Genomic DNA, 56555 nt, shown 5'->3' with positions numbered 1-56555 from the left:
CCGATCGCTTCGCGCTCGGTCACCCGCTCGGCCGGCACGCCCATGCCCTCGGCGACCGCGACGAGGTCGAGCCCCGTCTCCTCCCAGCCGTACGCTTGGGGATCGAAGCCGTAGGACCGTTCGGCCTCCTCGCTGATGATCGCGTAGTCCGCGTTGTTCAACGCGACCACCGTCACGTCGATCCCCTCCGAGGCGAGCGTGTGCAGTTCGTGAATACACATCATTAGCCCGCCGTCGCCCGTGAGCGCGACGACGTCGCGGTCGGGATTCGCGACCGCAGCGCCCATCGCGGAGGGGAGCCCCGTTCCCATCGTCGCCCACGAGCCCGGGTTGATGAAGGCTTCCGGCCCCATCGCCGGAAAGGAAACCAGCGTCCAGATCCTGAACCCGCCGGCGTCCGCGGTGACCACCGCGTCGTCCGGCACGACCGCACGCACCTCCCGAAGCACTTCGACGGACCGCATCGGCGCTCCCGGATCGTCCGCGGTCGAGAGCGCCGCGAACCGGCTGCGGTCAGCCTCGCGGACGGCCGCGGCACGCTCGGTCCCGGTTGTTGCCGCTTCGTCGCTCGGTCGGTCGTCCGCTCCGTCTTCCGCTTCGACCTCCGCTTCGACAGCACCGTCCCCGCGGAGCGCCTCGTCGAGGTCGTCGAGGAACCGACTCGCGTCGGCGACGATACCCACCGCCGTCTCATATCCGAACCCGATATCGTCGGGATCGAAGGTCGCGTGGATCAGCGTCTCCGGAAGCTCGACCGACCACGTCGCCGTCGCGACCGCGTCGAGGTCCGAGCCGACGACGAGGCCGACATCCGACCCGGCGAGCAGTGCCCGAAGCTCGACGCTCGCGCCGCCACAGAGGACGCCGGCCGAGAGCGGATGTGTCTCCGGAAGCGTGCCCTTTCCTTTATACGTCGTGACGACCGGTGCATCGAGGCGCTCGGCGACCCGCTTCAACGCCGCGGCCGCGCCGGCGCGACGAACCCCGCCGCCGGCGAGGATGACGGGTGTGTCGGCCGCTGCGAGCAGGTCGGCGGCTTCGGTCGTCGCCGTCGCCGGTGGCTCGGCCGGTGGAGCGGGTTGTCGGTCGGACGGCGTCGCCTGTGGCGTCCGACTTGCGAGCACGTCCTTCGGGATCCCGACGCGGACTGGCCCCTGTGGCGCTTCGCGGGCGACCCGGATCGCGTCGGCGACGGCGGCCACCGCGCCCGCGGGCGACTCCACGAGGACGTTCTCCTTTACCACGTTGTCGTAGGTGTCCGGCGGCGTCTCGTGGATGCCGTCGCCGCCGCGGACGTCGCGCTCGGTCTCGACGGCGAGATGGAGGAGTGGAACCGCGTCGTTGAGCGCGTTTTTCAGCCCGTTCATCGCGTTCATATCGCCGGGGCCGGGGACGACGACCGTCGCCGCCATCTCCCCCGGCGGGCTGGACTCCGCATATCCCCATGCCTGATGGGTGACCGCGGTCTCGTGACGGGCGACGACGAAGCGCGCATCGCGGTCGGCGAGCGCTCGGTTGAGCGGGAGGGTCTGTTTTCCCGGGATGCCGAAGGCCGTATCGATCCCGTGATCGAGGAGGCAGTCGACGACCGCCTCGCCAACCGTCGGTGGCGGGGCCTCGTCGTCCGTCCGTTCGGCCCGTTCGGTCCGTTCGTGTTTAGCCATAATTCGGCCGACGCCGCCGGCCCTGAAAGCCCTTGTGTCGGGGGAGGGGGCTACCGGATCCTGGCTCCTCCCCGCCGACTCACTCCGAGAGGGTGGTCTCACGCACCCGGATCCCCTTGCGGGCGAGGTGGCGCATCTGCCGCCCGGCGAAGTCCTCCTCGCTGGAGCCGCGGGTGGCGAGCACGTAGACGAGCGCGGAGCCGGAGGGGCGCATCGTCCGTCCGGCGCGCTGGGAACCCTGCCGCCGCGAGCCGCCGAGTCCGGAGGCGACGATCGCCACCTCGGCGTTCGGCAGGTCGATCCCCTCGTCGGCGACACGCGAGACGACGAGGGTGTCGAGCGGGGCGGCTGGTGTCGTGTTGCCGCTCGACGTGCCGTCCGCCTTCGATCCTTCACCGGCATTCCTTCGAAACCGCTCGAAGAGCCGTCGCCGCTCCATGTGCGGCGTCTCCCCGCTGATAAATGGGACGCCGAGCGCGCCGGCGATCGCCGCGCCCTGATCGAGGTAGTCGACGAAGACGAGCGCCTTCTTCCCGGGATGGTCCGCGAGCAACTCCCGCACCTCCTCGATCTTCGCGGGGTTTTCGGCGGCGAGCCGCCGACGCTCTCGACCGTCGGAGCTGACGTACGCGTTTCGGGCCATCTCGTCGCGCCAGGGGACGTATCGGATCTCCACTTCGGGTTCGGCGACGAACCCCGCCTCGAAGAGCGCGTCCCAATCAGCGCCGATCGGCGGGCCGATCAGGGTGTAGATCTCCTCCTCGTTGCCCGTCTCGCGGACGGGCGTCGCCGAGAGACCGAGCCGGTGTTTGGCCTGCAGTTCGGCCGACCGCGCGAAGACCGGGGCCGTGATATGGTGAGCCTCGTCGTAACAGATCAGCCCCCACTTGCGCGAGTCGAAGAGCCCGCGGTGGGCGTCCATCCCGGCGGTCTGGTAGGTCGCGATCGTCACCGGTCGGATCTCCTTTTGCCCGCCGTGATATTCGCCGATGTCGGCGGGATCGATCGTCGTGTGGGTGGTCAGCTCCTCGCGCCACTGGCCGGCGAGCTCGCGTGAGGGGACGAGGATCAGCGTTTCGCCGCCGACGGCCGTGATCGTTGCGAGCGCGGCGACGGTCTTGCCGGAGCCCGGCGGCCCGACGTACACCCCCGAGCCGTTCTCCATGAACGCGTCAACCCAGCCCTGCTGGTAGTCCCGTAGCTCCGTCGTGAGCGTCATGTCGACGGGGTCGCCGGTCTCCAACTCACGGTCGTCGACGACGGGGTAGTCGGCGTCATAGAGGGCCCGCTTGATGCCGGCGATCGCGTCCTCGTTGACCCACGCCTCCGTCTCCGAGATGGGCGCCCGGAGATGGTCCGCGTCGAGGTGTTGGTCGGCGACGTTGCCGAGCAGGCTCTCGGAGGCGGCCTCCAACACGACGTAGCCATCCGGGTGAGTATACAGGCGGAATCGGTGGGCGCGCCGCCACTGGTCCTCGATCCACCCCTCAAGGCCTTCATGCCGTCGTCCGAGCGTCGACCGAACCCGGGCGATCAGGCTCGCGGCGTCCTCGAAGGGGGCCGCCCAGACGTCCTCACGGCGGATACGGTAGAGGTACCCGCGCGTGCCGGGGTCGGTGCGGGTCGTATCGACGAGGTGGGCGAACTCCGAGAGTCGCGCCCGCGTGAACTGCGTGGGCCGATCGACGACGACCTCCCGCCGATTCGGGAAGGTCACGATCCGCTCGCGACGGGCCAGTTTCCCCCACTCGGTCGGATAGTAGACGACGGGATCGGTCTCGACGTCCACCCGATCGACCGACCCGCGAGCGACGAGCGCATCGAGTGCGTCGCGGGCGGCCGACTGGGTCGTTTCGAGCCGCCTCGCGACTTGGCTTGCGGTCGCGAGGGGTCGCTCCTCGGATTCGAGTGCGTCGTGAAACCGATCGAGGTCGATATCGAGTCCGTCCTCGCCATCGGATGCCATCGGCCCTTCTCGGCGATGGAGAAAGAAATGGGTACCGTCCTTCGTGAGGGTATATAAATTGGTTGCGGACGGCCGCCGTCAGGTATATAAGTCGATCCGCGGCGGTCGTCGTCTTCAATTCGCTTCGAGGATGACGGGCCCGTCGCGGTCGAGCTTCTCGCGTCGCTGCTCGTTGAGCGCCTCACAGACGCCGCCTTGCCCCGTCACGTTCGTCCGCGCGAGTCGACCGCGACGATGGACGAGTTCGAATTCCTCGGTCGCTATCGGCTCGCCCTCCGGCGTGAGAAAGAGCGGGTCGTCGTCCTCGATCGCATACCCGACATCGCGTGCCTTTCGGAGATATCGGTGGAGCGGTCGGGCCGGCACCGAGACGGAGAACGCGCCGTCGCCGACCGCGATGGCCGCCCGCGCGCCCTCCATCCGTGGATCGACGTCCCTATCGAACCGGAGATCCGCCGGTGTGAGCGCCGTGATCTGCTCGGCGGAGAGGCCGGCCGCAAGCAGTCGCTCGACGGCCACGTACTGTCGGGAGAGGCGGGCTTTGTCATCGAGCGTCGCACGAACCGAGCGTACCTCGCCGTCGGCGTCCGGAAACGCGTCCGCGAAGGGGAGTCGGTCGTTGACACCCTCGTTGATCTCCTGCTCGTGCATGTGATCCCTGAGTTCGATGGTGGCCTGATCGATCTCCGGGAGCGATTCGAGTTCGTCGCGCGCGTCGACGGCCATCATCCAGGCGAACGCGGGCGAGCACCAGGCGGTCGGCAGCGTGAATCGAAGCGTCGCCGTCCGTTCGTTGATCTCGATCGCGTCGACGTAGCCGAGTTCGAGGATCGACTCGTCCAACTCGGGGTCGGTCACCCGATCCAGCCGGGCACGGATCCGTTCGTGGAGCCCTGCGGACCCCGGACGATTCGGGGTGGCTGTGTGGCTCATCAGTCGTCGGCGGGCGCGGCCGTGTCGTAGCTGTCGCCCAGTCCGAACTCCTCGCTGATCGCGTCGGTCCGGAACGCCTTTTTCCGTTCCTCGATGTCGATGTCGTAGAGTTCGGCGATGTTCTCGCCCATCAGCTTCTTTTTGGCTTCGAGGCCGAACTCGACGCCGTACTCCGCGTGCTGGTCGGCCGACAGCTCCGTCTCCATCACGGCTTCGATCACCCAATCTGGGTCCCAGATACCGTAATCGGAGCCGAAGGTGAGCTGGTCCTCGCCGAGCCAGTAGAGCAGCTCGCACATGATTTCAGAGAACTTCTTCGGACGCGAGAGCGCCATCGGCGCGGCGACGGCGATGCCGCCGTAGACGTTCGGCTCCTGGGTCGCGATCCAACAGAAGTCATCGAGCCGTGGCAGCCCGACGTGCTCGACGATGAAGTTCAACTCGGGGAACGAGGAGGCCGCGAGGTCGACGTCGGCGACGTCGAAGGCGTCCTTGTTCAGCGGGCGGATCGTCGGGCCCTTGTGTGGGTGGATGTTCTTCACGCCGAGATCCGCACACTTCTGGAGGAACTCGAACGCCTCGTCGCTGTCGAGCCGCCAGCCCTTCGAGTCGCCCTTCCACTCGGCGGTGTACACCTTCGCACCCTTGATATCGTACTCCTCCTTTTGTCGCTCCAACTCCTTCAATCCGGCTTCGCCGTCACGTGGGTCCCAGCGACCGTTCAACACGAATCGGTCCGGGTATTCCTGATAAAGCGTTTCGCCGAGGTCGTCGACGGTGTTGAAGCCCTCAGTATAGAACTCGTGGAGATGGGTGGGCTGGTAGACGCCCATGTCGACGTAGTTCGTAAACAGGTCACGTTTGACGTCTTCGGGCGTGAACTTCCGATAGTCGTCCATCCCCCGCTGTCGCTCCTCGGGGGTGAACGCGGTGTGATAGTCGTAAAAACACTGGATGAACTGTTCACCGCCGCGGTGTTTGATGTTCTCCTCCGACGCGTCCCACATGTGGATGTGTCCGTCGATGACGAACACGTCCTCTCCCTGATGCTGGTACATCAAAGATGATTATGGATTACACCCGCATATAAGTATCATAAATTATCACTTTAGTTTTGTCAGCAATCAAGATCGACCGGTTGATCGTCGCGTACGGCCGCAGATCGTCTGCGTGTATCCCCCTCTTTTACGCATCGGAGGGGCGATTCCCTCGTCCCCGATCAGTCAAACGCCGACGAAAGGTTCGGAACCACCTGCTTTTTTCGGGAGACAACACCCGGGAGCGGGCCGACGTGATCGGTCACCCTCGTCGAAAGCGCCTCGGCAATACTGTCGCTGTGTTCACCACGGATGAGCAGGGTTGAGCCCTCCTCCAGAATGTCCGTGACGAGCAACAGGAGGTCCGTATAGCCGCGTTCGGTGCGGATCGCCTCCATCGCCTCGATGATCTCCGTTTGTTGGTCCAGTACGGTTTCCGGCGTGACCGTCTCTACCTGCCCGATACCGACGTGTGCCGACCCGAACTCGAATTCCTTGAAGTCGCCGAGGACGATCTCGGACGGTTCGCGTTCACCGAGTGCACCTTTCCGTTCGAGCAATGCTTTGCCGTACTCCTCGTAGTCGACCCTGGCCAACTCGGCAAGCCGTTCGGCTACGACCCGATCCGTTTCGGTCGTCGTGGGCGACCGCAAGACGAGCGTGTCGCTCAACAGCCCGCTGAGCAGTAACCCGGCGACGTCGCGTGGGATCTCGACATCCGCGTCGTCATAGAGGTCGGTGATGACGGTCGCCGTCGAGCCGACCGGTCGATTGATAAAGAGGATCGGCTCGCCCGTTCGGATATCCCCGATGCGGTGGTGATCGATGACTTCGATGACCTCGGCCTCCCGGCTCCCGTCTACGGCTTGGCCGTGCTCGTTGTGATCCACGAGGATCAGCCGTTCCCCGGATGCATCGTCCAAATACACCGGCGGCTCTACGTTCCAGCGGTCCAGGACGAACTGGGTTTCGGGATTCGGGTCGCCCGCCCGTGCGGCGATCGCGTCAGCTCCCTGTGCCTGTTTCAATCGTGCGTACGCGACCGCCGAGCAGATGGTGTCCGTATCCGGCTGCTGATGGCCGATGACATACGGTGGGTTCGTCATACCCGATACATGATCAGCGGTGTGGTATGTCCACCGATTGGCCCCGAATAGCACTGGGGATCACACACGCGACGCAAAAACGAGACGGCGGTAGCACCGATCGATCGCGCGGACGATCTAGAACGGGAACAGTGATTCGGCGTCCGGGTCGCGCTCGATCAGTTCGATCTCGTGACCGTCGGGGTCCTTCGTGAACGCGTAGAGGTCGTCACAGCTCTCGGGGTCGCGGTAGTCCTCAGCCTCGCGTTCCATGAGCTGGTCCCAATCCTCGTGGAGGTCATCGACGCGGACACAGAGGTGGCCCCACGCGTCGCCGAGGTCGTAGGTGCGCCCGTCGTAGTTGTAGGTCAACTCGACGGCCATGGCCTCCTTCGAGGCTCCTCGCGGCTTCACGAAGTAGTTCGCGAACGTGTCCGACTCCCAGCGGCCGGTCTCTTCGTACTCGAACTTCCGGTTCCAGAAGCCGAGCGCCTCGTCGGCGTCCTCGACGCGGATCATCGTGTGGTCGATGCTCCACTTCTCGCCGTAGTCGCGTTTGACGATCTCGATCTCGTGGCCGTCCGGATCCTTCACGAACGCGTAGCGGTTGCCACAGGATTCGGGATCGCGATAGTCGTCCACCCCGCCCTCCATCAGTTCGTCATACGACTCCTGCAGTTCGTCCTCGGGGACGCGAACGGCGATGTGTCCCCACGCGTCACCCATCTCGAGGTCGTCGCCGCCCTCGTTATGGGTCAGTTCGAGCAGCGCCCCCTCCTCGTGCATCTCCTCGGGGCCCATGTAGACGATGGTGAACCCGTCGCCCTCGTAGCGATCCTTCTCCTCGTAGTCGAGGTGCGTGCCGTACCAGTCCAGCGACTCCTCCAGGTCGGCGACGCGGATCATCGTGTGATCGAGTGTTCCGTCCATACGGATCGTGATGGTTCGTCTCGCCTATTAAAGGACGCGATAGCGTGGATCGTTTTTAAGCGGTTGCAACGCCGATTCGAACGCGACCTCCAAATCAACCCACGGGCCGACCATCGAGGACAAACCAATGACCTATGACACCCCCGGCGAGACGGACACAAAGCGGCGCTGGTGTTCGGACTGTGAGCTCAGCGTCGCGCCCGTCGAGGACGACGCCGCTGCCGACGCACGACCCATCTGTCCCGCGTGTGGATCCGGGGTCGCGTGAGTTCCGGGTCGGCGGATCCGGGCCCGTCACGCTTTGAATGATCCGGATCCATCCCGAGGCAGACCGATCCGACGGTAACGTGTCGGTTCGTCCACGTTCCCGGAACGTAACGACTATCCCCCCGACTTTCGTACCCGAGCGTATGGATTGGCCACACGACCCCGACGGTGAGCAGGGGAGCGAGGGCGGCCGCAAGTACGGCCACGCTATCTTGGCGAAGAAGCTCGATGAGGGGGAGGACTTCCCGCTTGCGGCGGCCGACTACGTCGCGGACTACGGTGACCACCCGATCCGGATCGATCACGAGACCGTCGTCTCCGTCGAGGACATCTTCGAACACGTCGAAAAGGAGGAGTTCGAGGACTTCATCGCGTTCCATCAGGAGCTCGGTCGGGCCATGCGATCGGCCGGCTACTGGCCATACGAGGGCGCTGAGGCGTTTGTCGACGTCTGAAGGTCGATACGTTCCTGTTCCTCTGAGCGACGGACCCTCGAGACGGCTGTCCGCTCGAAGGCGACGAGGATCCGGCAGCCCACACCGACCCCGTCCCTTTTAAGATACGCCGGGGTGACCCACCGCCCATGGAACACGAGCGGATCGTCATTCTGGCACATGAGAAGTTCCCCGGCCGTGCGAAGACCGCCCTCGGCGTCATGCGATACGGTGATCAGGAGGTCAAAGCGGTTCTCGACCGTGACCGCGCCGGCGAGCGCGTCAACGATCACGTGGGTGACGTCCAGGACGCGCCGATCGTCTCCTCGTTCGAAGAGGCGTACGAGGCCGCCGATGGCGACATCACCGCCTTATATATCGGCATCGCGCCGATCGGCGGCGGCTTCGAGGACTCATGGCGTGGCGACGTCATCGACGCGATCGAAGCGGGCTGTGACATCGTGAGCGGACTGCACTACTTTTTAAGCGAGGACGAGGAGTTCGCGACGCTCGCCGCCGAACACGACGTGGAGCTCTGGGACGTCCGCGAGCCACATGCGGATCTCACCGTCGCCGGCGGCGCGTCGGCCGACGTCGACGCCGACGTGGTGTTGACCGTCGGGACCGACTGCTCGGTCGGCAAGATGACCGCGTCGTACGAGATCGTCGAGGCCGCGCGGGCGCACGGCATCGACGCCGCGTTCATTCCCACGGGACAGACGGGGATCATGATCGAGGGATGGGGGAACCCGATCGACCGGGTGATCTCGGATTTCACCGCCGGGGCCGTCGAGGAGATGATCCTCGAGGTCGGCGACGACCACGACCTGCTCGTCGTCGAGGGGCAGGGAAGCATCGTCCACCCCGCCTACTCGGCGGTCACCTGCGGCATCCTTCACGGCGCGATGGCCGACGGGCTCGTGCTCTGTCATGAGACCGGGAGGGAGGTCGTCCACGGCTACGAGTCGTTCGATCTCCCGCCGCTTTCGGAGTACATCCGCCTCTATGAGACCCTCGCTGCGCCGATCCACGAGACGTCCGTCGTTGCGGGCGCGTTGAACACACGGAACGTCGCGGACGACGAGGATGCCGTGGCGGCGATCGAGGAGTACGCCGAGACCATCGGCGCCCCCGCGGCCGACCCCGTGCGCGACGGTGCCGACGCGATCGTCGAGGCGATCGTGGACGGACTGGGCGGCGAGCTCGGTGCTGGGGGAACGACGCGATGAGCCTCGATGCGACGTTCGAGCGCGTCACGCTCGACCTCGCGGAACCGTTTACCATCGCGAGGGGTACTCAGACGACCGCCGAGAACGTGATCGTCCGCGTGACCGACGAGGCCGGCATGACGGGCGTCGGTGGTGCGGGCCCCGCCGCTCATTACGGCGAAACCGCCGACACGGTCGAGGCGGTGCTCCCGTCGCTGCTGGAGGTCGTCGAGGAGGTCGGCGACCCCCACGCGATCCACGAGGTCGAATCCCGGATGGCGAGCGTGGTGAACGACAACCCCGGGGCGCGCTGTGCGGTCTCCATCGCCGTTCACGACTTGGCCGCGAAACGGCTCGGCGTCCCGCTCTATCGACTGTGGGGGCTCGACCCGACCACGGCCCCGGATACCTCCTATACGGTCGGGCTCGATACGACCGAACGCGTCAGGGAGAAAGCCGAAGCTGCCGCCGAGGTGGGCTACCCCATCCTGAAGATCAAACTCGGCACCGATCGTGACCGCGAACTCGTCGAGGCGGTCCGGGAGGCCGCCCCCGACGCGACGCTGCGGATCGACGCCAACGAGGCCTGGACGCCCCGCGAGACGGTTCGAAACAGCGAGTGGCTCGCCGACTACGGCGTCGAGTTCATCGAACAGCCCGTTCCCGCGGAGGACCCGGCGGGCCTCAAGTTCGCGTATGAACGTTCCAGGCTGCCGATCGCGGCGGACGAATCCTGTATCACGCTTGCTGACATCCCCGCGATCGCCGACCGGTGTGACATCGCCAACCTCAAACTGATGAAGACCGGCGGGTTGCTGGAGGCACGCCGGATGATCGCCGCCGCCCGCGCACACGGTCTGGAGGTCATGTTGGGCTGTATGATCGAATCAAACGCCTCCATCGCCGCCGGTGCGGCGCTCGCGCCGCTTCTCGATTATGCGGATCTCGACGGATCGCTGTTGCTCGCTGACGACCCGTATGACGGGGTCGACCTCTCGGGGGGGCGGATCCGCTTGGACGAGCTTGAGTTTACGGGGACGGGCGCACGTCCCGTTGAATAGACGTCGGAGGTACCGCGTTGGCACAGCGGGACCGTCTCTGTCAGTTGTTGCCCTGTCCGGGATGATCGTCGTCAGACTGCGACCCGTTTCCGGTGGAGGCGTTGTCCGCGCCCCCGTCGTCACCATCGTCTGACGTGTCAGCAGCGTCGTCTTCCGGCTCATACTCCTCATCACCGTAGCGGACTTGCGTTCCGCTCGCAACGGGTCGAATAAGATACCCACCGTGGCCCTGTCGATGTGGGGCGAAGTCGGCGATGAATCGTGTTCGCTCGTCTTCCCGGATCTCGAAGGCCTGCTGGAACTGCAAGGGCGCGTTTCCGGGCGTGTTTACGTCGGCCTCTTCACCATCCGCTTCGAGGATCCCGTCCGTATCGCTTACATCGAGCTGTAGGAATTGATACTCGCCGACTTCGACTTCCGTCTCGTCGATGAGCTGTGTGTTGTCCCCCTGTAGCTCGACGAGGTCGGCCTGTTGTGGTTCATCGAATTCGATGTAGTACCGTCCCTCACCCTCATCTACATCCTCGCCCTCGTTCTCGTTTCCATCGTCGTCGTTCTCGTCTCCATCGTCGTCGTTCTCGTCTCCATCTTCGTCGTTCTCGTTTCCATCGTCGTCGGTCGAGGTTGCATTCCCGGAGTCATCAGCGGCGGCGTCTGCTCCGTTTCCGTTCTCCTCTTCGTCGGTATCGTTGTCGTTCGAACCGCCAGCTGGTTTGATCCAGACCCCATCAATCGTCACGACCAGCGATTCGAAATCGCCGATGTCGTTCGGCTGGTCAGTCACGCTTGTCGAAAGCGTCCCATAGCGTGTTTCCGTTACTTCGCCATCGGTATCCTCTCCACTCCCGTCAGCACCATCGTCAGTTGGTGCCGTCCCTGAGTCGTCCAGACATCCTGCGATCGCTGTTCCAGCGGCGGCACCACCGACTCCCTTGATAAACGTCCGTCGTTCAACCATCGTAAAATAAGGTAGCACAGCTACGTGGTTAACAGTGCAATATACGCTACCCGAATTAACGCGAGTTTGGCTGAATTGGGTGGTGCTTACCGTGTTCTGTGCGCTCAGTACTTCCGTTCCGCCGAGGACAGCTCCAACGCATCGTAGAACCGCTCATCGAGGTGGTTACGATCCCGGAGCCAGCCGTCAAAGTCGCTCGGATCGCTCGGGTACCCCTCGTACAGCTGCTCGTACTCGGCGACGTAATCGCGCGTCTTTTTGAGCCCGATTACGGACTCATACACTTCGGATCGACCCACGCCGAGCGTCTCGAACGTCCCGGCACGTGACTCGGAGACGAAGTTTCGAAGGACCCCGGTGGCGAGCGAGAGGGTGCTCCTGAAGCCGTCGGCCTCCCGCTTCGTGCCCACGATCTCCCGTAGCTCCTGCTCGGGAAGCAAGGCGGTGAGCGCCCGTAACACGTTGACCTCGATGGCGCTCGCCGCGACGTTATAGGCGTCCCACGCGGCCAGCTTCGCGGCCTCGCCATGGTCACGATACAACCAGCGGTTGTGCTCCCACAGACCGGCCTCCGAGACGTCCCCGTCCTCGATCGCCAACGCGGCCGCACGTCCGGCCGAATACCCCGAGAACGCCGCCCCGCGAATCCCCTTGCCCGTGATCGGATGGGTGGTGGCCGCCGCGCCGCCGGCGGCGAGGTAGCCGGGCGCGACCATGGAGTCCAGCGGCCGCCGGAGCGCGATCGACGACCCGATCTTGTTCCCCGTCCCGAACTTCTCGACGACGCGTGCGTTTTGGTACTCGGGGCGGTCCTCGATGTCCCGACGGAGTCGGTCGACGAGCGGGATCGCCGGCTTGTTCATCTGAAACCCCAACCCGACGTTGATCAGCGTCGGCGAACGGGGGAAATACCAGATGTAGCCCATCTCCTCCAACGGCTTTCCGATGATGGCGTCGTGATACGCTACCGGCTTCTCGGTCTCGATGATCTCGCGATACGCCGACCCGAAGTGGGTGTAATGGGGAACCTCGAACGTCGGCTCGCCCGGCGTGTCGAGCGTGTCGAACGGGACCATGTCCTGGAGGAGCGACTGTGCGCCCGCCGCGTCGATCACCACCGAGCAGTCGTATCGGACCGGCTTCCCGTCGCACATCGCCTCGACGCCGGTGACGCGACCGTTCCGCGTCACGCCGTTCACGACCGTGTCGTAGTGTTGTGTCACGCCGAGTTCGGCGGTCTCTTCGAGCAGTCGCTGACCGAACTCGTACCGATCGATGACGTTGCTCCCGTTCGAATACGGGAGCGACTTCCGCACGTCGAGTTCCTCATCCCACCACTCGATCCGGTCGATGCCGTCGTTGACGAAGACCGATCGGTCCTCGGCGATCGCCGCCATGTCGATCGGCCCGGGGTAGTTCTTCGGATCACGTGGACTCTTCATCGCGTCGCCGCACGCGATGTACCCACCGCGTTCGCGGGATTTTCGCTCCAACTGCGCGACGTCCGCGCCCTTAGCCGCTGCCGTCGCCGCCGCGAAGCACCCGGCGATACCGCCACCGACAACGACGACATCGTACGTTTCGTTCATTATTACATCCGGCCTTTACTTCCATACGGGGCTTAAGGGTACTACCATTTGCGATCATCGTTCATGGCGGGGGAGTGGCGAACGGTTCATTCGAGGAAATCGTGCTCGTCTCGGACGAGTGAACTGTAATCGTCGCGGACGAAGCAATAGTGATCGTTGCGTAGGAAGGAATTGGGATCGGTTCGGATGCACCGGGTCCGCATACACCTAGGGACAGCCTTTAGCAGTCGGTCGCCGAATATTCCCCGAGCATGGCACTGACCGATGAGGCGGCCGCTGCCGACCGCGACGGGAAACTGACGCTCCTTTTCAGTCTCGGGGCCATGCGATCGCTTGCGGATCCGGCTGCGGCCGTCACGGACGCACGGCGCTGGAGCCGCTACGTCGGGGTCGTCGCCAACGACGCTGCCGAAGTCCACACGTTTTGTCGAACCCACGGGATCGACAACGACTACGCGCTTCGGAGTTGGGACAAAGCGGGGCTCGTCCAAGACCTGTATGAGGGGATAGATACGCCACGACACGTCTTCGTCGGCACGACCGCTGCCGATCGTCGAGTCGCCATACAGGCCGGCTGGGAGTATCGGCCCATCGAGGAGGCCGCCGAACGGGCAGGATGGGACCTCGGCGATCCGTCCGTGACCACCGGAGCCGATGACGGCGATGACGGTCTCTTTGCCCGACTTCGCCGGTGGATTCGCGGCCGACTTCGCTGAGGCTCCATCGATGACGGACGCGGTCCGGTCAGCCGACGGTACGACGTGTGGTCAGCCGAGCGGCATCTCGGGTCGTTTTCACGACGAACTCGTCGTCTGTTGGTCGATCGGTCGGCTCATTTCGGTGGGCGTTGAGGCGGCTCGATTCGATGTCTGCTGGCCCTGCTCGCTCCGATCCTGATCATCGCGGGCTCGCGCATGGCGGGTGAAGGTCGTCGGATCCGGCTTTGGGCCGTCACCGGTGTCCGCCATCGGGACCGCGTTCATCGGCCCCTCCCGTCAGTTGTGGGCCGGTCGTCGGCGAGCGGCAGTCGACACGGCGATCCCGGTCGGAAGAACAGGTTGGTAGCCGTAGTGTCCATGTTGAACCGCGCAGGAGTCTCGATACCGATCGAGGAGGGCTTCGTCCTCGATCCGGTACTGGGCGGTCGGTTTCGCGTCGATGTCTCAGTCGGTGGTCGGTTCGTCGTAGCTTCGATTTGCGGCGTCATATGGTGTGTGGTCTCGTGGATCGTCTGGATATCGCTTCGATCGTCCGTCGGGTCTCAGGTCGGGAGCGTACGGATACTGTCATCACGCTTGGACCGTTTTCGGCCCTGGGTTAAAAGTTAACGATAGATAGTGATATTATACTCCGGAGAATATAACGTCATAATATGTTTTGTGTTACCGAGTTTCATGATACAGCCGGACCGTGGATTCGGTATCCGTACCGGTCGACCGACCCATCAAGAAGGCTCCCGGTCGCAAGCAGTTCGTGTCCGGAGACCCCGGCGGTCGGTTGCGCGGGCTCGTCTTCGATCGGCCGCGCCGGCTAGTTCCGCGGTTCGTCCGCGTCGGCTTCCGACTCCTCCAGTTCGACGTCGACCTCGGCTTCGACGTCGGTATCCCCGCCGGATCCACCGTTGGCATCCGTTTCGTCGGTCAACTCCTCCAGTTCGGCCTCGATCTCGGCGTCGTCGAGTTCGGCTTCGAGGTCATCGAGTTCGGCATCAACGTCCTCATCGGTCGCCTCGACCGATCCGTTCCCCGCGTTGCCGTCGGACTTTCCGAGTTCACCCTTTAACGTCTCGAGCTCCGATTCCACCTCGCTGTTCGCAGAGAGGCTTTCGAGCTCGCGGTCGAGGTCGTCCTTGTCCGAGAGCGCGTCCTCGAACGCGCCGGAGTCCTGCAACTCGTCCATCGCCTGTGCGCGTGCCTCCATCTCCTCGGTCCGTTCCTCCGCCCGCTCGATCGACCGGCCGACGTCCTCCATCTCGTCGCCGACGCCCGTCATCGCCTCGCTCACACGCGAGGAGGCCTCCGCGGCTTCGTACCGGGCTTTCATCGTCTCCTTTTTCGTCCGGAACTCCTCGATGCGGTTCTGGAGCTCGTTCTTTTTCTCGACGAGCTGTTCTTGGGTGTTCTCCAACTCGGCGATCTGCCCCTCCAGCTCCTCGATCTGCGTCATCTTCGACTTCTTCTTTTCGAGGGCCTTTCGCGCGAGGTCGTCGCGATCCTGCTGTACCGCCTCGCGGGCCTGCCGGTTGTGCTTTTCGACGTTCTCCTCCAGCTTTCGCCGCTGGATCTCCAGTCGCTTCTTTTGGGTCGTGAGGTCCGCGATCCCCTGTTTGACGTCCTGGAGCTCATCACGCATCTGTTCGTACGAGTAATCAAGCGTCTCCGTCGGATCCTCCGCCCGGTTGAGGAGGGCGTTCAGCTTCGAGCGGATGACGTAGGAGGCGCGCGAAAGGATTCCCATACCCGTCATACACGGTCCAGCCGTTAAAACCTCATGTGGTTTCACCCGCCCATCGCGTACCCTGTGGGCTGCCTGCCAGCGGCGTCAGGGACGACCGATCCCCTGACATCGAAATCGGGAACGACGGCCGAACAACCGCACCCCAAACACTCTTTGTGTTACCCCCACTCCACTCGTCATGACCGAACGGAAACCCCTCCCCGATCGGAACTTCTCGAAGCGAGATGCGATCATCCTTCAAGAGCTGTCCCGTGACCCACAGATCTCCTCGCGGGAACTCCGTGACATCCTTGCGGCGCAGTACGACATCGACGTCTCCCACGTGACCGTCAGCGAGTCGATCCGTCGGATGCGTGAGAAAGAGGTGTTCCGTGAGGCCATCGCTCCGAACGAGGAGTATCTCTTCTTTTCGCTGTTCGAGTTCAGGTTCAACCCCGAGGGCTTCGAGGAGCACTGGCGCGATGGGCTGGAGTACATTCGGGATGACAAACACACCTTCATGTACTTCCTTTCGGACGGGGAGTACCAGTGGAAAACGATAATGATGTTTCGCGACCGCGAGCAGGAGTCGAAATGGATCCATGAGTTCTACAAGGAACACGGGGAGCTCGTCAACAACCTCCGAAACTCCGTGGTGACGAACGTCCTCAAGTTCGGGACCGACCCGGAGCTATTCGAGATCTTCCGCGAGGAGCCTGAGGAGTAACGGCATGCGGTTCAGCATACTTCAAGGTGGAGCCTCCGACCTCAAGGAGCGAGTGTAACGAGCGAGTAGGTCGGAGAGGAAACCGACAAACGATGATGAAACCGCATGACTGTAGCTACCCGACTCCCGAGATTATAAGGACCCCCGTGTTGTAATCTGAAGTATGGAGGTGCGTCGAACCGCGCCGGTCAAGCTCATCGTTCCCGATGAGCGACGCGACGACCTCCACGAGTCAGCTCGCCAGTTCCTTTATTGTGCAAACCGTGCTGCCGAGTTCTGTTGGGACGATCATTCCTATACGAACTGCGTCACGGCGAACTCAACTGCACGAGACGCACTCTACGCGGAGCTGCGGGAAGAAACCGAACTCACCGCGAATCTTGTCCAAGAGGCCATCCGACGCGCCGTCCAAGCGACGAAGGGGTGTGTCGAACGGTGGAAACAGGGCAAGCGTGTGAGCCAACCGGAGTTCACGTCGTGGAGTATGCTCTATGACAAGCGAAGTGCGACGTTCTACCGGAACAAAGTTTCACTCTCAACCGTCAACGGGCGCGTTGAGTGCGACTTTGAACTTCCGGCGGACAGCCCGACGCCCTACGAACAGTACGTTCTCTCTGACGAGTATGAGTTCCGGGCGAGTACACTCCAATACGACAAGGCGACCGACGAGTTCTACTTCCACATTACGACCCAGAAGTATGATGACGACGAGTTCGAGGTTTCGGCAGATGCCGGGCACCAAACAGTCCTCGGTATCGACCTCGGCGTTAACAGTCTCGCAGTGGCTTCGACTGGCACGTTCTGGCAGGGAGACGACTACGACCATTGGTGCCGCGAGTTCGAGAAACGACGTGGTGAAATGCAACAGCGCGGCACGCAGGCCGCACACAACGCGGTGCTTCGCCTCGGGAAGCGCGAGGAAGCGTGGCGGAAACAGTACCTTCACACCGTCGCCAACGAGATCGTCGAGGAAGCCGTCGAACACGACTGCGACGTGATCGTGTTTGAGGAGTTACCGGACATCCGTGAGCGGCTTCCACAAGCGAAGTGGCACCACATTTGGGCGTTCCGACGCCTGTACGAGTACGTCGATTACAAAGCGCCTGAGCAGGGCGTCTCTGTGGAACAAGTCGCGCCGAACCACACGTCCCAACGCTGTTCTCGGACGGACTGTGGATTCACACATGAGGACAACCGCCACGGAGAACACTTCGAGTGCCAGAAGTGCGGTTACGAGGTCAACGCGGATTATAACGCAGCGAAGAACATCGGAGTGCGATACGCCCGAAAGCGGAAACACAGCCTCCGTTCCTCGCCCAACTCGAGGAACGGAGACGCACCAGTAAACGTGCGTATAACTGGTGGGATGTTGAGCGGCGAGAGTTACCAGCGTATTGCTGGTGACTGATTGCCGGGAGTCCACATCAAAGCCCCATCACCAGAAATCAGAGATTTCTGGTTAGCAGTCAGAAGTTCCGCTTCTGACGACCCCCTCAACGAGCGAACCCCGTATGGGGTGAGCGAAGTAGGGTGGGGTAGTTTACTCAAACGCCCCGTACCGGGTGACGGCCGAAAGCTCATCCATCGGTGGTTCCTCGAAAGCATCCCGCGCGATGCTCCGCCGATGGACCTCGTCGGCGCCGTCGATGATACGGAACTGGCGGACGTTCTCGTAGAAGTTTCCGAGCGGGAGGTCCCGACCGATCCCGTTCCCCCCGCAGAACTGGAGCGCGTCGTCGATCGCCTCCTGTACGACGTTGGCGGTGAACGTCTTCGCCATCGCCACCTCGATCCGTGCCTCGTGGCCGTCGGCGATGCGCGCAGCCGCATGTCGAACCATACATCGTGCGGCGTGCAGCTCCGTTCGGCGGTCGGCGATCCGGAACCGCGGTCCCTGCTTTTCGGAGAGCGGTTCACCGAACCCCTCACGCTCGGTCAGGTACGCCGTGGCGATATCGAGCGCCCGGTCGGCCATGCCGGCATATCGCATACAGTGGGTGAGTCGCGCCGGGCCGAGTCGCTTCTGTACGAGGGTGAACCCCTCGTTCTCCTCGCCGAGGGTGTTTTCGATCGGGACCCGAACGGAGTCGAACCGGATCTCCGCATGCGACGTACCGGTCAACCGCTCACCGACGTGCGGCACGTCACGGCGTATCTCGACGCCGTCGGCATCCGTGGGGACCAGAATGACCGAACACCCGGCGTACGGATGTGCCTCTCGGTCGGTCCGTGCGAACGTCAACAGGACGCTGGCCTCGCTGCCGCCCGTCGTCCACCACTTGTGACCGTCGATGACCCATTCGTCACCGTCCTTCTCGGCGGTCGTCGCGAGCATCTTCGGGTCCGATCCACCCCCCTGCAGCGGCTCCGTCATCGCGAACCCGGAGTCGATCTCGCCGGCGGCGAGGGGCCGGAGCCACCGCTCCTTTTGCGCCTCCGTGGCGGCGATCTCGAGCGTGTGCATGTTCCCCTCGTCCGGCGCCGCACAGCGGAGGGCCATCGGGCCCAATAGGCTTCGCCCCGCCTCCTCGAAGACGGGGAGCATCTCGCGAAAGCCGAGGCCAAGCCCGCCGTACTCCGCTGACACTTGCGGTGCGTAGATCCCTCGGTCGCGGGCGGCGTCCCGAAGGTCCGCGATCACCGCCCCCGAAACCGGCCCGCGTCCGAGCCACTCTCGCTCTACCGGCAGCACCACGTCGGTGACGAACTCCCGAACCGATTCGGCCACCTCCGGACCGCGTCCAACATCGGAGTACTCCATGCCACTACTTCTTTAGCAATGTAAATAGACTTTGTGCTAAAACGACGCCGAAATAGCTATAAGCCGACGTGGTAATGGAAAATCACGCAGGTGTGTTTAACAATGTTAGGATCAAATCCCCTACACAGGAATTACCGTTCACCCGATTACGGCGTCGGAGCGAGGGGACCGTGAGCGACTCGACGTACCTCGATCGACTCGTCGACGCGGACGATCTGGAGGGATACCTAAGCGAGGCGCTCGGCCCCGCCGAGACGTTCTCGTTCGAGCGGCACGCCCAGGGACATTCCAACGAGACGCTCTTTCTCACGTGGGGTGACCGTGAACTCGTCATGCGACGCCCGCCGCCGGGCGAGACCGCGGAGACGGCACACGATGTCCTGCGGGAGCATCGGGTCGTCGACGCGCTCGCCGACACGTCCGTCCCGGTGCCCGAGACGGCCCACGCATGCACGGATCACAGCGTTATCGGCAGCGAGTTCTATCTGATGGAGCGTGAGTTCGGTGACGTGTTGCGGGACGAGGAACCCGAGCGGTTCGCGAACCCGCACGCACGCGAGCGAGTTGGTGAGGCGCTGATCGACACGCTGGCGGCGATACACGGCGTCGACTACGCCGGCGTCGGCCTCGATGACTTCGGCCGTCCATCGGGATACACGCGGCGGCAGGTTGAGCGGTGGACGAACCAGCTGGAATGGGCGTTCGAGACCACGTGGGGGGTTCGCGAGGTTCCGGAGCTGGTCGTCGTGGGGGACTGGCTCGCGGACAACGTCCCCGAGGACCACCCCGAAACGCTGGTCCACGGCGATTTCAAGCTCGATAACGTGATGTATGGACCCGGTGCCGCCCCCGAGGTGGTCGCTGTCTTCGACTGGGAGCTATCGACGCTCGGCGACCCCCGTGCGGACCTCGGATGGCTCCTTCTGTTCTGGTATGAGGAGGGCGACCCCGACGTGGTGATGCCGGACCTGATGGCGACGTTCACCGCTCGGGACGGCTATCCGACACGTGCGGAGCTGATCGCGCGATATGAGGAGCGAACGGGTGGCGAGTTCAAACATGAACGCTTCTATCGTACCCTTGCGGCATACAAGATGGCGGCCCTCGGCGAGATGTTCTTGGCGCGCCACCTCCATGGCGATAGCGACGATCCACTGTATCCGAAAATGGAGACACAGGTCCCCGCGCTGGCCGAACGGACGCTTGCCTACGTGAACGACGAAACCGATCGGCTCTGACCGGGCGTCCGCGTCAGGTGAGGTACCTCGCTGCGCCGTCGGACCCTCGGTTCACCGCGCCGTCCATCCGCCGTCGGCGGCGACCGTCTCCCCGGTAATAAAACTCGCCGCGCGGCTGGCGAGAAATACCGCTGGCCCGGCGATCTCGACGGGGTCGGCGAATCGATCCAGCGGCGTCCGGTCGAGTATCGATCGTCGCAGTTCCTCGTTCCGCTGTAACGGCTCGGTCAGGTTCGTGGCGACGTAGCCCGGAGCAACCGCGTTAACGCGCACTTCCGGGGCCCAGTCCATCGCCATGCTCTTGGTCATCCCGACGAGTCCGTGCTTCGACGCGACGTAGGGGTGCTGTCGTGGGAGACCGACGAGCCCGGCGACGCTGGCGACGTTGACCACTGCACCTTCCGCGTTCCGCAAATACGGGCCGGCCGCGCGTGTCGTTCGGAACGCCCCCCGCAGGTTGACGTCGAGGACCGCGTCCACGGCCCCTGACTCGATGGCATCGGGTTCGCCAAGCGCATCGCCCGGATTGAAGCCCGCGTTGTTGACGAGTATATCGAGGCCGCCGAACACGTCGACGGTCTCGGTGATCAGGGTCTTGACGTCCTCATCCTCCGTGACGTCCGCCGTGATCCCCCGTGTGTCGACACCGTATGTCCGGGCCTCGTCGGCGACCGCCTCCACTTCGGCATCGGTACGCGCCGACGTGACCACGTCGGCGCCGGCGGCGGCCATCCCGAGCGCTATCGCCCGACCGATACCCCTTCCGCCGCCGGTGACGACGGCGACCTGCCCGGAGAGGTCGGGACACACCGCCCCCGTATCCACGGCAGTCTCGTCGGTCATCGATCCTCCCCCGGCGCGTACGGGAGTTCCGGGTCGTCGACGGCCTCCCTGAGCGTCTTCTTGTCGAACTTGCCGGTCGCCGTTTTGGGGATCGACTCGCGGAATCGAACGTCGTCCGGGAGCCACCATCGTGGGAACTCCTCGGCGAGTGCGCGTCTCAGCGACTCCACATCGAGTTCCGCGTCCGACTTCGGGACGACGAACGCCAGCGGTCGTTCCTGCCACCGGTCATGCTCGGCGGCGATCACGACGGCTTCGGCCACGTCCTCGTGGGCCATCAGCGCGTTCTCCAGCTCGATGCTCGAGATCCACTCGCCGCCCGATTTGATCACGTCCTTCACGCGGTCGACGACCTCGATATATCCCCGCTCGTCCACGGTGGCGATATCGCCGGTTCGCAACCACCGAGCGCCGCCGTCCTCGGCCTCAACGAACTCCGCGCGGTTGGATTCGGGACGATCATAATACCGTTCGACGACGGTCGGCCCGCGGACGAGAAGCTCGCCAACCGCCTCCCCGTCCCACGGCACCGGATCCCCGTCGTCGCCCACGACGCGCATCTCCAGTCCCGGCGACAGTAGGCCCTGTTTTACCCGGACGTTCAGCGTCTCCTCACGCCCGGCGTCAATGGATGCCTTCGGGTGGGCGACGGAGCCGATGCTCATCGTCTCCGTCATACCCCAGGCGTGCTCGATGGTCACGCCGTGTTCGTCCGCATAGCGCCGCATCACCTCTTTGGGCGCGGCACTCCCGCCGACGACGATCCGGTCGAGCGAGGAGAGGTCTCCACCCTCCCGGTCGATATGGTCCAACACGTCGATCCACACCGTCGGTACGCCGGCGGTAAGCGTGACGTTCTCCGCCTCGATGAGATCGACGAGGTCACTCGGGTCCGGCGATGGCCCCGGATAGACCTGCTTCGCTCCGGCCATCGTCACCGCATACGGGAACTCCCAGGAGTTCACGTGAAACATCGGTACGACCGGCATCACCACGTCGTCTTGGGCGATGTTGAGCGCGGATGGCGTCATCACCATCATGGCATGCGCGTAGATCATTTTGTGGGTATATTCGACCCCCTTCGGCTTCCCCGTCGTCCCCGAGGTGTAACACATTCCCGCCGGATCGTCCTCCGACAGCGACGGCCACGATCCCTTCGGCTCGTGGTCGGCAACGAGCTGCTCGTACGACGACAGCGGGAGGTCGCGCTCCGTTTCGGGGACCGTCTCGCCCATCACGATGACCGCTTCGACGCCGTCAAACCGGTCCCACAGACGCTCGACCGTGTCCACCGCGTCCCGGTCGACGATCAGCACGTCGTCGGCCGCGTCCTCGACGATGTGTGCGACGTGGTCGTCGTGCAACAGGAGGTTCACTGTATGGAGCTGTGCGCCGATGAGCGGCACCGCGTAGTATGCCTCGAAATGGCGATGGGTGTTCCAGCCGAGCGTGCCCACGCGGTCGCCGTGACCGACGCCGAGCGCCTCCAACGCGCCTGCCAGTCGGCGTACCCGATCGCCAAAGTCGGCGTATGTGTACTCGGTTTGACCCTCGTGTGTCCGGGAAACGACCACCTGTTCGGGAAACAGCCGGGTGGCCCGCCAGAAAAACGGCCGCAGCGTCAGCTCCTCAGGCATCGACCCCACCGACGGAAAGGTACGTCTCCAGTAGATCATCGCGTTCCTGGATCTCCTCGACGGTCCCGTCAAAGACGATCTCGCCGGTGTCGATGATGTATCCCCGTTCGGCGAGGTCGAACGCGAAGTCGACGTTCTGTTCGGTGAGCAGGACCGTCACGTCCTCGTCGACGACCGTTCGGACGATCTCACGAAGGTCGTCCACGATCACCGGCGCGAGCCCCTCCGTCGGCTCGTCCATCAACAGCACGTCGGGCCGTTGAACCAGCGCGCGAGCGACCGCCACCATCTGTTGTTCGCCGCCGCTGAGGTTTCGGCCGTTGTTCGATCGGAGCGGATCCAGGGCGGGGAACAGTTCGTACATCTCCTCGACCGGCCGGGGGTCACGTGCGAGGTTGTGTGCGAGCACGAGGTTCTCCTGGACCGACAGCGTCGGAAACACCCGTCTGTCCTCCGGCACGAGCGACAGACCACGGGCGTTTATTTCATCGGGCGTCAGATCGGTGATCTCCTCGCCCGCATAGGTGATGCTGCCGGACCGTGGTGGCGTCGCCCCGACGATGGAACGCATCGTCGTAGTTTTCCCGGCACCGTTTCGGCCCAACAGGGTAACGACCTCGCCGGCCTCTATCTCGAGTGACACGCCATGCAGTACGTGGCTGTTCCCGTAGTACGTCTGGATGTCTTCGACGGTGAGTACGCTCATTGTCCCTCACTTCCGAGGTACGCCTCGGTTACGCGTTCGTCGTTCAGTACCTCCGTTGGTGTCCCGTCGGCGAGCACCGCCCCGTCCGCGAGGACGACGATCCGATCCGAGATATCCCGCACCACGTCCATGTCGTGTTCGGTCACGACGAACGTCGCGTCGATCTCCTCGTTTAGCTCCCGGATGAGCGAGACGATCTCCGTCGTCTCCGTCGGGTTCATTCCCGCGGTGGGCTCGTCCATCAGGAAGACGTTCGGATCGATGGCGAGCGCGAGGGCGATCTCCACCGTGCGCTTCTGTCCGTGGCTGAGTTGATCACACGGGGTTTCGGCGATGTCAGTCAGCCCAGTGAGCGTTAAGATCTCACCGACGTCCGCTTCCATGTCAGGGTCGCTGTCCGCTCGGGAGAGGAAATCCATCCGACTTCCGTCCCGACTGATCCGGGCGATCCGAACGTTTTCACGGACGGTTAACCCCTCAAATATATTTGTTATTTGATATGACCGTGAGAGGCCGGCCTTGGCGACCTCGTGCGGCGGGGCGCCCGTGACGTCGACCAGCCCGTCGTCGCCTTTGAGCCGGACCGTTCCGGCGGTCGGTTTCAAGACTCCAGTCAGCAGGTTGTAAAACGTCGTCTTTCCGGCCCCGTTGGGCCCGATGATGCTCGTGATGTCCGCGTCGTCGATGGCGAGCGAGACGCCATCGACCGCGACGAGTTCGCCGAACTGCTTGCGCAGTTCTTCGGTCTCGAGTACGGTCGTCATTCGGTCTCACCTCCACCATCGGTGGATGTCTCGGCACCGAACAGCCGCTCACGCAGCAGCAGTAGCCCGCCCACCGCACCGATCTTGAAGTAGAGCACGACGGCGATGAGGAGCGCACCGAAGAACAGCTCCCAGTGGGCCTCGAGGGCGGGGAAGCGACTGATCCCCCATCGCACGTACAGGTAGATGAACGCGCCGACGATCGGTCCGGCGAAGAACGTCGCCCCGCCGATGACCGTCGCGACGACGGCGGTCGCGCTGTTCGTCCAGTGGGCGTGATACGGCGAGGCCACGCTCGCCAGTCCCGCCATCAGGGCTCCAGCGATCCCCACGAACAGCGCGGAGAGGATGAACGTCATCCATCGATGATGGGTGACGTCAATGCCGAGCGCGGCGGCCCGATCCGGGCTCTCCCGGATCGCTTTACACACCGCACCGAACGGGGAGTTGACGATCCGCCAGATGGTGTACGTCGCGCTCGCGACGATCCCGAGCGTGAGGAAATAGTAGAGTTGCCGATCGCCGAGACGCACGTCCATGCCACCGATCTCCACCGAACCGAGGAGGACGAGGATCCCGTCCGTCCCGTTGGTGATCCCGCCTGGATTCTGCAGGATAAACGAGAACCCGAGCATGCCGAACGCGAGGGTTATCAGCGCGAAATAGATCTCCTCGAGCCGGACGCTCAGCCAGCCGACCGGGATCGCCACGACGACGACGATCATCACCGCGATCACCATCGCGAGCGCGAACGTCACCACCGGCGCGATGCCGCTTCCGACCACATCGGCGATCACCGGCCCGAGGTCGCGTAACACGATGGCTACCCCGTATGACCCGCCGGCGAAGAACAGCCCGTGGCCGAAGGAGAGCAGCCCGGTGTAGCCGTACAGCAGGTTGAACCCCAACGCGAACAGTGCGATGATGAGGAACTCCGTGAACAGATACACCTGAAAGCTCGGCGCGAACGCCATCGCGACGAGGCCAATGGCCACGAGCAGGCTGATCCGCTCGCGGGTCCACCCATCGGTGACCGCGGCGCTTCCGAACGCGGCGAGTCCGGTCCTCGTTCCGTCCTCGTCGCCACTCATTCGCCGATCCCCCCGAACAGCCCTTCCGGTCGGAACAGCAGTACCAGTACCATCGCGAGGAACGGGATCGCGATATGGCCCGCAGCGATGAACTGTGGACCGATGCTCTGTAACAGGCCGATGATCATCGCGCCGACGAACGCGCCGGTCATCGAACCGAGTCCACCGATGACGACGATGATGAACGCGTCGATGATAACCTGATCGCCGAGCGCGGGACTCGTCGACTGGAGCGGGGCCGACAGCGCACCGCCGAGACCCGCAAGCACGCTGCCGAGGAAGAATACGCCCGTGTACAGGCGCGGGACGTCGACGCCGAGCATCGACGCCATCTCACGATCCGAGGAGGTTCCACGGACCAACGAGCCGAAATACGTGCGCGTGATGAACAGCCAGAGGCTGAGCATCACCAGCGCCGCCAGACCGATCACCAGGATGCGGTAGGCGCTGAAGGTGCTCGCCCCGACGGTCACGGAGAAGTCGAACAGTGCGGGCGTGTCCATCGAGTACGGCTGTGATCCCCAGATGAAACGGACCAGTTCGTGGATGATGAGGACGAACCCGAACGTGACGATAAGCTGATCGAGTTCACCCTCGGCGCGTTCATACAACGGGCGGATCGTCGCGACCTCGATGAGCGCGCCGACGACACCGACCGCCAGTGCGCCGATCACGACGGCGAGCCAGAAGTTGTCGACCACGCTGGTCGTCACCGCCAACGCGAAGTAGGCCCCGAGCATATACAACGCGCCGTGTGCAAAGTTGAGCACGCCGAGCACGCCGAAAATGAGGCTGAGGCCGACGGCGATCAGAAACAGCCGACTCCCGAGGCTCAATCCGACGACGATGTCGCCGATACCGATCAACGGAACGAGCGTTGTGAAGTTCATGAGAAGGGGTAAACGTCGAGGCTAGACCCCGGTTGGGAGGTCGGATCCCTCGAGCGCGCTCTCAAGTTCCTCGGGTCCGGCCTCGTAGACTTCGACCGGATCGAGCACGTTGCTTTCCCAGCCGTCATCGTAGCTCACGACACCCCAGATAGCTGGAACGACGGCCTGGTTCGTCCGTTCTTCGAGCCGGTAGTCGCCCACGGGTCCGGAGTGTTCCATCCCGTTGAACGCGTCGACGAGGTCGTCCGCATCCGTACTCCCGGTCGATTCGATCGCCTCCTTGTACATATAGACGGCGCGATACGCGCCCTCGGCGTTGTACGTCGGGAGGGTGTCGTACTCGTCATAATAGGCCTCACGGAACGTCTCGTTTTCGTCCGTCTCGGGGGTAAACGGTGAATACCGCGTCGACGCGTGTTGTCCCCCCGGAAGCGGACCGCCGGCTGGGAGGTCGGTTCCCATCCCGACGCTGAACAGCGTGTAGTCGATCGCGTCGAACCAGCCCGCGTCATCAGCTTGGCTGACGAACGTCGTCAGGTCGGCCCCCCAAAGCGGCGTGATCACACCGTCGGGCTCCGCACCGAGGATCGCGCTGATGTACGGCGAAAAGTCGCTTGTTTCCAACGCCGGATACTGCTCCTCGGTAAACTCGGCATCGACGCCGAGTCCCTCACAGAAGTCGCGGAAGTAGTCCCACGTCTCATAGCCGAACGCGTAGTCCGGGCCGATCGTGGCCCACTCGTCGGCGTCGAGTTCCTCGGCTACACGGGCGGCACCGAACATGTCCTGTGCGAGGCTGTTGCAGTTGCGGAACACGTAGTCGTTGCCGACCGAGTTGTCGTGTTCACCGACTGGCGAGGTGAGGAACGGCGTCGCCGCGTGCGTCACCATGTAGGGCATGCCGATATCCTCGGCCTGTGGGGCGATCGCCTGTGCGACCCCACTGCTGTCGAGGCCGAACAGGCCATGAACCCCATCCTCCTCGACGAGGCTGTTCATCTGCCGTATCGCGCTGTCGGCGTCGCCTTCGGTATCACGCTGGATTATTTCTAACTCCTGTCCATTGATGCCACCGTTTTCGTTGATCTCCTCCTCGGCCATCTCGAAGCCCCGCTCCGCCTCATCGCCGTACAGCGAGGCGAACCCGGAGAAGATGTACGTCGCGCCGAGTCGGACGACGTCCTCATCATCATCCGCACAGCCGGCCAGCGCCACGGCCCCGACCACGCCGGCGGACTGGAGGAATCGTCGCCGGCCGACCCTGGAGTTCCTTTCCGAAGATGCTCGGATCGGCGACCGCTGATTATTCTTGTTTTCTATTTTACGTTGATCTTTTTCCATTGTTAACGAATAACGGTGAGCGACGATATTACATAAATATACGGGTCGTGCGAGCCGACCATCCGGCGTGTTTTCCGCCGATCGACGCGTGGATACCCGGCCACATACATCGGTCACGTCATGACCGCCGGGAGGTTCGGCCGAGCGGGGTGATCGCCGCCGTCGTCTCGGTGCCGATCCGGATCGGTTCCTGAAGATTTATTCGAGACGTAGTTGTATCCACGACCATGGACATCGGCGTGCTGACCGTTCCCCTGGGTGAGGAATCGATAGCGGACGCCTTCGCGTATCTCGATGGGCTCGGCGTCGACGCCGTCGAACTCGGCGTCGGCGGCTGGCCGGGCGAGGCACATCTCGACCGGACGGCGGTCCTCGATGACGACCGCGCACAGGAGGAACTCGATGCGCTGTTGAACGAGTACGGCCTCCGTATTTCGGCGCTTGCGATCCATAACAATCCGCTGCATCCCGATACCGACCGTGCGGACGAGGCCGACCGGGAGCTCCGAGAGGCGATCGAGCTGGCCGATCAGCTCGATGTCGACGTCGTCACCTGCTTTTCAGGGTTGCCCGCGGGCGCACCGGATGATTCGACCCCGAATTGGATCACCGCGCCGTGGCCGACCGAACACGCCGACGCGCACGAATATCAGTGGGACGAGGTGGCGATACCCTACTGGGCCGACCTTGCCGCCTACGCCGACGACCACGGCGTCGACGTCGCCATCGAGATGCATCCGAACATGCTCGTCTACGAGCCCACCGGACTGGTGAAACTTCGGGAGGCGACCAACGAGCGGGTCGGCGCGAACTTCGATCCGTCCCACCTCTACTGGCAGGGGATCGACGCCACCGAGGCGATCCGCTACCTCGGCGACCATGACGCGATCCACCACGTGCACGCGAAGGACACCAAGGTGTACGACGCGAACGCCCGGGTGAAAGGCGTGCTCGATACGGCCGCGTACACCGAGGAGCCGGATCGCTCGTGGCTCTTTCGGTCCATCGGGTACGGCCACGACGAGGCCCACTGGAAGGATCTCGTCTCGACGCTTCGAATGGTCGGCTACGAGGGCGCGCTCTCGATCGAACACGAGGACTCGCTCACGTCCTCACGGGAGGGGCTGGAGAAAGCGGTCGACGTTCTCCAGCGTGCGGTCTTCGAGACGCAACCGGGCGAGGCGTACTGGGCGGAGTGAACGGGATTTAAGCAGAATTCATCATGACTGACACACCGCTGAAGATCGGCGTTTTGGGGTATCGATTCATGGGGAAGGCACACGCGAACGCGCTGGCGCGGCTGCCGATGTTCTTCCCCGACGCACCGACCGTTGCGCGACACACGCTCATCGGACGCGACGAGGAAGCGCTCGCGTCGGCGGCCGACCGATTCGGCTTCGCCAACACGGCGACCGACTGGGAGGCCGCCATCGACGAGGTCGACGTGTTCTACAACCTCGGGCCGAACCACCTCCACGTCGAGCCGTCCGTGACCGCGCTGGAGGCCGGTGTTCCGGTGCTCTGTGAGAAGCCGCTCGCGCCGACGCTCGACGGCGCGGAGACGATGCGCGCGGCCGCCGCGGACGCCGACGTTCCCGCCGGCTGTGCGTTCAATTATCGATTCGTCCCCGCGATCCGCTATGCACGCGAGCTGATCGCGGCGGGAGAACTCGGCGAGATCAGACAGGTTCGGGGTCGCTACCTGCAGGACTGGCTCGTCGACCCGGAGGCGCCGTGGGCGTGGCGGATGGATGCCGACCTCGCCGGGTCCGGTGCGCTGGGGGACCTGGGGGCACACACGGTCGATCTCGCGTCGTTCCTCGTCGGCGACGCGGTCGGCGATATCGAGCGGGTCTCCGGGCATCTCCGAACCTTCGTCGACGAACGCCCGGTGTATGACGACGCCGGCAACGTGGTAGAACATCGGGACGTCACCGTCGATGATGCCTACACCGCCCAGTTCGCCTACGAATCCGGCGCGATGGGGAGCTTCGAGGCCTCCCGGTTCGCCACGGGACATAAAAACGATCACACGATCGAGGTCCACGGATCGGACGGAAGCCTTCGGTTCTCACTGGAACGGCTCAACGAACTGGAACTCCTGCGGGATGGCGGCCGTGGCTACGAGACGATGCTCGTCACCGACGAGGACGACCCGTACGTCGATCGCTGGTGGCCGCCCGGCCACGTCCTCGGCTGGGAACACACGTTCGTCCACGAGAACTACGAGTTCTTGATGGCGGTCGCGGAGGGTGACGAGTTCTCACCCTCCTTCGAGGAGGCGTACGAGGTTCAGCGCGTACTTGAGGCGATAGAACGGTCCGACGCGCGTGACGAGTGGGTCACGCTCCGGTGAGATCGTCGGTGGGTCACGCTCCGGTGAGATCGTCGTTCCGGTCGCTCAGCCGTCGAATCCCTCATTGAAGGGGTCCTCCTCCCATCCTTCCAGCTCCGCTTCGTCCGGGTCGTACGACTCGAGGGTCTTTTGCCGGTCGAAGGCTGCGGGGTTCCAGACGACCTCGACCTCCTCGTTGCCGGTCGCCCCCTCCACGGTGATCCGGTCACCGGGCTCCACGAGTCCGTCGGCCGGCCATCCCCCGAACTGAACCCCATCGTCCGGGTCGTCCCCGCGCACGTACAGTTCATCGGCACGGATCGGCTCGCCCGCGAGGTAGGTGATGGTCACCTCACCCCCGCCGGCATCGATCTCCATCTCCGCCTCGGGCGGGGCGACCCCGTCGATGAACCCGAACACCGCCGCCCCGACGACCGCCAGAAGAAGGACGACGACGCCGATCAACAGGCCCGTGCCCGCCATCGGCGTAAACCCCCGTCGGTCGTCTCGGAAGCGGCTCATCCAGTGGCCGTTCACTCGCGCATATATAACCGCTTTCGGTCAAACACTCATCTCTGATAATTTGGCGTCGCGCCTGAACCGGAACGCCGTTATTCTCCCCGTCCGAACCCCGAATGTGGCAACCCCCTCGAATCGGGCGATCGGCCGACAGCGCGGACCGCGAGGGTTGCTCCGCGCGTGGGTCGCGGTGATGATCCGCCCGACCCGCTTTTTTGAACGTGCGGTCAGTCCCGGGGATCAGGCGCCCGGCTTGACCTTCGCGGTGGTCGTCGCTGGGTGCTACGTCCTCGGCTGGATGGTGGTGGATCCGAGCGTCGTTCCCTCCATCGCGGAGCCGCCTGCGCTCTCGGCGATCGTCGTGGTGCTGCTCGTCGTCGCGCTCGTCGCGCCCGTCGGGTTACACCTGACGGCGGCGGTTGCGACGGTCTCGCTGCTGTTCGCGAGCCTCGAGTACGGTGAGGGGATCACGTTCCGTGAACGCGGGGGGGTCAGCGAGACGGTCCAGGTGGTCGCGTACGCGAGCGCCCCGATGGCGTTGGCGGGACCGCCGGTCCCGGCGCTTCGACTTGCCTGTGCGATCTACGCGGGCCTGCTTTTGATACTCGGCCTTCGGTCGGTTCACGCCACGACGACGATCCGGGCCGTGGTCGCGGCCACGCCGCCGGCGCTTCTCGGGTACGGGGTGGGATATCGGGCCGTCGCCGCGGCCCGGACGCTCCTCGCTGGATGATCGGCCGCCGGTCTCGGCAGGCTTTCGACAACCGTTTTAAGCGTGAACTACTGGGTATATGCAAATGGGATCGTGTCTCATCTGTGGCGTCCCCGTCGACGGGCACATCTGTAGCTCACACGAGGAGGACGTCGTATTCGACTTCCGCGGGGATTCCCCGCATCAGCTCGTACCGAATCGCTTCTACCGCGGCACTGTCGACGGCTACGCGGAGTTCGGCGTGTTCATCGATGTCGCCCCCGGGGTGACCGGTCTGCTCCACCGTTCGGAGATCGATCGTCGCCTCGAAAGCCTCGATTGGGAGCCGGGCGATGACGTGTTCGTGCAGGTCAAAGGCGTCCGCGACAACGGGAACATCGACCTGACGTGGTCGATCCGCCAGGCCGAACGGGAGTTCCGCGGCGTGTTGATACAGGACGGCGACGTCGACCGCAACCCGGTCCAGGAGGCCACCGAGCCGGAGGAAGCCGAGGACGATTCGAAGCCGGAGACGACGACGTCCGAAAACGGTGAACCGGCTGCGGCCGAGGGGACAGAAGCCGCCGAACCGATCGTGGAAACCGAACCGGCGGAGTCGACCGACTCGATCGAGGAAGTCGACCCGGCGGAGTCGGCCGACTCGATCGGGGAAGTCGATCCGGTGGAGTCGGTCGACGCAGAGGGGGCGGTCGAACCGGAAGTGCCTGTCGATGCTGTTGAGGAGTCAGCGGACGCCGATAGCTCACACGCGGATGCAACGGTCACGGAGCGCGCGGCCATCGAGACGCTTTCCGAGCGGGTGGGGGACGCAGTCCGCATCGAAGGTGAAGTCGTGAGCGTGAGACAGACGGGCGGCCCGACCATCTTCGAAATCCGCGACGAGACCGGCGTCGTCGATGTGGCAGCGTTCGTCGAGGCGGGCGTTCGCGCGTATCCAGACGTCGTCGTCGGCGATGTCGTCCGTATCACCGGCGAGGTCGAGAGCCGCCGCGGCGAGATCCAACTCGAAACCGAGGGTCTCGTCCTGCTCGATGGCGAGGAGGCCGACACGGTCCACACGCGTCTCGCGGATGCGCTCGCGGACGAGGCACGTCCGGAGGGCCTGCAGCCGCTCGCGGGCGACGAGGCCGTCGCCGAACTCGGTGAGGGACTTCTCGACGCCGCGGAGGCGATCCGCCGGGCGGTGTTGGAATCGCGCCCTATCGTCGTCCGACATCCCGCGACCGCCGACGGCTACGTGGCCGGGGCGGCGGTCGAGCGCGCGACGCTGCCGCTGATCCGGAACGAACACGCGAAAACCGACGCCGAGTATCACTACTTCACCCGTCGGCCGCTTGAGGACCCGGTCTACGGGATGGACGCGGCGACGAACGACGTCACCCGGATGCTGCAGGACCGCGACCGACACGACGAGAAGCTGCCGCTGTTCGTGCTCCTCGGGACCGGTTCGACGGTCGAATCGGCTGACGGGTTGGGCCTGTTGTCGGTGTACGGGGCCGACGCCATCGTCATCGACGCCGCGGTGGCGGACCCCGAAACCCGCGACGCCGTCGAGACGCTCGTCTCCCCGGAGCTCGCCGCGGTCGATGACGACCTCTCGACGGCGGCGCTCGCCGCGTCGATGGCCTCCGCGGTCAACGACGAGGTACGTGCGGACCTCCATCACCTCCCGGCGGTGAGCTACTGGGAGGGCGCGCCGGAGCGATACGTCGATCTGGCCCATGACGCCGGCTACGATGTCGAACGGATCGCCGAGCTTCGTGAGGCGATCGCGCTGGAGGCGTACTACCAGTCGTATCAGGACAAACGCGAACTTGTGACCGACCTGCTGTTCGAAGACGGCGGCGACCTCGCTGCACACATCTCCGAGCAGTTCCGTGAGAAACTGCAGACGGAGGTCGAGACGGCGACCGAGAACATCGTCTCGGAGTCCAAAGACGGCGTCGAGTTCGCCGTCCTCGACACCGACCAGTACACTCACCGGTTCGACTTCCCACCGACCGTCCTGCTCTTGAGCGACCTCCACCGCCGTCACGCGAACGGCGAGCCGTTCGCGACGGTCGGGATCGGCACCGACGAGTTGTACGTGCGGGCGACCGCGGACCTCTCGATCCGCGAGGTTGCCGACCGGGCAGCCGAGGAGGTACCGAAGGCGAAGATCGCCACCGCCGGCGTTCGCGAGGGCAAGATCGAGTTCCTCGCCGGCGAGCGCGACGCCGTCGAGGACGCCATCGTCGACGCCGTCGCCGAGCAGTTCTGACGGCCTCGGTGCGCGAGACGCATTGGGCGTGTTCGATCGATCCCTTATCCCGTTTTGAGGCCTCTGAACGCTCCAGTCGTGCTTATTTTTCGCGAGGTGGGAGCCATCACAGCACGAACAGACGGCATATTTATACCTAACCGTCGTCTCTAAGCGCCCATGTCGCGTGATACCGATACCCAACGAATCGATCGGCGGAAGTTCCTTGCGGCCGGCGCAGGCGTCGGGGCCGCATCGATAGCCGGCTGCCTCGGCGGCGACGAGGGGGTCGAAGAGGACGACGGCGCGGATGATGCGGCGGACGACGGCGACGACGATCTCCGCGACATCATGGTCGGCATCCTGATGCCGGAGACGGGCGATCTCGGCTCGCTCGGGGTTGGGATCAGGGATGGTGCCCGACTCGTCGCCCGGCAACTCGACGGCGAAGTGGATTTCAACCTCGACTTCGCGACCGGCGACACCCAGACCGACCCGCAGGCCGGGATCAGCGAGGCCGACTCGCTCGTCGATGCCGGCTATCCGGCGATCGTCGGGGCGGCCGCCTCGAACGTGACCCTGCAGGTGACCCGGCAATCGTTCATTCCAAATCAGGTGGTGGGGATGTCGCCATCGTCGACCTCGCCGGCGATCACCGACCTCGATGACGACGGCTACATCTTCCGGACCGCCATCTCCGATGCGCTTCAGGGACCGGTCGCCGCGGACTTCGCGATGGACGAGTTCGGTGCGGAGACGGCCGGGACGCTCTATTTAAACGACGACTACGGACAGGCGCTTGAGGCGGCGTTCGTGGACGCGTTCGAGGGGAACGGTGGTGAAGCACTGAATCGCGTCTCCTTCGAACCCGAACAGCCCTCCTACAGCTCGCAGTTGGAGAACGCGCTCGATGACGACCCGGACTTGCTCTTCGTCATCGGCTTCCCGCAGTCGGGGATCCAGCTGTTCCGTGACTACTATGACGGCTTCCAGGACGACGTCGACCTCCCGATCCTCGTTACGGACGGACTCATCGACGACGACCTCCCCGGTGAGGTCGGCGACGACATGGAGAACGTCTGGGCGACCGCACCCGCTGCGGCCGGACCGGGAGTCGAATTCTTCCGGGAGTCGTACGAGGCGGAGTGGGGCGACTCCGCCGGTGTCTTCAACGCGGAGGCGTACGACGCAGCCGCGACGCTCGTGCTCGCGAACGCCGCGGCCGGCGACAACGACGGGACCGCGATCCGCGATGCGATCCGTCCCGTAACCGACCCCGGCGGTGAACTCATCACCCCCGAAAACCTCGCGGAGGGGGTCGAACTCGCCGCGGCCGGCGAGGAGATCGAGTATCAGGGCGCGGCGTCCGAGGTCATCTTCGACGACAACGGCGACGTCGCCTCCGCGTCCTACGACATTTCCCGGGTCGTCGACGGTGTCTTCGAGGTCCAAGAAACCGTCGAGGTCGAGAACTGATCGACCTCCTCGCTTCGAATCCACCGCATCACCGTTTTTGACCGTCCGATAGCACACCGAGTCCTGGCCGACGAAATGCGTGTCAGGCACCGATCTCACGAACATGCCCGCCGCGTTCGGACGGATTCTTTATCTACCGGACGGGACAAACATGCGATAGTGAGCGATCCCATTCCGACCGGCTGTCCCTCGGTCGATGACCTCCTCGGCGGGGGGTTCGAACGCGGTGTCGTCACCCAGTTATACGGCCCCCCGGCGGCGGGCAAGACGAACCTCGCGCTGGCCGCGGCCGTCGAAGTCGCCGCTTCCGGCGGTCGCGTGCTATATATCGACACCGAAGGGCTCTCGATCGAGCGGTTCCGTCAACTGGCGGCCGCCCGCGTCGATGAAAACCGGACCGCCGGGGGCGATGATGCGGTCGGGAACGGCGAGGACTCGATCGAGACGATCGCCGGACGGTTGATCATCACCGAGGCGTACGACTTCGATGACCAGCGGGAGGCGGTCCGGGACGCCGAGGAGCTCGCGACGCAGGTGGACCTGATCGTCCTCGACTCCGCGACCGGCTTCTATCGGCTGGAACGCGCCGACGACGTCGAGGGCGGGGACTCGCTGCGTGCCGTCACGCGGCAGGTAACCCATCTCCTCTCGTTGGCGAGGCGGTACGACCTCGCGGTCGTCATCACCAATCAGGTGTTCACCGACCCTGACGCGGACCGGGTCCGTGGACTCGGCGGCAACACGCTCGAACACTGGACGGGAACGATCCTGCGTGTCGACCGCTATCGTGGCGGAAACCGCCGGGCGACCCTCGAAAAACATCGATCGAAAGCCGCCGGTGACAGCGCCGGATTTCGGATCGTCGAGGACGGGTTGACCGACGGCGCAGCGCCCTGATCGACCTTTCGGACGGTACATACCTGACCGACGACACCGCCGTCGACCGACGGGTGGCGACGACGGGGTGCCGGATTCTCAGGCGATCGCTCGGGTCTCGGCATCTTTCGAGGTGGAGCCCCCGGCCTCAAGGAGCGAGGGCTTCCGACTGGTCGGAAGCACGATGCGAGTAGGCCGGGGAGGAAACCGACATGATGGGAAACAGACACTGTGGTTTCTGCCAGCCGACTCGCTATCCGATACACTTTTTCGGGAGGCCGCCCTACAATTAACTAGTGATACCGTCGCACAAGTCGCCGGTATCACGGGCCGCAGTAGCCCGGCCCCGAATGGTGGGGACGCCGACCCCGAAGGTCGTTCGGTACGGGCGAGGAACGACCTTCCTCCCCGGCGACAACTGACGGCGAGTCCCACATCAAAGCCCCTCCCTCAACGAGCGAGGTCGTCAGACCGAGCGAAGTAGGCAGGGGTCGGTTACAGGTCGCCGAGCTTTCTGAGGAGTTGGCCGCGGTACTCCTCGTCCGCCCTGATTCCCTTTATTTCGAGGACGTTGCGTTCGAGCTTGTCGAGTGCGACGTGGAAGGCGTGCTCGGAGCCGTATCCCTCCCCGGATCCCGCGACCTGCCCCTCGTTCGTTCTGAGCCGAATCTGACACTGGATAAGCGGCGTGCCGCGGAGTTTCTCCTTGTGTTGGTGGAACCGGACGTGTGCGTGCATCACCTGCATCGCGGCGTACTTGTCGGCGACCTGCTCGATGGATTCGACGATATGCTCCCGGCTCGTCGTATCGAGGAGGTCGACGTTGGTGATCTGGACGTCCATCGATTCCTGTTCGGTGAACGTGAGCGCCCGGAGCACGTCGGTCTTCGTCACGATCCCGGCGACGATCCCGTCGTCGCCGTCGGGCGTGACGACGAGTCCCGAGAGGTTGTTTTCGAACATCCGCTCGACGACGCGCTGTGCGGTCTCGCCGGCGGTCGCCGTGATGGCTGGGCTCGTCATAATGTCGTAGACGGGAAGGTCGAGCATCCGATCGATGTCGCCTGCGCGGTCGCCGCTACCCTGTCGCTCCTGATCGCGGACGACGAACTCGACGATGTCGTTGGTGGTGACGACGCCGGTGAGCCGGCCGTCGTCGTTGAGCACGGGAAGCCGTGAGACGCCGTTCTCGCGGAGCCGGTTGATCGCCTGTCCAACGCGATCCTTTTGATTGATGCCGATGACGTCCTCGGTCGCGACCTGATCGACGGTGATCGCATCGAGGCTGTCGAGGACCGCCTGCAGGATGGCATCGACGGTGATGATCCCGTAGAGCTTCTCACCCTCGTAGACGGGGGCGATCTTCACATCGCCCTCGACGAGTAGACGGGCCGTTTCACGGACGTGCTCGTGACGGCTCACGGACGGCGCGGTTTTCATCACGACGGAGACCTTGGTGTCATCCTCCATTCGGGATCGGAGGAGCTGTTTCTCACCGACAACGCCGGCGTACTCGCCGTCCTCGGTGACGACGACGCCCTTTGGATTTTCCCGCTCGAAGATAGACCGAACCTTAGCGAGCCGTTCGTCGACGTCGACCTCGACGTATTCCGGCACCGCGATATCAGCGATATTCATGATCCAGTTCGGAGCTATGTCGGGCCGGGTATTGAAACTGGGGCTTTCAGCCGTCCGCGTGGCTGACAGTCACTCTCACCGGTCCGAGAAGCCGCCGGATTGCCGTTTGTCACGCCGGATCCGATCGGCGGGCAATATACACGTCGTAGGATCCGGTCGCGGCCACCGATGGCGCCACGTCCGCGACCGAGGTCACGATGTGCCCCGCGTTTTCGCTTCCGAGGAAGACGATGTCCGCGTCCGCCTCCGCCGCCCGTCGTCTGATGACGCCGGCGATTCGGCCGCTGACGCTTCGTTTCCCGACGAACGCGTGCTCGAAGGTGGCCTTCGGTGCGATGGACGACACCGCCGTTTCCGCGGCCTCGATGATCGCGTCCGCGTCGTACTGTTCGCCCGGTTCGAGGAGGTCACGCTCACGTGCCCAGCTCGTGTTCCCGTGTGGAACGACGATGAACGCCAGCACCGCCGTCTCGTCGGCGGCGAGTTCCCCGGCGCGTCGAAGCGCGGTCCGTGAAAGCGGGGATCCGTCGAAAGGAACGAAGTACGTCCGGCTCATCGCCCGCCCCCCCATGTCGCGATCCGTTCGCCCGTTTCGATCCCGTCCCACAACGCGGCGTGTACCCGCCCGTCACCGGCGACCCAATCGCCGGCGACGAAGAGGCCGAGCGGCTCCGCCGTCCGGGCGGCGGTCGGGTCGATCCCGTCGTCAGGGAGGGCGTATCGCCATCCCTGATCGTCGACCCAATCCGGATCGCGCACACGTTCCGAATCGAGGAGGTCGGCGGCATGATCGGCTGCGACGGCGGCGGCATCCGCGAGCGGATCGTCGTAGTGTTCGCTGGACCACGCGGGACTCATCTGGACGATGAGGAGGCTCTCGTCGTCTGGGACGTGACCGTCCTTACACTCCTCGCGGGCGAGCCAGCCGACGGGATGCTCGCGATCGTCGTTCAACAGCGCGTAGTACGGCCGCTCGATCCGCTCGTCATAGCCCAACACGAGCGTCCGGATCGTCCGATACGGTACCGATGCGACGGCGTCCCGGAACGCTTCGAGGTCCTCCCCGTCGACGTCCTCCGCGATGTCCGTCGCGATCGTCGTCTCCGCGAGCAACTCGGCCGTCTGCGGCGCGGGCGGCGTGTAACAGACCGCATCGAAGGGACCGTGTTCGGCCCCGTCCGTGTCCTGAAGCGTCCACCCGTCCGTCGTTCGCGTCGCCGACTCGACGCGCGTCGTCTTTCGTACCGTCGCGTCGGTTCGAGCGAACAGGCGCTTTGCGAGCCGAGTGATCCCCGTCTCGAAGCTCCACTTATGCTCGTCGCGGTCGTCGCCGGGACGCACGTCCCCATCGGCGCCAAAGAGCCAGACCGGATCGGTGACGTCGACGAGCCCCTCAGGACCGATCGCATCGAGCAGATCGGCCGTTCGCGGATCGGTCGATTTGAGGTAGTTCGCACCGTGGTCATATCGACGGCCGTTCCGTCGACGGGTCGCCGCCCGGCCGCCCACGCCGCGGCTCTTTTCCAGCACGGTCACGTCGACGTCGGCCGCCCGAAGCGCGTAGGCGATGCCCGCGCCGGCCACGCCGGCGCCGACGACACAGAGTCGAACACCCATATGCTCCATCCGGCCCGAACCCACAAGGACGTATCGACCCGAGTGAAACCCTTTTGACGATAGGGAGCCACCGGAACGCATGTACGACGCCGTCGTCTTCGATAACGACGGGGTGTTGGTCGGACGGACGCCCTTCGACACGCTCCGGGAGGCCGCCTTCGAGGCCTTCGTCCGCATCGGCGTCGACGACCCGGACATCGCACACGTCGACGAGATGGCGATCGGCGTGGACCCAGCCACGCTGAGGGACGTCTCGGAGCGATATGGGTTCGACCCGGCGGAGTTCTGGCGTATCCGCGACGAGAGCGCGAGCCTCGCACAGATGGCCGACGTCCGTCGCGGACGGAAGACCCCGTACGACGACGTGGGCGTGTTATCGGCTCTCGATGCGGATCTGGGGGTCGTCTCCTCGAACCAGCAGGCGACCGTCGAGTTCGTCTTGGAGCACTTCGGGCTCGCCGATCGGTTCGACGCCGCATACGGCCGCGAGCCGTCGATCGCCAGCCTTTCGCGGAAGAAGCCCTCGCCGTACTATCTGGAGTGTGCGTTGGAGGACCTCGATGCGGGGACCGCGCTGTTCGTCGGCGACAACGAATCGGACGTCCTCGCCGCCGACAACGCCGGTATCGACTCGGCGTTCATCAGACGCCCGCATCGACGCTCCACCGAACTCAGCTGTCAGCCGACCTATGAGATCGACGACCTCCACGACCTCGTCAGCATCTGTGGACGCTCCCCGATCGACTCGATCTGAGGGGATGGGGTCGGTTTACTACGCGGGGGGCGACGTGAGGACGGCCCCACCGACAGTGTTTTTCACGGGGCCGAGCGAGTACAGCCGTGAACGTTCGGGGACCGATCGTCTCGGTGGAGGACACGCGGACCGTCTCGACGTCGTATGGCGATCGCGAGCTTCGTGAGATCCGGATCCGGCCGGAACGCGGGGCGGCCGATCCCGTCCGGGTGACGCTCTGGGGTAAGTGGGCACAGACGGGTGAGCATGCCCGGATCGGGATGGAGCTGCTCGTGACCGACGTGGAGGTCGACGAGTTCCGTGGGGAGACGACCTACGCGACGACCCGGGAGTCGTGGGTCGTGCTCGAACCCGACTTCCTCGTCGACGTCACGGGGATCCGCTCGTGGGTGCAGTGTCCCCGGATGTACTATTTAAATAAACTCTCCGGGATCCCGCTGAATTACCCGGTCGTGAAGGGGACCATCGTCCACGAGGTGTTCGGCGACCTGCTCCGTGGCGTCGACCTCGAGGAGTCGGTCACCGAGCGCGTCGCGGAAGCCGGGCTCGATCTGGGTCTGCTCGGCTACGACGCGGCCGAGGTCGAAGACGAGGTCCGTCGCAACGCCGCGGCGATCGAGGGGTGGCTCGCGCAGGGAACCCTCACCGATGAGGACACGTGGCGCTCGGAGTTCACCCTCATCTCGCCGAGGTTCGGGCTGAAGGGCCGTGCCGACGCGCTTCGCCGCGGGACGCCCGTCGAACTGAAGACGGGGAAGAACACCAACCGCGAGCCGCGGTTTCACGACAAGGTGCAGGCCGCCTGCTACGCGCTGATGCTTGAGGAGCGCGGTGAGGACCCGGACATCGGGACGCTGTTATATACGAAAAACACCGCCCTCGATCGCAACGAGGAATCCGGCGACCTCGCGCCCGCGAAGGAGTTCTCCGTCGGTCGGGGCTTTCTGGAGTTCGTCGTCCGTGAGCGCAACGCGCTCGCCGCGATGGAGTGGCGCGCGTTGCACGACGCTGCGAACGACGACGCCCCGGACGTTGACACCGTGGACGACGATGGAGGCGACGAAGCCCGAACCCGTCCGACGGTGCCCACGGGCTACGAGGCCGACGCGAAGTGTCAGTTCTGCTTCGAGCAGGACACCTGTATGGTCGTCTCCGGGCGGCTCGACCAGGAGTCGAAGGCCGGACAGGTCGGCCGACCGGTGCCCGACGAGGAGCTTGTCTATTTCGACCGCTTTTATACCGCGATCGAGGAGGAGCGCCGCGAGACGCACGCGGAGTATCGAAAACTCTGGGAACAGACGCCTGCGGAGCGGGCGGCCGACGACCGGGCGCTCATCGACCTCGAACCGCTCGGCAAAACCGAGATCTCGGAGGCGCGGTGGGAACTCCGGGCTCGCAAGCCGGGCGATGCCGTCTCGAAGCTCCGCGAGGGCGACGTGGCGCTCGCGAGCGACGGCGACCCGGTCGGCGGGCATGCTGAACTCGTCCGGATTCGTCGGCTCGGTCCAGATGGCGAGGTCGTCGTCGAGGCGGACGAACCGGTCACCCTCCGGCGGCTCGACGTCTACCCCTCCGAGATCTCCGTCGATCGGATGCTCACCGCCCTCCACGACGCGGTATTAAAAGGGGATCCCGATCGGAAGGACGTGATCTTCGGTCGGCGGGAGCCGGCATTTAAAAGCGTGGTCGGGTCGGGGGCCGCCGGCGACGCGGATTTGTCCGATGAGGGTGCGGAACCGGTCTACATCGACAACAACGCCTCCCAGAACGCCGCCGTCGACCTCGCGGTCCGCGCGGCGGACTGCGCGTTGATCCACGGCCCGCCGGGGACCGGCAAGACCTACACCATCGCGCGGACGATCCGCGCGCTCTGTGAACGTGGCGATCGGGTGTTGCTCGCGGCGTTCACGAACCGCGCGGTCGACAACGCCCTGGAGGCGCTCCGGGATCAGGGCTTCGAGGACGTCGTCCGGGTCGGGACCGAAACCGGCGTCCGGGAGGACATGCAGGACGTTCGGCTACGGACTCGCGGCGACCCGGACGAGCGCGCGGCGGAACTGAAAACCGCCCCCGTGGTCGCCGCCACGACCGCCGCCTGCGGATCGCGGGTGCTTCGGGAGTGCGAGTTCGACGTCGCGCTCGTCGACGAGGCCTCACAGCTCACCGAGCCGAGCACCCATGCGGCCATCACGCTCGCGGACCGGTTCGTCCTCGTGGGCGACCACCAACAGCTGCCGCCCGTCGTCCGCGCCGAGAACGACCTGCAGCGATCGCTTTTCGAGCGACTCATCGAACTGTACCCGGACGCCGGCGTGATGCTCGATCGGCAGTACCGAATGAGTCAGCGAATCCAGGCGTTCGCCTCCGCGGAGTTCTACGACGGGGCGTTGCGTCCGGCGACGCCCGCGGTCGCCGGACAGAGCCTGACGGACCTCGGCGTGGCAGTGGACGACCTCCCGGAGGAACTGGGTCACGGCGTGAACTTCATCGATCCGGACGGTCGCCGCGACGGCAACCGCAACGTTCGGGAAGCCGAGCGGGTCGCGGAGATCGTTGCATCGTACATCAAGGCGGGCGTCGATCCCGACGACATCGGCGTGATCGCCCCGTTCCGTGCGCAGGTCGCGGAGATCTCCCGTCGGACGGACGTGACGGTCGACACCGTCGACCGGTTTCAGGGCTCCGCGAAGGAGGTGATCGTCGTCTCGTTCGTCGCGAGTGGCACGCTTGACGGGCCGATCTTCGATGATTATCGCCGGGTCAACGTCGCGCTCACACGCGCGAAGAAGGAACTCACGCTCGTCGGCGACGCGGCGGCGCTTGCCTCCGATCCGTTTTATAGGCGAATGCTGGCGTGGGCGCGGCGATAAAAAGGGAGATCGCGTGGTTTCGAGGCGGATCTAGTCGCTCGTAATCCCCGGTTCGTACTCGGCGACTGGTTCGCCGTCGATCCGCGTGAAGTAGTTCGCGAGCGCCGGGCCGCTGACGTTGTGCCAGACGCTGAACAGCGCGGGGATCAACGCGGCGATCGGATCGAAGAACGCGACCGCCAGCGCGACCGCCAGGCCGCTGTTCTGCATGCCGACCTCGAACGCGCAGGCACGGGAGCGGTCCTCCGCCATTCCCGTCAGGCGGCCGATCCCGTACCCGGACCCGAGCCCCACCCCGTTGTGGAGGATCACGGCGAGGAAGACGACGGCGCTCGCGGTGAGGATGTTCTCGACGTTGAGCCCGACGACGGCCGCGACGATGGCGACGATGGCGGCAACGCTGATCGCCGGGAAGATGGAGAGTCCGGCTTTCGCCGCCGTCGGCGCGTACTGATCGAGGAGGTATCGAAGCGTGAGCCCCGCGATGACGGGGATCAGCACGATGAGGACGATCTCCTCGGCCATCTCCGCGAAGGTGACGGTGATCTGCTCGCCCGCGAGGAGGATCACCCACGCCGGCATCACCAGCGGCGCGGCGAGCGTCGTCACCGAGGTGATCGTCACCGAGAGGGCGACGTCACCGCGGCCGAGGTACGTCATCACGTTCGAGGCGGTCCCGCCCGGTGCGGCCCCCACGAGGATCAGCCCGACGCCGATCTCCCAGGGGAGCCCGAGGCCGATCACGAGGAGATATGCCGCCGCCGGCATGATCACCCATTGGGCCAGCGAACCGATCAGGACGTCACGCGGCCGTTCGATGATCCGTTTGAAATCGGCGGGCGTGAGCGTCAGGCCCATCCCGAGCATGATGACCCCGAGGAGGATCGAGATATAGTCGCCGAGCGGGGTGAACGTCCCCGGCGTGTAGAGCGCGACGGCCGAGAACAACAGCACCCAGGCGACGAAAAAGCGGCTCGTGAACGAGCCGATCCGCTCCAACGTGTTCAGCCAACTCATCGGCCACCTCCGGTCCCGTTGTGCGCGACGTGCGCCGTGTGTGGGATCATGTCTTGAGACTGGATAACAATTAATAATAATTTTATTGGCTTCCTCGTCGGCGGGTATCAAATGCCACAGAAGATTCCAGTAAAATCAACGACCGAACCCCCTTCAACTCCCTCAGTACCGTTCATATCGTCCCGTTTCCTCTGAGCATCAATAACTAATATGACATTAGGTCGGGGACATTGTCGCGGAGTTCGTCGGGACGACTGCAGGAGGGGTTTGAACCCGCTTCGGTTCACTCAGTTCGCGTTTCACTCATTCGCGGCTGGCGTCACGAAGCCGAGAAGGACCGTCAGCCCGGCCAGCGCCGCAAGCGCCAGAAACGCCTCGTCGAAAAATCCGCGGTCGGCCGCCGCTCCGACGAGGACCGGGCTACTCGCGCCGACGGTAAACGAGATCGTCCGGAGGATTCCGAACCCGGTTCCCTGAATGTCGTCGGGGAGCGCGAGGATCAGGTGCGTCTGGGTCACCGTCGCAAAGCCGAGCAACGTGCTCAAAAGCACCGTCACGGCGGCGAGTGGCCAGAAGCTCTCAAGCTGAGTGAGAATCACGAGGCCGACGGCTGCAACGCCCATCACGAACACCAGCGTCCGTCCAACGCCGATGCGGTCGTATGCAGCCCCGGAGAGGGGTTGAACGACGACGCCGAGCGCGAAGAAGAGTCCGAAGAGCACGCCGGCGAGGGTTGCAGAGAGCCCCTTCTCGTCGATCAGATACGTCGGGTAGAACCCCGTAAACGCCTGCCAGACCGTTACGCCGAGCAACAGCAACCCCGTGCCGTAGACGACCGCCGGGATCCGGAGCCCGGAGAGGACGGCTCGCGCGGACTCGAACGACGGTCGATCGGCGCTTCGAGTGGATTCCGATCGATGGGAGGGAACCGCGAGCCAGAGTGCGACCGCGGCGAGGGCGAACAGCGGGATCGCGAAGGCAAAGCCGAACTGCCAAGCGAGCACGGCGGCGAGAAACCCGGCGATCGGCGGGAGGATCGACTGGCCGAGGTCGGCCGCCCCGGAGACGACGCCGTTTGCAGCCCCGACGCGTTCCGGATAGAGGTCGGCGAGGATGGTGTATCGGGCGACGGCGTACAGCGCAACGCCGACCCCGAAAAGCGCCGTGACGGCGAAGAGCACGGCGGTCGATCCGGCGGTCACGATCAACGCGAGCGTCGCCACGGAGATGGTCGAACTGACGATCAGGATGGCCTTCTCGCCGAACCGGTCCGCCAGCAGGCCACCCGGAAACTGACCGAGACCATACGCGACGAACAGGACGGTCAATAAGAGCCCGGCCGTCGTGAGATCGAGGCCGTAGGCGGTTCGTAGATGCGGGAGCAGGATCGGATAGATCATTCGGACGCCGATCGAGAGGAACCAGCCACCGGCGATCGCGACCAGAATCGGTCCTCGACCGTGGCTCCAGAGTCCCTTCGCCTCACGCGTTAGAATCGAAAGCGCGTCCAAAGGAATCGGTGACACCGTTGAAAAATTATCGGTCCGCGGCATCAAGGTTGTGAAGCCGGAAGGGGAGGTCCGATACTCACCACGGTCTCGCTATTCTCACGCACCGATCGTCGGCACCACAGGTTCTCCCTTCGGTCGGTTGGACGACTATGTGACCGCCACACAGTCCCCCGGCCGTTTCGTGATATTTAAGTAGCGAACACGGGTGTATTCGAACGCAAGAACTGCAGGGGCATCGGGTCCCGAGTCCGAAAGGGCGACGATACAACGCGGGTTGCGGTAGCCAAGTCTGGCCCAAGGCGCAGGGTTGCTAACTCTGTGGCGTCACTGCCTCCGGGGTTCGAATCCCCGCCGCAACGCTCGAACGGACGAGATCCCGCCGGATTCGCGCCGGTAGGGCTCACCACAACCAACACATGAGCACGGAAGAATCTCAGGACGGCTCACCGGAGGAGGCGGAGAACCTCCAGTACTTCGTTCGGATCGGGGGCACGGACCTCGACGGGACGAAGACGGTCGAGCGGAGCCTGGCAGAACTCAACGGCATCGGCACGCGCACGGCGCGGCTGGTCGCCGAGGAAGCCGACGTGGACCGACACGCCACGTTCGGCCTGCTCGACGAGGAGGAGATCGACACGGTCGTCGATATCGTCGAGAACCTCGCGGACCACGTCCCGTCGTGGATGACGAACCGACAGAACGACTTTTTCACCGGGGAGACGAGCCACCTCGTTGGCACCGACGTCACCGAGAAGCGGCGTCACGACATCAACCGGATGAAACTCATCGAGTCGTACAAAGGCGTCCGCCACAAACGCGGCCAGAAGGTTCGCGGACAGCGGACGAAATCCACCGGCCGGACCGAGGGGACCATCGGCGTCAACGTCGAGGAGATCCGCGAGGACATGGCCGAGGAGGGTGATGACGAATGAGCACCGGCAAGAACACCAAGGGGTATGAGACCCCGAACCACCCGTATCAGGGAGAGCGCATCGCACAGGAGTCCGATCTGCTCTCGCGATACGGCTTGAAAAACAAAGAGGAACTCTGGCGTGCGGAGTCCGAACTCCGCAACATGCGCCGTGAGGCCCGACGCCTCCTCGGTGAGGCACAGGGTGACGCGGAGCTCGCCCAGGAGAACGGCGCGGATTTCGTCGCCCGGCTGCGACGGATCGGCATCCTCGGCGATAACGACGACATCTCGACGGTCCTATCGCTCGATGTCACGGACCTGTTGGAACGGCGGCTCCAGACGATCGTCTACCGCCAGGGATTCGCGTCCTCGCCACAGCAGGCACGCCAGTTCATCGTTCACGGACACATCACGGTCAACGGCGCCCGCGTCACGCGGCCGTCGGTGAAACTCGACGTGTCCGATGAGGGTGCAGTCGCCTTCGATGAGACGAGCCCGCTCGCGGATGACCTCCATCCGGAGCGCGCGGAGTCACAGGAGTAACCAATCATGAGTGGATCATCGGACGGAAAGTGGGGGATCGCCCACGTGTATGCATCGTTCAACAACACGCTCATCACCGTCACCGACGAGACGGGCGCGGAGACGATCGCGAAGTCCTCCGGCGGGACCGTGGTGAAACAGAACCGCGACGAGGCGTCGCCGTACGCCGCCATGCAGATGGCGGACGTCGTCGCCGAGCGCGTGAAGGAAGCCGGCCTGGAGGGCCTGCACGTCCGCGTGCGTGGCCCCGGCGGCAACCTCAACAAGTCCACCGGTCCCGGTGCGCAGGCGACGATCCGCGCGCTCTCTCGTGCGGGCATCGAGATCGGCCGGATCGAGGACGTAACGCCCATCCCACACGACGGGACGAAGGCACCGAAGAACAAGCGAGTCTAACATGACTGACGCCGATTTCGACGTGGAGTACGTCGAACGCGACGAGCGGAGCGCCCGGGTGCTCATCCGGGGGCTCACCCCCGCGTTCGCCAACGGCATCCGCCGGGCGATGATCGCGGACGTGCCGACGTTCTCGATCGATACCGTTCGGTTCATCGAGAACTCCTCGGTGATGTTCGATGAGATGATCGGTCTCCGTCTCGGGCTCATCCCGCTGACGACTCCGGTCGACGAGTTCGAGATCGGTGACGAGGTCACCCTCGCGCTCGACGTGGAGGGCCCCGGCACGGCCTACTCCGGCGACATCGAGACCGCCGAACCGCTCGTCCAACCGGCGGACGAGAACGTCCCCATCGTCGAACTCAAGGAGGGACAGCGGCTGGAGTTCGAGGCCGACGCGGTGTTGAACACCGGCAAGGAGCACGCCAAACATCAGGGCGGCGTCTCGGTGGGCTACCGACATCTCCAGCGGGTCACGATCGAGGGCGACCTCGGCGAGTTCGATGACGACGAGCCGCGAATCCTTCGCGGCGTCATCGAGACCCCCGACGGCGATATCGTCGTGACCGACGAGTTCGACAACGACCTCTCGAAACGGTATCCCGGCAAGGAGGTCAGCGTCGAGGACGTTCCGGGCGCGTTCGTCTTCCACATCGAGACGGACGGCTCCTTCAGCGTCGAGGAACTGCTGCTCCGCGCGATCGACTCCATCGAGGGGCGCGCGGACGAACTACGAACGAAGGTCGCGGTATAACCGTACCCACCATGGCTCCCAACACCACCCAGATTCCGACCGCCCCCGACACGGCATCGATCGATGCTGTCGCGTCGACGTCGACCGCCGGCGTCGGTTCGAGCGTGTTCGCTCGCGCGGGCGACGACGGGACCGAAAGTGGTTTGAATGGAGCCGGGGTACGATGGAGTGCACGCAGGGATAGCCAAGTCAGGCCAACGGCGCAGCGTTCAGGGCGCTGTCCTGTAGAGGTCCGCAGGTTCAAATCCTGCTCCCTGCACTCCGTTTTCACGACACTCTCCAACTCGGAGGGACAGCTATGAGTAGCAAGACGAATCCACAATTACAGAACCTCATCGCCGAGCTGAAGTCGACCTCGCGGGAGTCCGGTGCCAACGTATGGCAGGACGTCGCGGATCGACTCGAAAAGCCACGGCGCACGCACGCTGAGGTCAACCTGGGCCGTATCGAACGATACGCGCAGGAAGACGAGACGGTCGTCGTCCCCGGCAAGGTGCTGGGCAGCGGTGTGCTCGAAAAGAACGTCACCGTCGCCGCCGTCGACTTCTCGGGAACGGCCCGCACGAAGATCGACCAGGCCGGCGAAGCGGTGACGCTTGAACAGTTCGTTGAACAGAACCCCGACGGCAGCAACGTGCGGGTGATCCGATGAGCCTCGCGACTATCGACGCCGATGTCGTCGTCGACGCCCGGGACTGCATTCTCGGACGCGTCTCCTCGGAGGTCGCCCAGCGCGCGCTCGCCGGCGAGACGGTCGCCGTGATCAACGCCGAACGCGCCGTGATCACCGGCAACACCGAGGCCACGATGGAGACCTACCACAAGCGCGCGGAACTCGGCTCCGACAGCGGGCCGTACTATCCGAAGCGCCCGGACCGCATCTTCAAGCGGGCCATTCGGGGCATGGTGCCGTATAAGACCGACGACGGCCGCGAGGCGTTCTCGAACGTCCGCGTCTACGTCGGCAACCCCTACGAGCGCGACGAAGACGTCGAACCCGTCGTCTTGGAGGATACCTCGCTGGATCGACTCTCGAACATCAAGTTCACGACGCTCGGGGAGATCTCCGAGTCACTGGGAGCGAACGTCACATGGTAACGAACACCTCAGGCAAGAAGAAGACGGCCGTCGCCCGCGCCACGGTGCGCGACGGGCAGGGCCGGGTACGCATCAACTCCCAGCCAGTCGAGCTGGTCGAACCGGAGCAGGCGCGGCTCAAGATGTTGGAACCGTTCCGCATCGCCGGCGACGACCTCCGTGACGGCGTCGACATCGACGTCGACGTCTCGGGCGGCGGGTTCAGCGGGCAGGCCGACGCGGCTCGCACCGCCATCGCACGTGGACTCGTCCAGCATCTCGGCGACGCCGAGCTGCGTGACGCCTACATGAACTTCGACCGGACGCTTCTGGTGAACGACGTCCGCCAGTCCGAGCCCAAAAAGTGGGGCGGACCAGGCGCACGTGCCCGCTACCAGAAGTCCTACCGCTGAGGTGGTCACGCTATGATGATCCCCGTCCGGTGTTTCACGTGCGGCAACGTCGTCGCCGAACACTGGGAGGAATTCGAAGAGCGCGCCCGAGAGGGCGATGAGGACCCCGGCGAGGTCCTCGACGACCTCGGGGTGAACCGACACTGCTGTCGACGCATGATGGTTTCACACCGGAACCTCGTCGACGTCGTCTCGCCCTATCAGTAATCATGCCGGAACAGAGACACAATCGGTACGAAAAGGCCCGAATACTCGGTGCGCGAGCGCTACAGGTGTCCTACGGTGCGCCCGTGCTCATCGAGACCGATCGGACCGAGCCGATACTCGTCGCCGCCGAGGAGTACGACGCGGGGGCGCTTCCGTTCACCGTCAGGAGGGAGACGAACGAATGATCCTTGGGAGGAAGACCAACCAATGACCCGAATCACATCAGTTTCACTGCGTCGGATCCTCGAATCGCGTGGGAACCCCACCGTCGAGGCCGACGTGCTCACGGAGTCGGGCGGCTTCGGCCGCGCGGCCGCACCGAGCGGCGCATCGACCGGGGAGTTCGAGGCGATCGAACTCCCGCCAACCGAGGCGATCGCCTCGGCGAGAGAACACGCGATCCCGCGGCTTGAGGGCCTCTTCGCCGGCGACCAGCGCTCGGTCGATGGGGCGCTCCGGGCCGCCGACGGGACCGAGGACTTCTCGGCCATCGGCGCGAACAGCGCCGTCGCCATCTCGATGGCCGCCGCGAAGGCGGCCGCCGACGTGCTCGGTGCCCCGCTGTACCAGCACCTCGGTGGCGCGTTCCGTGGCGATAACTTCCCCACGCCGCTCGGCAACGTCATCGGTGGCGGCGAGCACGCGAAGGAGGCGACTCATATCCAGGAGTTCCTCGCCGCACCCGTCGGCGCGCCGAGCGTCGCGGAGGCGGTCTTCGCGAACGCGACGGTCCACGGGACTGTCGCGGATATCCTCGATGAACGTGGCGTGCCCGCAGCGAAGGGTGACGAGGGCGCGTGGGCACCGCCGATCTCCGACGCCGAGGCGTTCGAGGTCGTCGAGGAGGCGGTCGAGCGCGTCGAAGACGAGGTGGGCTTCGAGGTCCGTTTCGGGCTCGACGTCGCGGCCGCGGAGTTGTATGACGCCGACGAGGAGGTCTACGTCTACGGCGACGAGACGAAATCGGCGGACGAGCAGGTCGAGTACATCGCCGAACTCGTCGACGAGTACGACCTCGCATACGTCGAGGACCCCTTCGATGAGAACGATTACGAGGCGTTCACGGCGCTTACGGAACGCGTCGGTGACCGGACGCTGGTCTGCGGGGACGACCTCTTCGTGACGAACGTCAAACGTCTTCAGAAGGGGATCGATATGGATGCGGCGAACAGCATCCTGATCAAGCCGAACCAGATCGGGACGCTCTCGGACACCTTCGACGCGGTCGAACTCGCACACCGAAACGAGATGGAGTGTGCCATCTCTCACCGGTCCGGTGAGACCGAGGACACGACCATCGCACACCTCGCCGTCGCGACCGATGCCGCCTTTATCAAGACGGGATCGGTCGGTGGCGAGCGAACGGCCAAACTGAACGAACTGATCCGCATCGCGGACGACGCGGTATGACGGATCCCAAACACGTATGACGAAAGACAACGACGCGGTCGAACTCGACGCCGACGCGGAGACCGAAACGGTCGACGCCGACGCCGAGGAGGAGGCCGCCACGAGCGAGGAATCGACCGCCGACGCGGCCGCGGAGGACGCGGACGTCGAGGCTGAACCGGACGTGGATGCACCCACCGAAGACGTTGCGGAGGGAGCGGAAGCCGATGCTGCCGAAGAAGCCGAAGAAGCCGAGGAAGACACGTCGCCGTTCGACGACGACGTGATGCCGGATGAGGACGCGGACCTGCTCATCCCCGTCGAGGACTACCTCTCGGCCGGTGTCCACATCGGGACCCAGCAGAAGACGAAGGACATGGAGCGGTTCATCCACCGCGTGCGTGACGACGGGCTCTACGTGCTCGACGTCAGCCAGACCGACGGTCGGATCCGTACCGCCGCGGACTTCCTCGCGAACTACGACCCGGAGCAGATCCTCGTCACGTCCTCGCGACAGTACGGTCGGTTCCCAGCCGAGAAGTTCGCGGACGCCATCGGCGCGCGGGCCCGCACCGGTCGGTTCATTCCAGGGACGCTGACGAACCCGGATTACGCCGGTTACATCGAGCCCGATGTCGTCGTGGTCACCGACCCGATCGGTGACGCCCAAGCTGTCAAGGAGGCGATCACCGTCGGCATCCCCGTCATCGCGATGTGTGACTCGAACAACCAGCTCTCGAACGTCGACCTCGTCATTCCGACGAACAACAAGGGCCGTCGTGCCCTGTCGGTCGTCTACTGGCTCCTCGCCAACGAGACGCTCGACCGCCGTGGCGCTGACACCGTCTTCGCGCTCGACGACTTCGAGGACGAGCTGTAAGCTTCGGATTTCACCCGACCGACTTCTTCCATCGTCGACCGGATAGCGGTGCGCTCGCGGAAACGACTGCAACCGTCCGCAGGACCTCAATCGTCGGCGGGTGATCCGTCGTGTGTCCCGGACTCCCTACCGAGACTGACGGCGACGGGTTCGATCCGTTCGCTCGGGATCGTCCCATCCTCGCGCAGGCCTCGCTCGGCATAGTATTCCTGAATGGCCTCCTCGATGTCGGGGATGTCGTATGGCAAGTCGTCGTCGGCGATGTCCTTGCCGCGCTGATTATTGAAGTGCCGCTCCCGTTCGATCGTCTCCGCGCCGATTTCGAGGAGTTCATCGTCCGAACGACCGAGCAGCGTCGCCAGCCGTTCCGGGGTCATGTAGTCGCTTCCGAACGCACAGACGATGGCGGAGTCGCGGATGGCGTTCCGGTTCTCTTTTTCCACGAGGAGTTCGGACTTTCCAAGCGTCCCTTCCGGATCGATCTCGCCGGCGTACTCCGGCGAGAGCATTCCGGCGTACATGTGGTCGCCTCCACGGTTCGCGACCGCGTACGAGAGCCCCTGTCCGTGGAGGACGCGGCCGTCATGGGCGGCGAACTCCATCCCTTTCACCGTGTAATTCTCCACACCGAGTTCGTCGTGGGCGCGGTGTACTCCCTCCGCAAGCAGGTCGGCGAGCTCGTCATCATCCTCCCGATAGGCGATCCGTTTCGTGACCTCGCGGGCGAGTTCGGCGTCGCCGAAGGCATCCTCGCTTTTCAGGTAGGCGGCGACGGTGACCCCCGCCGAGATGGTGTCCATCCCGAGGGTGTCACACAGTTCGTTCGCACGCATCACGTCGACGATATCGCCGACGCCCTGTGAGGAGCCGAACGCGTAGACGGTCTCGAACTCCGGACCCTCCGTCTCGACGCCGGTTTCCTCGTCGCGTGTAGGAAGCTTACAGGCGTATGCACACTGCGAGCAGGCCTCCTTTTTGTACTTTTTTTCTTCGACCGCGTCGCCGCCGATGGCGGCCGCACTCTCGAATTCGTACGCCTCGAAGTAGCGGGTGGGAAGCGAGAAGTTCTCGTTGATGAACTCGGTCCCGCCGGTCGTGCCCTGTCGTTTCATCCGATCATCGGACGTGGCGGCCTCCCGGTGGATGTCCATCGCGGGTGGATCCGGAATCTCGATCTCCGGATGGGCGTCGCCGGAGAACGTGACGGCTTTGAGGTTTTTCGACCCGAGAACGGCACCGAGCCCCCCGCGTCCGAAGGCGCGCGAGTCGTAGGTCATCACGCAGGCGAACCGAACGAGGTTCTCACCCGCCGGGCCGATCGTGATACAGTTTTCGGGTCCGAGCCCCCGGGTCTCCGCGATATGTTCGGAGACCTCCGGAACCGTGGCGCCGACGAGGTCGGGGACCGGCTCGAACTCGACACCGTCGTCGTCGACGTGTGCGATGAGCAGCTCGTCGCTCGCGCCCGTGATCTCCAGGGTGGAGATGCCTGCCCCCGCGAACTCCCGGGAGAGATAGCCGCCGGCGTTCGTCGAGGCCAATCCATCCGTGAGCGGCGAGAGGGCAGTCATCGACATCCGGCCGGTGAACGACGTGTGTGAGAGCTGGAGCGGACCCGTGGCGAGATAGGCTCGGTTTTCGGGACCAAACGGGTCCGCATCGAAGGGGATGCGATCGTGTGCGAGCGCCGTCGCCACGCCACGGCCGCCGATGTATCGTTCGAGGATTCCGTCGATCGGCGTTCGCGTCGCGCGTCGCTCCGTGAGGTCGAGCGTGAGGAGGGGCCCCTCGGCGTGAAGCATGGATCGGCGTTGTGGACGGAGTGATAAAGCTCTACCTTCGGGTGGCCGGGCCGTGAGACGTGTCCGATCAAAACGACAGCCGCTGGCCTCCCCGACGGCGATATCTACGGTCCACGCGAATAGGTTCGAGCCGCCTCCACCAGATTGTCGAAGGCACCGCTTGCGGGATGACGGTGTGAGTAGGTTCCAACGGTACGATATTCAGACAAGCCGTCGTGCTCTCCATCGATCCCCTTCCCACGAGCCATGTCGAAGACGAACCGGGCGTCCGACTCGACGTCGAACGCCTCTCCGCCCGGAAACGTGTGTGCCGAGTAGTGAAACTCGTGGCCTCGGTGTCGCTCACCGGCGGTCGCGGTGGCGTTGTCTTCGGTCGCGACGAACTCGACGTGATCGAGCGCCTGATACCGGTCCCGCATCGTGACGGTTCCCGGAAGGACGCCGGCCATCCGATACGTCCCCCCGTCGGTCGTCGTCAGCGACTCGACGAGAGCCATCAACCCGCCGCACTCGCCGAGGATAGGAAGCCCATCCGCGGCACGATCCGCGAGACTCGAGAGGGCTGGCGAGCCCTCGAGGGCCGGACCATGGCTCTCAGGATAGCCCCCAGGGAGGTATACGGCATCACACGCCGGGAGATCCTCCCCGGCGGTCGGTGCGAACGTCACGACAGCGGCCAGCTCGCGGAGCCGTTCGAGCGTGGCCGGATAGATGAACCGGAAGGCCTCGTCGACGGCGACGGCGACCGTGGCCTCGTTCGGAGGTGATCGGGTCCGCTCCGACCGCCCGTCGTCCTCCTCGGAGGGTTGTGGACCCGGGACCGGCGTGGCCATCCTCGCGATCGCCTCCCCGTCGATCGTCTCCGCGGCCTTCGCGATCGCGTCCGTCGGGATCGACACCTCCGACCCCATATGTAGCCCGAGATGCCGATCCGGGATCTCGAGGTCGTTCATCGGTGGCACGTAGCCGAGCCAGGTCATCCCGTCCGGTATCGACCGCTTGATCCCGTCCGCGTGGGTTCCCGGATGTGCGCGCGCGGCGATCACGCCGACGACGTTCACTCGCGGATCGTCCACGGTCCTCGTTACTTCCGGAGGGAGCTCGGCGTGCGTCGCGTACGCTTTAAATCCGAGCGCCGTGGCCCCGACGCTCTGCATCCCCGCGGCGGCGTCCACCACCAGCACAACGGGTACGTCGAGGGCCGCCGCGGTCGCCGCCGTCGAGGTCACCGAGCCGTCGTAAAGTCCCATCATCCCCTCCACGACGGCTATGGGGGATTTCACACCCTCCCCCGTCGCGGAGGCTGGTTCGCGCTTCCCGCTCGCGACGTCCCGTTCGATGGTCTTCGCTGAGCGGTGGAGGTTCTCCCGGAGGCCGTCGACGCCCTGCATCCACGTATCAAGCGTTCGTGACTGTGTCCCCGTTATCGCCGTATGATGGCTGGGGTCGATATAATCCGGACCGGTTTTCGCCGGGATCGGCACGTACCCGGCGTCGGAAAGCGCCCGTGTAACGGCGAGCGTCGTTACGGTCTTGCCGACGTTCGAGGCCGTGCCGGCGATGACGATGCCCTCCATGCGGTGTCGTGTTGACGTTGTCGCGCACCGTATGGTATCTTTCGACATCGACGGGTCGTTGTAGCCGCCATGTCGTTTCGCGCTGGCTCCGGTCTCGCCCGCTCCAACAGGACTAGAAATAAGCCGAACCCTTCGCGGAGGGTTCCCTTCGTGTATCCGTTCGAGCTCCGTTCAGCCGAGCAGACCCAGCCCCTCGATCCGCTCGACGATCTCCTCGACTGCCTCCTCGGCGTCGTCCGTCCGCTTTCCGCCCGTAATGACGATCTTGCCGCTCCCGAAGAGCAGGATGACGACCTCCGGTGTATCCATTCGGTAGACGAGCCCCGGGAACTGCTCGGGTTCGTACTCCACGTCCTCCAAGCCAAGGCCGATCGCGAGGGCGTTCAAGTTGAGGTTGTGTCCGAGGTCGGCGCTCGAGACGATGTTTTGGACGGTGATCTCCGGGTCGTCTTCAACGGGGATGCTCAGCCCGCGGAGCTTCTCGAAGATGATCCCGAGCGCCTCGTGGACGTCGTCGATGCTTTTCGCCCCCGTACAGACGATCTTTCCGGATCGGAAGATAAGCGCCGCCGCCTTCGGCTCCTGCGTGCGGTACACCAACCCGGGGAAGTTGTCGGGGTTGAAATCCGCACCCGGGAGGTCCTCCGCCAGCGCCTCCAAGTCCAGCTCCTGACCGATACCCGTCGATGCAACCACGTTCTGTATCTCGATAGAGTCTGCAGGGTTCGTCATCGTTCGCTTTTATATGTGTCCCCCTCCCTTATAAACGTCCGTGGTATAAACGATCGCCGGCACTCGATCGGGGTCGATCAAACGCACGTGTTGTAATAAACGGGAATGTATGCAATTTTTCATACAGCTGTACTTTTATAATCGTGTTTTGCATCTCAATTTAGCATATCCGTTTTGATGTGGTCTCGTCTTTCTCCGTCGCGGTCGTATAAGAATTACATATACTCCGCACGGTAGCCGTCGACCCTCCCACGTCCTGGCGACCGTCGAACGTTCCGCCCGTTTCCTTCGATTCGCAGACGGCGTTGAACAAGCCGTATCGGGGATCGGGGTGGTTGAGCCATCCGACACTGGAGCCGGCCGGCTTTGGTGACCGTATTCCCCGACCATTTTATGTGTCCATCATGGATCTCCATGAGAACGCATTCACATGAAACCGCATGACGTGGCGGCGATGGTTCGACGGCGTTAAGTATACCCCGGGGCTCGTAACGAATGCGAAGAACGCATCCGCGAACTCGGGCCGTTCAACTCGGCCCGGTTTCGCTGGATCTGGGATCGTTCGATGGGTTTATGCCTCATCGAATCCAATGTTCAGATCCGCAGAAAATGAGGGTTCCGCCCCCTGCGCTCCGGCGTAAGAGGGAATCTGATGTGAGCCTTGGTAGTTCGGTGTCATCCGGAACGCTGGATGCATCGGACACCATATAGACCATGCAATGGTGTTTTGACCCGAACGATC

General features: G+C 64.4%; 53 protein-coding genes and 2 tRNA genes (1 of these 55 running past the window's edge). 29 read left to right on the top strand and 26 right to left on the bottom strand.

Annotated features, from left to right (window positions below; all coding sequences use genetic code 11):
• The 6 genes from CHB65_RS12745 to CHB65_RS12720 form a co-directional block, all read right to left on the bottom strand.
• On the bottom strand, nucleotides 1-1664 hold the 5' portion of the coding sequence (locus tag CHB65_RS12745; RefSeq protein WP_089385456.1) for a thiamine pyrophosphate-binding protein. 115 nt of this gene lie to the left of the window's left edge; the window shows 1664 of its 1779 coding nt (coding positions 1-1664); its start codon is at nucleotides 1662-1664; its stop codon lies off the left edge, out of view.
• A gap of 79 nt (nucleotides 1665-1743) precedes the next feature.
• Nucleotides 1744-3630: a DEAD/DEAH box helicase gene (locus tag CHB65_RS12740; RefSeq protein ID WP_089385455.1), complete on the bottom strand. Its 1887-nt coding sequence runs from the start codon at nucleotides 3628-3630 to the stop codon at nucleotides 1744-1746.
• Nucleotides 3631-3744: 114 nt separating this feature from the next.
• Nucleotides 3745-4563 carry an iron-sulfur cluster assembly protein gene (locus CHB65_RS12735; protein ID WP_089385454.1) on the bottom strand — a complete coding sequence of 273 codons (819 nt, stop codon included), beginning with the start codon at nucleotides 4561-4563 and terminating at the stop codon, nucleotides 3745-3747.
• Nucleotides 4563-5621, bottom strand: coding sequence for an amidohydrolase family protein (locus CHB65_RS12730; RefSeq protein WP_089385453.1), 1059 nt, complete (start codon nucleotides 5619-5621; stop codon nucleotides 4563-4565). The genes CHB65_RS12735 and CHB65_RS12730 overlap by 1 nt, the downstream gene beginning before the upstream one ends.
• Before the next feature lie 161 nt (nucleotides 5622-5782).
• Nucleotides 5783-6706 (bottom strand): manganese-dependent inorganic pyrophosphatase, encoded by a 924-nt coding sequence (locus CHB65_RS12725; RefSeq protein WP_089385452.1) that lies wholly within the window; start codon nucleotides 6704-6706, stop codon nucleotides 5783-5785.
• 117 nt (nucleotides 6707-6823) lie between these two features.
• Nucleotides 6824-7615, bottom strand: coding sequence for a VOC family protein (locus CHB65_RS12720; protein ID WP_089385451.1), 792 nt, complete (start codon nucleotides 7613-7615; stop codon nucleotides 6824-6826).
• A 127-nt stretch (nucleotides 7616-7742) separates the two neighbouring features.
• Between CHB65_RS12720 and CHB65_RS17475 the strand changes: the two genes are divergently transcribed.
• The 4 genes from CHB65_RS17475 (at nucleotide 7743) to CHB65_RS12705 (ending at nucleotide 10585) form a co-directional block, all read left to right on the top strand.
• Nucleotides 7743-7883, top strand: a complete 141-nt coding sequence (locus CHB65_RS17475; protein WP_179213659.1) for a hypothetical protein — start codon at nucleotides 7743-7745, stop codon at nucleotides 7881-7883.
• Between the two features lie 142 nt (nucleotides 7884-8025).
• Nucleotides 8026-8337, top strand: coding sequence for a DUF5785 family protein (locus tag CHB65_RS12715; RefSeq protein ID WP_089385450.1), 312 nt, complete (start codon nucleotides 8026-8028; stop codon nucleotides 8335-8337).
• Nucleotides 8338-8465: 128 nt separating this feature from the next.
• Nucleotides 8466-9545 (top strand): DUF1611 domain-containing protein, encoded by a 1080-nt coding sequence (locus CHB65_RS12710; protein ID WP_089385449.1) that lies wholly within the window; start codon nucleotides 8466-8468, stop codon nucleotides 9543-9545.
• A complete protein-coding gene (locus tag CHB65_RS12705; RefSeq protein WP_089385448.1) occupies nucleotides 9542-10585 on the top strand; it encodes a dipeptide epimerase in 1044 nt (347 codons plus the stop codon). Before CHB65_RS12710 ends, CHB65_RS12705 begins: the two co-directional genes overlap by 4 nt.
• Nucleotides 10586-10625: 40 nt before the next feature.
• Here CHB65_RS12705 and CHB65_RS12700 read toward each other — a convergent pair whose 3' ends face one another.
• Together CHB65_RS12700 and CHB65_RS12695 are read right to left on the bottom strand one after the other, a co-directional pair.
• Nucleotides 10626-11543, bottom strand: coding sequence for a DUF4382 domain-containing protein (locus CHB65_RS12700; RefSeq protein ID WP_089385447.1), 918 nt, complete (start codon nucleotides 11541-11543; stop codon nucleotides 10626-10628).
• 104 nt (nucleotides 11544-11647) lie between these two features.
• Entirely contained in the window at nucleotides 11648-13132 is a 1485-nt protein-coding gene (locus CHB65_RS12695) for an NAD(P)/FAD-dependent oxidoreductase (RefSeq protein ID WP_218818946.1), read from the bottom strand.
• A gap of 251 nt (nucleotides 13133-13383) precedes the next feature.
• On the opposite strand from CHB65_RS12695, the gene CHB65_RS12690 reads away from it, so the two are divergent.
• The gene (locus tag CHB65_RS12690) at nucleotides 13384-13848 is read left to right on the top strand and encodes a DUF7124 domain-containing protein (RefSeq protein ID WP_089385445.1); all 465 of its coding nucleotides are present in this window, start codon (nucleotides 13384-13386) and stop codon (nucleotides 13846-13848) included.
• An 814-nt stretch (nucleotides 13849-14662) separates the two neighbouring features.
• On the opposite strand, the gene CHB65_RS12685 is transcribed toward CHB65_RS12690, so the two are convergent.
• On the bottom strand, nucleotides 14663-15589 hold the full coding sequence (locus CHB65_RS12685) for a PspA/IM30 family protein (protein ID WP_089385444.1): 927 nt from the start codon (nucleotides 15587-15589) through the stop codon (nucleotides 14663-14665).
• A 178-nt stretch (nucleotides 15590-15767) separates the two neighbouring features.
• Between CHB65_RS12685 and CHB65_RS12680 the strand changes: the two genes are divergently transcribed.
• On the top strand, nucleotides 15768-16295 hold the full coding sequence (locus CHB65_RS12680) for a winged helix-turn-helix domain-containing protein (protein ID WP_089385443.1): 528 nt from the start codon (nucleotides 15768-15770) through the stop codon (nucleotides 16293-16295).
• Nucleotides 16296-16458: 163 nt separating this feature from the next.
• Complete coding sequence (locus CHB65_RS12675; RefSeq protein WP_089385442.1) at nucleotides 16459-17703, top strand: RNA-guided endonuclease InsQ/TnpB family protein; 1245 nt, start codon at nucleotides 16459-16461, stop codon at nucleotides 17701-17703.
• Between the two features lie 132 nt (nucleotides 17704-17835).
• On the opposite strand, the gene CHB65_RS12670 is transcribed toward CHB65_RS12675, so the two are convergent.
• Nucleotides 17836-19056, bottom strand: coding sequence for an acyl-CoA dehydrogenase family protein (locus CHB65_RS12670; protein ID WP_089385441.1), 1221 nt, complete (start codon nucleotides 19054-19056; stop codon nucleotides 17836-17838).
• A 170-nt stretch (nucleotides 19057-19226) separates the two neighbouring features.
• Here CHB65_RS12670 and CHB65_RS12665 point away from each other — a divergent pair, with 170 nt between their 5' ends.
• Nucleotides 19227-20294 carry a phosphotransferase family protein gene (locus CHB65_RS12665; RefSeq protein ID WP_089385440.1) on the top strand — a complete coding sequence of 356 codons (1068 nt, stop codon included), beginning with the start codon at nucleotides 19227-19229 and terminating at the stop codon, nucleotides 20292-20294.
• Between the two features lie 51 nt (nucleotides 20295-20345).
• Here the strand turns inward: CHB65_RS12665 and CHB65_RS12660 are convergent, their stop codons facing one another.
• From CHB65_RS12660 to CHB65_RS12630, 7 genes are read right to left on the bottom strand one after another with little or no spacing between them, the layout of a single operon-like run.
• Nucleotides 20346-21137, bottom strand: coding sequence for an SDR family NAD(P)-dependent oxidoreductase (locus CHB65_RS12660; protein ID WP_089385439.1), 792 nt, complete (start codon nucleotides 21135-21137; stop codon nucleotides 20346-20348).
• Entirely contained in the window at nucleotides 21134-22774 is a 1641-nt protein-coding gene (locus CHB65_RS12655) for a long-chain fatty acid--CoA ligase (RefSeq protein WP_089385476.1), read from the bottom strand. Before CHB65_RS12655 ends, CHB65_RS12660 begins: the two co-directional genes overlap by 4 nt.
• The gene (locus CHB65_RS12650) at nucleotides 22767-23480 is read right to left on the bottom strand and encodes an ABC transporter ATP-binding protein (protein WP_089385438.1); all 714 of its coding nucleotides are present in this window, start codon (nucleotides 23478-23480) and stop codon (nucleotides 22767-22769) included. Before CHB65_RS12650 ends, CHB65_RS12655 begins: the two co-directional genes overlap by 8 nt.
• Nucleotides 23477-24244 (bottom strand): ABC transporter ATP-binding protein, encoded by a 768-nt coding sequence (locus CHB65_RS12645; protein WP_089385437.1) that lies wholly within the window; start codon nucleotides 24242-24244, stop codon nucleotides 23477-23479. Before CHB65_RS12645 ends, CHB65_RS12650 begins: the two co-directional genes overlap by 4 nt.
• Entirely contained in the window at nucleotides 24241-25335 is a 1095-nt protein-coding gene (locus CHB65_RS12640; protein ID WP_089385436.1) for a branched-chain amino acid ABC transporter permease, read from the bottom strand. Before CHB65_RS12640 ends, CHB65_RS12645 begins: the two co-directional genes overlap by 4 nt.
• Nucleotides 25332-26225, bottom strand: a complete 894-nt coding sequence (locus tag CHB65_RS12635; protein ID WP_089385435.1) for a branched-chain amino acid ABC transporter permease — start codon at nucleotides 26223-26225, stop codon at nucleotides 25332-25334. Before CHB65_RS12635 ends, CHB65_RS12640 begins: the two co-directional genes overlap by 4 nt.
• Nucleotides 26226-26246: 21 nt before the next feature.
• Entirely contained in the window at nucleotides 26247-27566 is a 1320-nt protein-coding gene (locus tag CHB65_RS12630) for an ABC transporter substrate-binding protein (RefSeq protein WP_089385434.1), read from the bottom strand.
• Between the two features lie 227 nt (nucleotides 27567-27793).
• On the opposite strand from CHB65_RS12630, the gene CHB65_RS12620 reads away from it, so the two are divergent.
• Together CHB65_RS12620 and CHB65_RS12615 are read left to right on the top strand one after the other, a co-directional pair.
• Complete coding sequence (locus CHB65_RS12620; protein ID WP_089385432.1) at nucleotides 27794-28765, top strand: sugar phosphate isomerase/epimerase family protein; 972 nt, start codon at nucleotides 27794-27796, stop codon at nucleotides 28763-28765.
• 23 nt (nucleotides 28766-28788) lie between these two features.
• Nucleotides 28789-29922 carry a Gfo/Idh/MocA family protein gene (locus CHB65_RS12615; protein WP_089385431.1) on the top strand — a complete coding sequence of 378 codons (1134 nt, stop codon included), beginning with the start codon at nucleotides 28789-28791 and terminating at the stop codon, nucleotides 29920-29922.
• 45 nt (nucleotides 29923-29967) lie between these two features.
• On the opposite strand, the gene CHB65_RS12610 is transcribed toward CHB65_RS12615, so the two are convergent.
• Complete coding sequence (locus tag CHB65_RS12610; RefSeq protein WP_089385430.1) at nucleotides 29968-30423, bottom strand: type IV pilin; 456 nt, start codon at nucleotides 30421-30423, stop codon at nucleotides 29968-29970.
• Nucleotides 30424-30613: 190 nt separating this feature from the next.
• Here CHB65_RS12610 and CHB65_RS12605 point away from each other — a divergent pair, with 190 nt between their 5' ends.
• The 4 genes from CHB65_RS12605 to radB all read left to right on the top strand — a co-directional run bounded on the left by CHB65_RS12605 (nucleotide 30614) and on the right by radB (nucleotide 35744).
• Nucleotides 30614-31153, top strand: coding sequence for a YIP1 family protein (locus CHB65_RS12605; protein ID WP_089385475.1), 540 nt, complete (start codon nucleotides 30614-30616; stop codon nucleotides 31151-31153).
• A gap of 64 nt (nucleotides 31154-31217) precedes the next feature.
• Nucleotides 31218-33392, top strand: a complete 2175-nt coding sequence (locus CHB65_RS12600; RefSeq protein ID WP_089385429.1) for a DHH family phosphoesterase — start codon at nucleotides 31218-31220, stop codon at nucleotides 33390-33392.
• Between the two features lie 159 nt (nucleotides 33393-33551).
• On the top strand, nucleotides 33552-34847 hold the full coding sequence (locus tag CHB65_RS12595; RefSeq protein WP_089385428.1) for an ABC transporter substrate-binding protein: 1296 nt from the start codon (nucleotides 33552-33554) through the stop codon (nucleotides 34845-34847).
• Nucleotides 34848-35006: 159 nt separating this feature from the next.
• Nucleotides 35007-35744: a DNA repair and recombination protein RadB gene (gene radB / locus CHB65_RS12590; protein WP_245809970.1), complete on the top strand. Its 738-nt coding sequence runs from the start codon at nucleotides 35007-35009 to the stop codon at nucleotides 35742-35744.
• 474 nt (nucleotides 35745-36218) lie between these two features.
• Here the strand turns inward: radB and CHB65_RS12580 are convergent, their stop codons facing one another.
• The 3 genes from CHB65_RS12580 to CHB65_RS12570 form a co-directional block, all read right to left on the bottom strand.
• Nucleotides 36219-37361, bottom strand: a complete 1143-nt coding sequence (locus tag CHB65_RS12580; protein ID WP_089385426.1) for a CBS domain-containing protein — start codon at nucleotides 37359-37361, stop codon at nucleotides 36219-36221.
• A 109-nt stretch (nucleotides 37362-37470) separates the two neighbouring features.
• On the bottom strand, nucleotides 37471-37917 hold the full coding sequence (locus tag CHB65_RS12575; protein WP_179213658.1) for a universal stress protein: 447 nt from the start codon (nucleotides 37915-37917) through the stop codon (nucleotides 37471-37473).
• Nucleotides 37914-38978 carry an NAD(P)/FAD-dependent oxidoreductase gene (locus tag CHB65_RS12570; protein ID WP_089385424.1) on the bottom strand — a complete coding sequence of 355 codons (1065 nt, stop codon included), beginning with the start codon at nucleotides 38976-38978 and terminating at the stop codon, nucleotides 37914-37916. The genes CHB65_RS12575 and CHB65_RS12570 overlap by 4 nt, the downstream gene beginning before the upstream one ends.
• A gap of 79 nt (nucleotides 38979-39057) precedes the next feature.
• On the opposite strand from CHB65_RS12570, the gene CHB65_RS12565 reads away from it, so the two are divergent.
• A complete protein-coding gene (locus CHB65_RS12565) occupies nucleotides 39058-39732 on the top strand; it encodes an HAD family hydrolase (protein ID WP_089385423.1) in 675 nt (224 codons plus the stop codon).
• A gap of 86 nt (nucleotides 39733-39818) precedes the next feature.
• Complete coding sequence (locus CHB65_RS12560; protein WP_089385422.1) at nucleotides 39819-42602, top strand: AAA domain-containing protein; 2784 nt, start codon at nucleotides 39819-39821, stop codon at nucleotides 42600-42602.
• Between the two features lie 30 nt (nucleotides 42603-42632).
• Here CHB65_RS12560 and CHB65_RS12555 read toward each other — a convergent pair whose 3' ends face one another.
• Together CHB65_RS12555 and CHB65_RS12550 are read right to left on the bottom strand one after the other, a co-directional pair.
• Nucleotides 42633-43619 (bottom strand): bile acid:sodium symporter family protein, encoded by a 987-nt coding sequence (locus CHB65_RS12555; protein WP_089385421.1) that lies wholly within the window; start codon nucleotides 43617-43619, stop codon nucleotides 42633-42635.
• Between the two features lie 299 nt (nucleotides 43620-43918).
• The gene (locus CHB65_RS12550) at nucleotides 43919-45145 is read right to left on the bottom strand and encodes an MFS transporter (protein ID WP_218818945.1); all 1227 of its coding nucleotides are present in this window, start codon (nucleotides 45143-45145) and stop codon (nucleotides 43919-43921) included.
• A gap of 258 nt (nucleotides 45146-45403) precedes the next feature.
• Between CHB65_RS12550 and CHB65_RS12545 the strand changes: the two genes are divergently transcribed.
• The 13 genes from CHB65_RS12545 (at nucleotide 45404) to rpsB (ending at nucleotide 51702) form a co-directional block, all read left to right on the top strand.
• Nucleotides 45404-45489, top strand: a tRNA-Ser gene (locus CHB65_RS12545).
• A gap of 57 nt (nucleotides 45490-45546) precedes the next feature.
• Nucleotides 45547-46062, top strand: coding sequence for a 30S ribosomal protein S13 (locus tag CHB65_RS12540; protein WP_089385419.1), 516 nt, complete (start codon nucleotides 45547-45549; stop codon nucleotides 46060-46062).
• Nucleotides 46059-46586 (top strand): 30S ribosomal protein S4, encoded by a 528-nt coding sequence (locus CHB65_RS12535; protein WP_089385418.1) that lies wholly within the window; start codon nucleotides 46059-46061, stop codon nucleotides 46584-46586. The genes CHB65_RS12540 and CHB65_RS12535 overlap by 4 nt, the downstream gene beginning before the upstream one ends.
• A gap of 6 nt (nucleotides 46587-46592) precedes the next feature.
• Nucleotides 46593-46982, top strand: a complete 390-nt coding sequence (locus tag CHB65_RS12530) for a 30S ribosomal protein S11 (RefSeq protein ID WP_089385417.1) — start codon at nucleotides 46593-46595, stop codon at nucleotides 46980-46982.
• A gap of 1 nt (nucleotide 46983) precedes the next feature.
• A complete protein-coding gene (locus tag CHB65_RS12525) occupies nucleotides 46984-47736 on the top strand; it encodes a DNA-directed RNA polymerase subunit D (protein ID WP_089385416.1) in 753 nt (250 codons plus the stop codon).
• Between the two features lie 174 nt (nucleotides 47737-47910).
• Nucleotides 47911-47995, top strand: a tRNA-Leu gene (locus CHB65_RS12520).
• Nucleotides 47996-48034: 39 nt separating this feature from the next.
• Nucleotides 48035-48388: a 50S ribosomal protein L18e gene (locus CHB65_RS12515; RefSeq protein WP_089385415.1), complete on the top strand. Its 354-nt coding sequence runs from the start codon at nucleotides 48035-48037 to the stop codon at nucleotides 48386-48388.
• A complete protein-coding gene (locus CHB65_RS12510) occupies nucleotides 48385-48834 on the top strand; it encodes a 50S ribosomal protein L13 (protein ID WP_089385414.1) in 450 nt (149 codons plus the stop codon). Before CHB65_RS12515 ends, CHB65_RS12510 begins: the two co-directional genes overlap by 4 nt.
• Nucleotides 48828-49226 carry a 30S ribosomal protein S9 gene (locus CHB65_RS12505; RefSeq protein ID WP_089385413.1) on the top strand — a complete coding sequence of 133 codons (399 nt, stop codon included), beginning with the start codon at nucleotides 48828-48830 and terminating at the stop codon, nucleotides 49224-49226. Before CHB65_RS12510 ends, CHB65_RS12505 begins: the two co-directional genes overlap by 7 nt.
• 12 nt (nucleotides 49227-49238) lie before the next feature.
• Nucleotides 49239-49433 carry a DNA-directed RNA polymerase subunit N gene (locus tag CHB65_RS12500; RefSeq protein WP_089385412.1) on the top strand — a complete coding sequence of 65 codons (195 nt, stop codon included), beginning with the start codon at nucleotides 49239-49241 and terminating at the stop codon, nucleotides 49431-49433.
• Between the two features lie 2 nt (nucleotides 49434-49435).
• Entirely contained in the window at nucleotides 49436-49618 is a 183-nt protein-coding gene (locus CHB65_RS12495; RefSeq protein ID WP_089385411.1) for a DNA-directed RNA polymerase subunit K, read from the top strand.
• Nucleotides 49619-49640: 22 nt separating this feature from the next.
• Nucleotides 49641-50843 carry a phosphopyruvate hydratase gene (gene eno / locus CHB65_RS12490; protein ID WP_089385410.1) on the top strand — a complete coding sequence of 401 codons (1203 nt, stop codon included), beginning with the start codon at nucleotides 49641-49643 and terminating at the stop codon, nucleotides 50841-50843.
• A 16-nt stretch (nucleotides 50844-50859) separates the two neighbouring features.
• On the top strand, nucleotides 50860-51702 hold the full coding sequence (gene rpsB / locus CHB65_RS12485; RefSeq protein WP_089385409.1) for a 30S ribosomal protein S2: 843 nt from the start codon (nucleotides 50860-50862) through the stop codon (nucleotides 51700-51702).
• An 86-nt stretch (nucleotides 51703-51788) separates the two neighbouring features.
• Here the strand turns inward: rpsB and CHB65_RS12480 are convergent, their stop codons facing one another.
• The 3 genes from CHB65_RS12480 to CHB65_RS12470 form a co-directional block, all read right to left on the bottom strand.
• The gene (locus tag CHB65_RS12480) at nucleotides 51789-53504 is read right to left on the bottom strand and encodes an aldehyde ferredoxin oxidoreductase family protein (RefSeq protein WP_089385408.1); all 1716 of its coding nucleotides are present in this window, start codon (nucleotides 53502-53504) and stop codon (nucleotides 51789-51791) included.
• 104 nt (nucleotides 53505-53608) lie between these two features.
• Nucleotides 53609-55081: a cobyrinate a,c-diamide synthase gene (locus CHB65_RS12475; RefSeq protein WP_089385407.1), complete on the bottom strand. Its 1473-nt coding sequence runs from the start codon at nucleotides 55079-55081 to the stop codon at nucleotides 53609-53611.
• Nucleotides 55082-55252: 171 nt separating this feature from the next.
• A complete protein-coding gene (locus tag CHB65_RS12470) occupies nucleotides 55253-55813 on the bottom strand; it encodes a TATA-box-binding protein (RefSeq protein WP_089385406.1) in 561 nt (186 codons plus the stop codon).
• Nucleotides 55814-56555 lie beyond the last annotated feature (742 nt).

This window comes from Halorubrum vacuolatum (assembly GCF_900188065.1).
GTDB classification, from domain to species: Archaea; Halobacteriota; Halobacteria; order Halobacteriales; family Haloferacaceae; genus Halorubrum; species Halorubrum vacuolatum.
Note: the sequence above shows the minus strand (reverse complement) of the source record. Positions and strands in the feature narration are given on the sequence as shown.

What these genes read in the sequence shown, in the direction of transcription:
- CHB65_RS12525 (WP_089385416.1), top strand. Translation starts at nt 46,984, where the DNA reads ATGACTGACGCCGATTTCGACGTGGAGTACGTCGAACGCGACGAGCGG.
- CHB65_RS12710 (WP_089385449.1), top strand. Translation starts at nt 8,466, where the DNA reads ATGGAACACGAGCGGATCGTCATTCTGGCACATGAGAAGTTCCCCGGC.
- CHB65_RS12475 (WP_089385407.1), bottom strand. Translation starts at nt 55,081, where the DNA reads ATGGAGGGCATCGTCATCGCCGGCACGGCCTCGAACGTCGGCAAGACC.
- CHB65_RS12660 (WP_089385439.1), bottom strand. Translation starts at nt 21,137, where the DNA reads ATGACCGACGAGACTGCCGTGGATACGGGGGCGGTGTGTCCCGACCTC.
- CHB65_RS12695 (WP_218818946.1), bottom strand. Translation starts at nt 13,132, where the DNA reads ATGAACGAAACGTACGATGTCGTCGTTGTCGGTGGCGGTATCGCCGGG.
- CHB65_RS12600 (WP_089385429.1), top strand. Translation starts at nt 31,218, where the DNA reads ATGGGATCGTGTCTCATCTGTGGCGTCCCCGTCGACGGGCACATCTGT.
- CHB65_RS12740 (WP_089385455.1), bottom strand. Translation starts at nt 3,630, where the DNA reads ATGGCATCCGATGGCGAGGACGGACTCGATATCGACCTCGATCGGTTT.
- CHB65_RS17475 (WP_179213659.1), top strand. Translation starts at nt 7,743, where the DNA reads ATGACCTATGACACCCCCGGCGAGACGGACACAAAGCGGCGCTGGTGT.
- CHB65_RS12530 (WP_089385417.1), top strand. Translation starts at nt 46,593, where the DNA reads ATGAGTGGATCATCGGACGGAAAGTGGGGGATCGCCCACGTGTATGCA.
- rpsB (WP_089385409.1), top strand. Translation starts at nt 50,860, where the DNA reads ATGACGAAAGACAACGACGCGGTCGAACTCGACGCCGACGCGGAGACC.
- CHB65_RS12540 (WP_089385419.1), top strand. Translation starts at nt 45,547, where the DNA reads ATGAGCACGGAAGAATCTCAGGACGGCTCACCGGAGGAGGCGGAGAAC.
- CHB65_RS12635 (WP_089385435.1), bottom strand. Translation starts at nt 26,225, where the DNA reads ATGAACTTCACAACGCTCGTTCCGTTGATCGGTATCGGCGACATCGTC.
- CHB65_RS12535 (WP_089385418.1), top strand. Translation starts at nt 46,059, where the DNA reads ATGAGCACCGGCAAGAACACCAAGGGGTATGAGACCCCGAACCACCCG.
- CHB65_RS12615 (WP_089385431.1), top strand. Translation starts at nt 28,789, where the DNA reads ATGACTGACACACCGCTGAAGATCGGCGTTTTGGGGTATCGATTCATG.
- CHB65_RS12700 (WP_089385447.1), bottom strand. Translation starts at nt 11,543, where the DNA reads ATGGTTGAACGACGGACGTTTATCAAGGGAGTCGGTGGTGCCGCCGCT.
- CHB65_RS12610 (WP_089385430.1), bottom strand. Translation starts at nt 30,423, where the DNA reads ATGAGCCGCTTCCGAGACGACCGACGGGGGTTTACGCCGATGGCGGGC.
- CHB65_RS12630 (WP_089385434.1), bottom strand. Translation starts at nt 27,566, where the DNA reads ATGGAAAAAGATCAACGTAAAATAGAAAACAAGAATAATCAGCGGTCG.
- CHB65_RS12480 (WP_089385408.1), bottom strand. Translation starts at nt 53,504, where the DNA reads ATGCTTCACGCCGAGGGGCCCCTCCTCACGCTCGACCTCACGGAGCGA.
- CHB65_RS12620 (WP_089385432.1), top strand. Translation starts at nt 27,794, where the DNA reads ATGGACATCGGCGTGCTGACCGTTCCCCTGGGTGAGGAATCGATAGCG.
- CHB65_RS12595 (WP_089385428.1), top strand. Translation starts at nt 33,552, where the DNA reads ATGTCGCGTGATACCGATACCCAACGAATCGATCGGCGGAAGTTCCTT.
- CHB65_RS12730 (WP_089385453.1), bottom strand. Translation starts at nt 5,621, where the DNA reads ATGTACCAGCATCAGGGAGAGGACGTGTTCGTCATCGACGGACACATC.
- CHB65_RS12655 (WP_089385476.1), bottom strand. Translation starts at nt 22,774, where the DNA reads ATGCCTGAGGAGCTGACGCTGCGGCCGTTTTTCTGGCGGGCCACCCGG.
- CHB65_RS12575 (WP_179213658.1), bottom strand. Translation starts at nt 37,917, where the DNA reads ATGAGCCGGACGTACTTCGTTCCTTTCGACGGATCCCCGCTTTCACGG.
- eno (WP_089385410.1), top strand. Translation starts at nt 49,641, where the DNA reads ATGACCCGAATCACATCAGTTTCACTGCGTCGGATCCTCGAATCGCGT.
- CHB65_RS12725 (WP_089385452.1), bottom strand. Translation starts at nt 6,706, where the DNA reads ATGACGAACCCACCGTATGTCATCGGCCATCAGCAGCCGGATACGGAC.
- CHB65_RS12705 (WP_089385448.1), top strand. Translation starts at nt 9,542, where the DNA reads ATGAGCCTCGATGCGACGTTCGAGCGCGTCACGCTCGACCTCGCGGAA.
- CHB65_RS12470 (WP_089385406.1), bottom strand. Translation starts at nt 55,813, where the DNA reads ATGACGAACCCTGCAGACTCTATCGAGATACAGAACGTGGTTGCATCG.
- CHB65_RS12720 (WP_089385451.1), bottom strand. Translation starts at nt 7,615, where the DNA reads ATGGACGGAACACTCGATCACACGATGATCCGCGTCGCCGACCTGGAG.
- CHB65_RS12565 (WP_089385423.1), top strand. Translation starts at nt 39,058, where the DNA reads ATGTACGACGCCGTCGTCTTCGATAACGACGGGGTGTTGGTCGGACGG.
- CHB65_RS12645 (WP_089385437.1), bottom strand. Translation starts at nt 24,244, where the DNA reads ATGACGACCGTACTCGAGACCGAAGAACTGCGCAAGCAGTTCGGCGAA.
- CHB65_RS12670 (WP_089385441.1), bottom strand. Translation starts at nt 19,056, where the DNA reads ATGGAGTACTCCGATGTTGGACGCGGTCCGGAGGTGGCCGAATCGGTT.
- CHB65_RS12580 (WP_089385426.1), bottom strand. Translation starts at nt 37,361, where the DNA reads ATGAATATCGCTGATATCGCGGTGCCGGAATACGTCGAGGTCGACGTC.
- CHB65_RS12640 (WP_089385436.1), bottom strand. Translation starts at nt 25,335, where the DNA reads ATGAGTGGCGACGAGGACGGAACGAGGACCGGACTCGCCGCGTTCGGA.
- CHB65_RS12680 (WP_089385443.1), top strand. Translation starts at nt 15,768, where the DNA reads ATGACCGAACGGAAACCCCTCCCCGATCGGAACTTCTCGAAGCGAGAT.
- CHB65_RS12685 (WP_089385444.1), bottom strand. Translation starts at nt 15,589, where the DNA reads ATGGGAATCCTTTCGCGCGCCTCCTACGTCATCCGCTCGAAGCTGAAC.
- CHB65_RS12605 (WP_089385475.1), top strand. Translation starts at nt 30,614, where the DNA reads ATGATCCGCCCGACCCGCTTTTTTGAACGTGCGGTCAGTCCCGGGGAT.
- CHB65_RS12555 (WP_089385421.1), bottom strand. Translation starts at nt 43,619, where the DNA reads ATGAGTTGGCTGAACACGTTGGAGCGGATCGGCTCGTTCACGAGCCGC.
- CHB65_RS12675 (WP_089385442.1), top strand. Translation starts at nt 16,459, where the DNA reads ATGGAGGTGCGTCGAACCGCGCCGGTCAAGCTCATCGTTCCCGATGAG.
- CHB65_RS12690 (WP_089385445.1), top strand. Translation starts at nt 13,384, where the DNA reads ATGGCACTGACCGATGAGGCGGCCGCTGCCGACCGCGACGGGAAACTG.
- CHB65_RS12515 (WP_089385415.1), top strand. Translation starts at nt 48,035, where the DNA reads ATGAGTAGCAAGACGAATCCACAATTACAGAACCTCATCGCCGAGCTG.
- CHB65_RS12570 (WP_089385424.1), bottom strand. Translation starts at nt 38,978, where the DNA reads ATGGGTGTTCGACTCTGTGTCGTCGGCGCCGGCGTGGCCGGCGCGGGC.
- CHB65_RS12505 (WP_089385413.1), top strand. Translation starts at nt 48,828, where the DNA reads ATGGTAACGAACACCTCAGGCAAGAAGAAGACGGCCGTCGCCCGCGCC.
- CHB65_RS12735 (WP_089385454.1), bottom strand. Translation starts at nt 4,563, where the DNA reads ATGAGCCACACAGCCACCCCGAATCGTCCGGGGTCCGCAGGGCTCCAC.
- CHB65_RS12495 (WP_089385411.1), top strand. Translation starts at nt 49,436, where the DNA reads ATGCCGGAACAGAGACACAATCGGTACGAAAAGGCCCGAATACTCGGT.
- CHB65_RS12715 (WP_089385450.1), top strand. Translation starts at nt 8,026, where the DNA reads ATGGATTGGCCACACGACCCCGACGGTGAGCAGGGGAGCGAGGGCGGC.
- CHB65_RS12510 (WP_089385414.1), top strand. Translation starts at nt 48,385, where the DNA reads ATGAGCCTCGCGACTATCGACGCCGATGTCGTCGTCGACGCCCGGGAC.
- CHB65_RS12650 (WP_089385438.1), bottom strand. Translation starts at nt 23,480, where the DNA reads ATGAGCGTACTCACCGTCGAAGACATCCAGACGTACTACGGGAACAGC.
- CHB65_RS12500 (WP_089385412.1), top strand. Translation starts at nt 49,239, where the DNA reads ATGATGATCCCCGTCCGGTGTTTCACGTGCGGCAACGTCGTCGCCGAA.